Annotated in this window: 48 protein-coding genes and 2 rRNA genes (1 of these 50 cut by a window edge); 15 read left to right on the top strand and 35 right to left on the bottom strand. The window is 71.8% G+C overall.

Annotation, left to right across the window (positions count from 1 at the left end; genetic code table 11):
• The 4 genes in view from IDM40_RS13530 to hutH are tightly spaced (at most 22 nt apart) and all read right to left on the bottom strand, a layout consistent with a single transcriptional unit that may run on beyond the window.
• Window positions 1–505: the 5' portion of a formimidoylglutamate deiminase gene (locus IDM40_RS13530; RefSeq protein WP_193122349.1), read on the bottom strand. It extends 842 nt beyond the left edge of the window; only the first 505 of its 1347 coding nucleotides appear in the window; it begins with the start codon at window positions 503–505; the stop codon falls past the left edge of the window.
• On the bottom strand, window positions 502–1740 hold the full coding sequence (locus IDM40_RS13535) for an allantoate amidohydrolase (protein WP_193122350.1): 1239 nt from the start codon (window positions 1738–1740) through the stop codon (window positions 502–504). Before IDM40_RS13535 ends, IDM40_RS13530 begins: the two co-directional genes overlap by 4 nt.
• The gene (hutU, locus tag IDM40_RS13540; protein WP_193122351.1) at window positions 1741–3396 is read right to left on the bottom strand and encodes a urocanate hydratase; all 1656 of its coding nucleotides are present in this window, start codon (window positions 3394–3396) and stop codon (window positions 1741–1743) included.
• A gap of 22 nt (window positions 3397–3418) precedes the next feature.
• Window positions 3419–4966 (bottom strand): histidine ammonia-lyase, encoded by a 1548-nt coding sequence (gene hutH, locus IDM40_RS13545; RefSeq protein WP_193122352.1) that lies wholly within the window; start codon window positions 4964–4966, stop codon window positions 3419–3421.
• 109 nt (window positions 4967–5075) lie between these two features.
• Between hutH and IDM40_RS13550 the strand changes: the two genes are divergently transcribed.
• Entirely contained in the window at window positions 5076–5840 is a 765-nt protein-coding gene (locus IDM40_RS13550; RefSeq protein WP_193122353.1) for an IclR family transcriptional regulator, read from the top strand.
• Between the two features lie 68 nt (window positions 5841–5908).
• On the opposite strand, the gene IDM40_RS13555 is transcribed toward IDM40_RS13550, so the two are convergent.
• Window positions 5909–6628, bottom strand: coding sequence for a hypothetical protein (locus IDM40_RS13555; protein ID WP_193122354.1), 720 nt, complete (start codon window positions 6626–6628; stop codon window positions 5909–5911).
• A 104-nt stretch (window positions 6629–6732) separates the two neighbouring features.
• Here IDM40_RS13555 and IDM40_RS13560 point away from each other — a divergent pair, with 104 nt between their 5' ends.
• Entirely contained in the window at window positions 6733–6990 is a 258-nt protein-coding gene (locus IDM40_RS13560) for a hypothetical protein (protein WP_193122355.1), read from the top strand.
• 303 nt (window positions 6991–7293) lie between these two features.
• Here the strand turns inward: IDM40_RS13560 and IDM40_RS13565 are convergent, their stop codons facing one another.
• The 10 genes from IDM40_RS13565 to uvrC all read right to left on the bottom strand — a co-directional run bounded on the left by IDM40_RS13565 (window position 7294) and on the right by uvrC (window position 17402).
• Complete coding sequence (locus IDM40_RS13565) at window positions 7294–7665, bottom strand: RNA polymerase-binding protein RbpA (protein ID WP_193122356.1); 372 nt, start codon at window positions 7663–7665, stop codon at window positions 7294–7296.
• Between the two features lie 121 nt (window positions 7666–7786).
• Window positions 7787–8026: a preprotein translocase subunit SecG gene (gene secG, locus IDM40_RS13570; RefSeq protein WP_017616562.1), complete on the bottom strand. Its 240-nt coding sequence runs from the start codon at window positions 8024–8026 to the stop codon at window positions 7787–7789.
• 312 nt (window positions 8027–8338) lie between these two features.
• Window positions 8339–9118, bottom strand: coding sequence for a triose-phosphate isomerase (gene tpiA, locus IDM40_RS13575; protein WP_193122357.1), 780 nt, complete (start codon window positions 9116–9118; stop codon window positions 8339–8341).
• A gap of 49 nt (window positions 9119–9167) precedes the next feature.
• A complete protein-coding gene (locus IDM40_RS13580) occupies window positions 9168–10352 on the bottom strand; it encodes a phosphoglycerate kinase (protein WP_193122358.1) in 1185 nt (394 codons plus the stop codon).
• Window positions 10353–10521: 169 nt separating this feature from the next.
• Window positions 10522–11526 carry a type I glyceraldehyde-3-phosphate dehydrogenase gene (gene gap / locus IDM40_RS13585; RefSeq protein ID WP_193122359.1) on the bottom strand — a complete coding sequence of 335 codons (1005 nt, stop codon included), beginning with the start codon at window positions 11524–11526 and terminating at the stop codon, window positions 10522–10524.
• Between the two features lie 345 nt (window positions 11527–11871).
• Window positions 11872–12852, bottom strand: coding sequence for a DNA-binding protein WhiA (whiA, locus tag IDM40_RS13590; RefSeq protein WP_193122360.1), 981 nt, complete (start codon window positions 12850–12852; stop codon window positions 11872–11874).
• A gap of 202 nt (window positions 12853–13054) precedes the next feature.
• Complete coding sequence (locus IDM40_RS13595) at window positions 13055–13465, bottom strand: DUF488 domain-containing protein (RefSeq protein ID WP_193122361.1); 411 nt, start codon at window positions 13463–13465, stop codon at window positions 13055–13057.
• A 38-nt stretch (window positions 13466–13503) separates the two neighbouring features.
• Window positions 13504–14478 carry a gluconeogenesis factor YvcK family protein gene (locus IDM40_RS13600; protein ID WP_193122362.1) on the bottom strand — a complete coding sequence of 325 codons (975 nt, stop codon included), beginning with the start codon at window positions 14476–14478 and terminating at the stop codon, window positions 13504–13506.
• A 45-nt stretch (window positions 14479–14523) separates the two neighbouring features.
• Window positions 14524–15408 (bottom strand): RNase adapter RapZ, encoded by an 885-nt coding sequence (rapZ, locus tag IDM40_RS13605; protein ID WP_193122363.1) that lies wholly within the window; start codon window positions 15406–15408, stop codon window positions 14524–14526.
• Window positions 15405–17402, bottom strand: a complete 1998-nt coding sequence (uvrC, locus tag IDM40_RS13610) for an excinuclease ABC subunit UvrC (RefSeq protein ID WP_193122364.1) — start codon at window positions 17400–17402, stop codon at window positions 15405–15407. Before uvrC ends, rapZ begins: the two co-directional genes overlap by 4 nt.
• 251 nt (window positions 17403–17653) lie before the next feature.
• Between uvrC and IDM40_RS13615 the strand changes: the two genes are divergently transcribed.
• Window positions 17654–18805, top strand: a complete 1152-nt coding sequence (locus IDM40_RS13615) for a mechanosensitive ion channel family protein (protein WP_216630769.1) — start codon at window positions 17654–17656, stop codon at window positions 18803–18805.
• 104 nt (window positions 18806–18909) lie between these two features.
• On the opposite strand, the gene IDM40_RS13620 is transcribed toward IDM40_RS13615, so the two are convergent.
• Window positions 18910–19299, bottom strand: coding sequence for a Rieske (2Fe-2S) protein (locus tag IDM40_RS13620; RefSeq protein ID WP_193122401.1), 390 nt, complete (start codon window positions 19297–19299; stop codon window positions 18910–18912).
• A gap of 69 nt (window positions 19300–19368) precedes the next feature.
• Window positions 19369–20397 carry a LacI family DNA-binding transcriptional regulator gene (locus tag IDM40_RS13625; RefSeq protein ID WP_193122365.1) on the bottom strand — a complete coding sequence of 343 codons (1029 nt, stop codon included), beginning with the start codon at window positions 20395–20397 and terminating at the stop codon, window positions 19369–19371.
• Between the two features lie 190 nt (window positions 20398–20587).
• Here IDM40_RS13625 and IDM40_RS13630 point away from each other — a divergent pair, with 190 nt between their 5' ends.
• The 6 genes from IDM40_RS13630 to IDM40_RS13655 all read left to right on the top strand — a co-directional run bounded on the left by IDM40_RS13630 (window position 20588) and on the right by IDM40_RS13655 (window position 26954).
• Window positions 20588–21139, top strand: coding sequence for a TRAP transporter small permease (locus IDM40_RS13630; RefSeq protein ID WP_193122366.1), 552 nt, complete (start codon window positions 20588–20590; stop codon window positions 21137–21139).
• On the top strand, window positions 21136–22410 hold the full coding sequence (locus IDM40_RS13635; protein ID WP_193122367.1) for a TRAP transporter large permease: 1275 nt from the start codon (window positions 21136–21138) through the stop codon (window positions 22408–22410). Before IDM40_RS13630 ends, IDM40_RS13635 begins: the two co-directional genes overlap by 4 nt.
• A gap of 33 nt (window positions 22411–22443) precedes the next feature.
• Entirely contained in the window at window positions 22444–23490 is a 1047-nt protein-coding gene (locus IDM40_RS13640) for a DctP family TRAP transporter solute-binding subunit (protein WP_193122368.1), read from the top strand.
• Window positions 23487–25364, top strand: a complete 1878-nt coding sequence (locus IDM40_RS13645; RefSeq protein WP_193122369.1) for a bifunctional sugar phosphate isomerase/epimerase/4-hydroxyphenylpyruvate dioxygenase family protein — start codon at window positions 23487–23489, stop codon at window positions 25362–25364. Before IDM40_RS13640 ends, IDM40_RS13645 begins: the two co-directional genes overlap by 4 nt.
• Entirely contained in the window at window positions 25361–26257 is an 897-nt protein-coding gene (locus IDM40_RS13650) for a shikimate dehydrogenase (RefSeq protein WP_193122370.1), read from the top strand. Before IDM40_RS13645 ends, IDM40_RS13650 begins: the two co-directional genes overlap by 4 nt.
• A gap of 262 nt (window positions 26258–26519) precedes the next feature.
• Window positions 26520–26954 carry a hypothetical protein gene (locus tag IDM40_RS13655; protein ID WP_193122371.1) on the top strand — a complete coding sequence of 145 codons (435 nt, stop codon included), beginning with the start codon at window positions 26520–26522 and terminating at the stop codon, window positions 26952–26954.
• 59 nt (window positions 26955–27013) lie between these two features.
• Here IDM40_RS13655 and IDM40_RS13660 read toward each other — a convergent pair whose 3' ends face one another.
• From IDM40_RS13660 to IDM40_RS13720, 13 genes are all read right to left on the bottom strand, one after another.
• A complete protein-coding gene (locus IDM40_RS13660) occupies window positions 27014–27622 on the bottom strand; it encodes an RDD family protein (RefSeq protein WP_193122372.1) in 609 nt (202 codons plus the stop codon).
• A gap of 143 nt (window positions 27623–27765) precedes the next feature.
• Complete coding sequence (gene uvrA, locus IDM40_RS13665; protein ID WP_193122373.1) at window positions 27766–30603, bottom strand: excinuclease ABC subunit UvrA; 2838 nt, start codon at window positions 30601–30603, stop codon at window positions 27766–27768.
• Window positions 30604–30939: 336 nt separating this feature from the next.
• A complete protein-coding gene (locus IDM40_RS13670) occupies window positions 30940–31956 on the bottom strand; it encodes a TerC family protein (protein ID WP_193122374.1) in 1017 nt (338 codons plus the stop codon).
• Between the two features lie 298 nt (window positions 31957–32254).
• A complete protein-coding gene (locus tag IDM40_RS13675; RefSeq protein ID WP_193122375.1) occupies window positions 32255–33337 on the bottom strand; it encodes a glycosyltransferase family 4 protein in 1083 nt (360 codons plus the stop codon).
• 76 nt (window positions 33338–33413) lie between these two features.
• Window positions 33414–35009 carry a murein biosynthesis integral membrane protein MurJ gene (gene murJ, locus IDM40_RS13680; RefSeq protein ID WP_193122376.1) on the bottom strand — a complete coding sequence of 532 codons (1596 nt, stop codon included), beginning with the start codon at window positions 35007–35009 and terminating at the stop codon, window positions 33414–33416.
• Window positions 35010–35046: 37 nt separating this feature from the next.
• Window positions 35047–35949, bottom strand: coding sequence for a hypothetical protein (locus tag IDM40_RS13685; protein ID WP_407939969.1), 903 nt, complete (start codon window positions 35947–35949; stop codon window positions 35047–35049).
• Window positions 35946–36995 carry a copper transporter gene (locus tag IDM40_RS13690; protein ID WP_193122377.1) on the bottom strand — a complete coding sequence of 350 codons (1050 nt, stop codon included), beginning with the start codon at window positions 36993–36995 and terminating at the stop codon, window positions 35946–35948. Before IDM40_RS13690 ends, IDM40_RS13685 begins: the two co-directional genes overlap by 4 nt.
• The gene (gene steA, locus IDM40_RS13695) at window positions 36992–38197 is read right to left on the bottom strand and encodes a putative cytokinetic ring protein SteA (RefSeq protein ID WP_193122378.1); all 1206 of its coding nucleotides are present in this window, start codon (window positions 38195–38197) and stop codon (window positions 36992–36994) included. Before steA ends, IDM40_RS13690 begins: the two co-directional genes overlap by 4 nt.
• 160 nt (window positions 38198–38357) lie before the next feature.
• Entirely contained in the window at window positions 38358–40067 is a 1710-nt protein-coding gene (gene recN / locus IDM40_RS13700) for a DNA repair protein RecN (RefSeq protein ID WP_193122379.1), read from the bottom strand.
• An 81-nt stretch (window positions 40068–40148) separates the two neighbouring features.
• Window positions 40149–41075: an NAD kinase gene (locus IDM40_RS13705; RefSeq protein WP_193122380.1), complete on the bottom strand. Its 927-nt coding sequence runs from the start codon at window positions 41073–41075 to the stop codon at window positions 40149–40151.
• A 142-nt stretch (window positions 41076–41217) separates the two neighbouring features.
• Window positions 41218–42018 (bottom strand): TlyA family RNA methyltransferase, encoded by an 801-nt coding sequence (locus tag IDM40_RS13710; RefSeq protein ID WP_193122381.1) that lies wholly within the window; start codon window positions 42016–42018, stop codon window positions 41218–41220.
• Between the two features lie 21 nt (window positions 42019–42039).
• Window positions 42040–42207 (bottom strand): hypothetical protein, encoded by a 168-nt coding sequence (locus tag IDM40_RS13715; protein ID WP_193122382.1) that lies wholly within the window; start codon window positions 42205–42207, stop codon window positions 42040–42042.
• Between the two features lie 69 nt (window positions 42208–42276).
• On the bottom strand, window positions 42277–42996 hold the full coding sequence (locus IDM40_RS13720) for a coiled-coil domain-containing protein (RefSeq protein ID WP_193122383.1): 720 nt from the start codon (window positions 42994–42996) through the stop codon (window positions 42277–42279).
• A 208-nt stretch (window positions 42997–43204) separates the two neighbouring features.
• Between IDM40_RS13720 and IDM40_RS13725 the strand changes: the two genes are divergently transcribed.
• From IDM40_RS13725 to IDM40_RS13740, 4 genes are all read left to right on the top strand, one after another.
• Window positions 43205–43558 carry an SCP-2 sterol transfer family protein gene (locus tag IDM40_RS13725; RefSeq protein ID WP_193122384.1) on the top strand — a complete coding sequence of 118 codons (354 nt, stop codon included), beginning with the start codon at window positions 43205–43207 and terminating at the stop codon, window positions 43556–43558.
• A 32-nt stretch (window positions 43559–43590) separates the two neighbouring features.
• Complete coding sequence (locus tag IDM40_RS13730; protein WP_193122385.1) at window positions 43591–44871, top strand: DUF1015 family protein; 1281 nt, start codon at window positions 43591–43593, stop codon at window positions 44869–44871.
• Complete coding sequence (locus IDM40_RS13735) at window positions 44835–45638, top strand: aminoglycoside N(3)-acetyltransferase (RefSeq protein ID WP_193122386.1); 804 nt, start codon at window positions 44835–44837, stop codon at window positions 45636–45638. Before IDM40_RS13730 ends, IDM40_RS13735 begins: the two co-directional genes overlap by 37 nt.
• A gap of 120 nt (window positions 45639–45758) precedes the next feature.
• Window positions 45759–46766 (top strand): HAD-IIA family hydrolase, encoded by a 1008-nt coding sequence (locus IDM40_RS13740; RefSeq protein ID WP_193122403.1) that lies wholly within the window; start codon window positions 45759–45761, stop codon window positions 46764–46766.
• A 61-nt stretch (window positions 46767–46827) separates the two neighbouring features.
• Here the strand turns inward: IDM40_RS13740 and IDM40_RS13745 are convergent, their stop codons facing one another.
• Entirely contained in the window at window positions 46828–47280 is a 453-nt protein-coding gene (locus IDM40_RS13745) for a single-stranded DNA-binding protein (RefSeq protein ID WP_328807016.1), read from the bottom strand.
• Between the two features lie 2050 nt (window positions 47281–49330).
• Between IDM40_RS13745 and IDM40_RS13750 the strand changes: the two genes are divergently transcribed.
• Window positions 49331–50335 carry an MBL fold metallo-hydrolase gene (locus IDM40_RS13750; RefSeq protein ID WP_193122387.1) on the top strand — a complete coding sequence of 335 codons (1005 nt, stop codon included), beginning with the start codon at window positions 49331–49333 and terminating at the stop codon, window positions 50333–50335.
• 65 nt (window positions 50336–50400) lie between these two features.
• Window positions 50401–51360 (top strand): GNAT family N-acetyltransferase, encoded by a 960-nt coding sequence (locus IDM40_RS13755; RefSeq protein ID WP_193122388.1) that lies wholly within the window; start codon window positions 50401–50403, stop codon window positions 51358–51360.
• Between the two features lie 15 nt (window positions 51361–51375).
• Here the strand turns inward: IDM40_RS13755 and IDM40_RS13760 are convergent, their stop codons facing one another.
• From IDM40_RS13760 to IDM40_RS13775, 4 genes are all read right to left on the bottom strand, one after another.
• Complete coding sequence (locus tag IDM40_RS13760; protein WP_193122389.1) at window positions 51376–51780, bottom strand: NUDIX domain-containing protein; 405 nt, start codon at window positions 51778–51780, stop codon at window positions 51376–51378.
• A 50-nt stretch (window positions 51781–51830) separates the two neighbouring features.
• Entirely contained in the window at window positions 51831–53027 is a 1197-nt protein-coding gene (locus tag IDM40_RS28165) for a tetratricopeptide repeat protein (RefSeq protein WP_193122390.1), read from the bottom strand.
• A gap of 239 nt (window positions 53028–53266) precedes the next feature.
• A 5S ribosomal RNA gene (rrf, locus tag IDM40_RS13770) occupies window positions 53267–53382 on the bottom strand.
• 96 nt (window positions 53383–53478) lie between these two features.
• Window positions 53479–53582, bottom strand: a 23S ribosomal RNA gene (locus tag IDM40_RS13775); the annotation flags it as partial.

Genomic DNA, 53582 nt, shown 5'->3' on the forward strand with positions numbered 1-53582 from the left:
CGTCGGTGTCCAGGCCCCCGGCGAGGTAACACACGTCGAGCAGCGTCAGCCGGATCCCGGCCTGGCGGGCCGCCTCCACCAGCGCCCGCCCCATCGCGTTCGGGTCGGAGTAGGGGGCGCCCCCGGCCCCGTGGTGCAGGTAGTGGAACTCCCCCACGCTCGTGACCCCGGCCAGCGCCATCTCGGCGTAGGCGCCCCGCGCCAGGCGCAGGTACGTCTCGGGGTCCAGGCGGTCGGCGACGCGGTACATGGCCCGGCGCCAGGTCCAGAACGTGCCCCCGTCGGAGTGCGTGCGTCCGCGCAGCGCCCGGTGGAAGGCGTGGGAGTGTGCGTTGGCCAGCCCCGGGAGGGTGAGGCCCTGCAGCGTCTCCGCGCCCACGGGCGGCTCCGGGGTACGGGTCAGGGCGGTGATGCGCCCGTCCTCGACGGTGAGCAGCACCCCGTGTTCGACCGCCCCGTCGGCGGCCCCGGTCCAGGCCCACTCGGCCCACAGGCGTGTTCTCACGGTGCGACCTCCCCGACGGGGCGTTCCAGCAGGTCCTGGAGCACGTCGGCCAGTGCGGTCACGCCGACGTGGCAGTCCTCGGGGTCGGCCCACTCGTGCGGCGAGTGCGAGACCCCGGTCGGGTTGCGGACGTAGAGCATGGCGGTGGGCACGTGCGCGGCGAGCACGGCGGCGTCGTGCCCGGCCCCGGTCGGCAGCACGGGCACACCGGGTTCGGGCGCCCGGCGCTCCAACACCGCCGCGACCCGGTCGCGCAGGGCGTGCGGGAACTCCACGACGGGGGTGTCGGACTCCTGTGCCACGCGCAGCTCCACCCCGTGTTCGGCGGCGCTGCGCTCGGCCTCACCGCGCACCCCGGCCACGACCGCCTCCAGGGTGGACCGGTCGGCGGCGCGCGCGTCCAGCCAGCCGCTGACGCGGGAGGCGATGGCGTTGGTGCCGTTGGGCACGGCCCGGACCTTGCCGACGGTGGCGCGGGCGTCGTGGGCGGCGGCGCTCTCCCTGGCGGCCAGGACGGTGCGGGCGAAGGGCAGCATCGGGTCGGCGCGGTCCTCCAGACGGGTGGTGCCGGCGTGGTCGGCGCGTCCGGTGAGGTCGAGGCGCCAGCGCCCGTGCGGCCACACCGTGCTCGCGGCGGCGACGGCGTGCGGGGTGTCGGCGAGGTGTCGGCCCTGTTCCACGTGCAGTTCCACGAACGCGTCGAGCAGGCCCAGCGTGTGCGGGTCGGGTCCCAGAGCGGCGGGGTCGAGACCGGCGCGGGCCATCGCCTCGGCCCAGGTGGTGCCGTCGGCGTCGGTGAGGGCCCGCACCCGGTCGGGGTCGATCTCCCCGGCGGTGAGGCGGATTCCCAGGCACGGAACGCCGAACCGCCCGCCCTCCTCCTCCACGAAGACCGCGAGGGCCAGAGGGCGGTCGGGGGTCAGGCCGCGCTCGCGCAGGACGTCGACGGCGGCCAGCGCGGAGGCCACACCGAGCGGCCCGTCGAAGGCGCCGCCGTCGGGGACCGAGTCCAGGTGGGAACCGGTGGCCACGGCGCCGGGCGCGGGCTCGCCCCACCAGGCCCACAGGTTCCCGTTGCGGTCGGTGCGCACGTCCAGGTCACGGGCGCGTGCGGCGTCGGTGAACCAGGCGCGGGCCTCGGCGTCGGCGGCGTTCCAGGCGTGCCGGTGGTACCCGCCGGAATCGGGGTCACGGCCGACGGGTGCCAGCTCGGCCCACAGGTGGTCGAAGTCCATTCACTCCCCCTCGGAGGCGACACGGATGCCGTGGGTGCCGGCGACCCGTTCGGCCTCGGGGTACCCCGCGTCGACGTGGCGCAGTACCCCGGTGGCGGGGTCGTTGGTGAGCACCCGGTCGAGCTTGGCGGCGGCCAGGTCGGTGCCGTCGGCGACGCTGACCTGCCCGGCGTGCAGGGAGCGTCCCATCCCCACGCCTCCCCCGTGGTGGATCGACACCCACGAGGCGCCGGAGGAGGTGTTCACGAGTGCGTTGAGCAGGGGCCAGTCGGCGATGGCGTCGGAGCCGTCGCGCATGCCCTCGGTCTCGCGGTAGGGGGAGGCCACCGATCCGGTGTCGAGGTGGTCGCGGCCGATCGCCAGGGGCGCGCTGATCTCTCCGGCGGCGATGAGTTCGTTGAAGCGCTGCCCCGCGGCGGCGCGTTCTCCCTGCCCGAGCCAGCAGATGCGGGCGGGCAGCCCCTGGAAGGCGACACGTTCCCGGGCCATGCGGATCCACCGTGCGAGGTGGTCGTTGTCGGGGAACAGGTCGAGGATGGCCTGGTCGGTGCGGGCGATGTCGGCCGGGTCGCCGGAGAGCGCGGCCCAGCGGAAGGGCCCCTTGCCCTCGCAGAACAGCGGCCGGATGTAGGCGGGCACGAAGCCGGGGAAGTCGAAGGCGCGGCCGAAGCCTCCGGTGCGGGCCTCGTCGCGGATCGAGTTGCCGTAGTCGAACACCTCCGACCCGGCGTCCATGAAGCCCACCATGGCCTCGACGTGCGCGGCCATGGACTCGCGGGCGCGTGCGGTGTACTCCTCGGGCTCGGCGGCGGCGAGGTCCTTGTGGTCGCCGAAGGGCACCCCGAGGGGCAGGTAGGCGAGCGGGTCGTGGGCGGAGGTCTGGTCGGTGACCACGTCGATCGCGGCGCCGCGGGCCAGCAGTTCGGGGAAGACCTCGGCGGCGTTGCCCAGGACCCCGATGGAGAGCGGGCGGCGTTCGGAGCGGGCCTTCTCGGCCAGCTCCAGGGCGTGGTCGAGGTTGTCGGCGCGCACGTCGAGGTAGCGGTGTTCCAGACGGCGCTCGATGCGGGTGGGGTCGCACTCCACGACGAGGGCGACGCCGTCGTTCATGGTCACGGCCAGGGGCTGGGCGCCGCCCATGCCGCCGAGCCCCGCGGTGAGGGTGACGGTCCCGGCCAGGGTTCCGCCGAACCTCTTGGCGGCCACGGCGGCGAAGGTCTCGTAGGTGCCCTGGAGGATGCCCTGGGTGCCGATGTAGGTCCAGGACCCGGCGGTCATCTGCCCGTACATGGTCAGGCCCTCGGCCTCCAGGCGGCGGAACTCGGGCCAGGTCGCCCAGTCGCCGACCAGGTTGCTGTTGGCGATGAGCACCCGCGGCGCCCACTCGTGGGTGCGCAGGATCCCCACGGGTTTGCCGGACTGCACGAGGAGGGTCTCGTCGCCCTCGAGGTCGCGCAGGGAGGCGGTGATGCGGTCGAAGCTGCGCCAGTCGCGGGCGGCGCGGCCGGTGCCCCCGTAGACCACGAGGTCCTCGGGGTGTTCGGCGACCTCGGGGTCGAGGTTGTTGTGGAACATGCGCAGGGCACCCTCCTGGGGCCAGCCCTTGGCCGACAGGGTGGTGCCGCGTGCGGCGCGGACGGGACGCGGAGCGCTCATCACGGGGTGTCCTTTCGCTGGTTCAGGAGAGGGGGGTGACGGACCCGGCGGCCGACACGACGGTTCCGTCGGTGATCAGGGCCTCCACGGCCGCGATCTCCGGTGCGAGGTGGCGGTCGGGGCCCGGGCCGGGCACGTGCTCGCGCAGGGCGCGCACGACGGCCCCGGTGGCCGGGCCGGGTTCGAGCGGCGAACGCAGGTCGAGGGCGCGGGCGGCGGTGAGCAGCTCCACGGCCAGGACGGTGGTCAGACCGTCGACGGCGCGGCGGAGCTTGCGCGCGGCCGACCAGCCCATGGACACGTGGTCCTCCTGCATGGCCGAACTCGGGATGGAGTCGACGCTGGCGGGCGCGGCCAGGCGCTTGAGTTCGGAGACCACGGCGGCCTGCGTGTACTGGGCGATCATGTGGCCGGAGTCCACGCCGGGGTCGTCGGCGAGGAAGGCGGGCAGACCGTGCGAGCGCGCCACGTCGAGCATGCGGTCGGTGCGGCGTTCGGCGATGGAGGCGGTGTCGGCGACCCCGATGGCGAGGAAGTCCAGCACGTGCGCGACGGGGGCGCCGTGGAAGTTGCCGTTGGACTCCACGCGCCCGTCCTCGAGCACGACGGGGTTGTCGATGATGCTGTCGAGCTCGCGTTCGGCGACCAGGCGGGCGTGCCCGAGGGTGTCGCGGGCGGCGCCGGCGACCTGGGGTGCGCAGCGCAGGGAGTAGGCGTCCTGCACCTTGTCGCAGTCGGGGCCCTGGTGGGAGGCGACGATCGGGGACCCGGCCAGGAGAGCGCGCAGGTTCGCGGCGGAGGCGGCTTGGCCGGGATGCGGGCGCAGGCGCTGGAGTTCGTCGGCGAAGACCCGGTCGGTGCCCAGGAGCGCCTCGACGCTCATGGCCGCGGAGATGTCGGCGACGGTGAGCAGGCGGCCGAGGTCCTGGCAGGCCATCGCGAGCATGCCCAGCATGCCGTCGGTGCCGTTGATCAGGGCCAGGCCCTCCTTGGCACCGAGCTCGACCGGCTCGATGCCGGCGTCGGCGAGCGCCTCGGCGGTGGGGCGGCGTTCCCCGGAGGCGTCGCGCACCTCCCCCTCACCCATGAGGGCGAGCGCGACGTGCGACAGGGGCGCGAGGTCGCCGGAGCAACCGAGGCTGCCGTACTCGTGCACGACCGGGGTCACCCCGGCGTTGAGCAGGGCGGCGAGGGTCTCGACGGTGGCGGTGCGCACACCGGTGCGGCCCGAGCACAGGGTGCGCAGGCGCAGGAGCATGAGCGAGCGCACGACCTCGCGCTCGACCTCGGGGCCGGCGCCGGCGGCGTGCGAGCGGATCAGCGACCGCTGCAGGTCGGCGCGCAGGTCCGGTGCGATGTGCCGGGTGGCGAGCGCGCCGAAGCCGGTGCTGACGCCGTAGGAGGGCTGTTCGCCGGCGGCCAGGTCCTCGACCCGTTCGCGGCCGTGGCGGACGGCCTTGCGGGTCTCCTCGGCGAGGACGACGTGGGCGCCCTCGCGGGAGACGGCCAGGACCTGGGCGGGCGTGAGAGGCGTGCCGCCGATGGTGACGGAGGGAGCTGCTGTGGACATGGCCCCATTCGATCCTCCCGGGGCCGCCCGCGGGAAGCGCCGACACGTGGGTTCTGTCCGAGATCCCAGACAGGTGGCCGGGGCCCTGGCGTGTGGCAGCATCGGGTCCATGAGTCACGTTCCGGCCGCCACACGGGCGCTGCGGCTGCTGCGGTTCCTGGCCACCCGACCGGGCCCGGTCTCGGCCACGGCGATCGCCGAGGGGTTGGACATGCCCCGGTCCAGCGTCTACCAGCTCCTGGAGGCCATGGCCGAGGAGGGGTTCGTGACGCACCTGCCGGAGGATCGCCGGTGGGGCCTGGGGGTGGCGGCCTTCGAGATCGGCTCGGCCTACCTGCGCCACGACGGGGTGGAACGCCTCGCCCGCCCGCTGCTGCGCCGGCTCACCGAGGCCACGGGCGCGACCGCGCAGCTGGGCATCCTGCACGGATCCGACACCCTGTACCTGCTCAAGGAGCAGCCCCCGCACGCGCCGACCGTCATCACCGGGGTGGGGGTGCGCCTACCCGCGCACCTGACGGCGTCGGGGCGGGCGATGCTGGCGCTGTTGCCGCGCGCCCAGGTGCGGGCGCTCTATCCGGGCCGGGAATCGTTCACCGACCGCACGGGGCGGGGACCGTCCACCCCGGGAGAGCTGCGCGAGGTCCTGGCGCAGGAACGCCGACAGGGGTGGTCGCTGGAGGACGGGCAGGTCACCGAGGGCTTCCTCTCGGTGGCCTCCGCCGCGACCGACCACAACGCCCACCCGGTCGCGTCGATCGGGCTGACCGTGCCCAGCGCCCGCCCGGTCACCCCCGCGGCGTTGACGGCCCGGGTGCGCGACGCCGCCGCCGAGCTCACCCGTCGCCTCGCCGGCCGCGCTACCCCCTCCTGACCGGCGAGGATCTTGCTACCAGAGCCGGTTTCGGCGCCGAAGTCGGCTCTGGTAGCAAGATCCCGCAATCATCTAGCGGGCGAGGGGGCGCGTTCGACGACGTCGGGCAGGGGTGCGGTGCGCTGGACCATCCGCAGGATCTTGTCGCCGTGGTCCCGGGGCACCTGAACGTAGAACTGGGTGGCGGCGTCGGGTTCGGCCGGGTCCAGCCCCAGCCGGTCGGCGTTCTCGGCCCAACTGGGCAGCTCCGCCTCGGCGCGGTGGGTGTCCAGCACGACCTCGATGAAGGTGTGGCGGCGGGAGCCGGCGGTCACCTCGCGGATGCGGCGGATCTCGGGCCAGGCGATGAAGGTGCCCTCGCCGGGGAACCACCACTTGCGTTCCTGCAGCACGGTGATCCCGTCGCTGTCGGCGCTGATGCCCTGCCGGGTGATGCGCTGGGGCAGTCCGCGCAGCACCACCACGTTGCTGCCGGGACCGATGAAGGCCATGACGGCGGCGGCCGACCCCCACAGCGACAGCGAGCCGGCGGTGGCCCGGTCGGCAAGGACCTCCCAGGCCAGGGAGCCGAGCACGACCAGGAAGCCGATGGTCAGCAGGGCCGAGAAGTAGGCAACCGCCATCCACATGCGGGTGTTGGGCCCGCGCAGGCTCACGTACCGCCGCAGATGGGAGACGCTGCCGGGGCGGGCGGTCAGGTCCGAGGGCACGCCCCGGGGCGCGGCGGCCGCGTCCTCGGGGACGCCCGTGGGGTCGGGGGGAACGTCCATGGGATCGGGGGAAGCCATGCCCCCATTCTTCCAACTCCCACAGGTGTTCGGTGCCGTGGGAGCGGGCGGAATTCCCAGAAAGCACGGTCCGTCCGCATTGCACGCCGTTAGGCTTGCCGTCCATGAGGCCGAAGACGCACGAGTACGACACGGAACTGCGCATCGACGGGGAGCTCGTCGTCCTGGACGGGGTCTCCTACCGGGGCCGCACCGTGCTGCGGGAGGGTCCCGACCAGTTCGCCCCCTTGGAGCGCTGGGCCAAGGGCGTGGCCGAGTCCGTGGGCGAGCCCGTCACGTGGCGCGCCTCGGACCGGGGTGAACTGGCCGCACGGGGCACGGTGCGTCCCGGTGAGGGATCTCAGAACCGCCGGGCGCTCTGAGCCCCGCACTTGGCGCACTGGAACTTCCGGTCGTCGCCGAGGACCCAGTCGTGGTCTCCGCCGGTCGGGCACGAGGACATCGACACCATCTCCTCCAGGTGGGGGCATCCGGGATGTGCGGCTCACTGTATTTCTCACCAGCCACACCAGTCCCAGGAATGAGAAGTCCCGTTACCGATTCATGTTCTGCGGCCGCGCCCCGACCGCCCGCCGGCACCACCCCCGCACACACGTCGGGGCCCGCCCGGAAACCGGACGGACCCCGATGCGGAAGTCCCTGGTGCGCGCGGGGCGCGGGGGTTCTCAGTTCTTGGAGGCCTGGATGTAGGCCTCGACGGCGGCGCGGTCGGCGCGCAGCTTGGCCAGCGCCTCGTCGAGGATGAGCTTGCCCTCCTCCTCGCTGCGCCGCTCCTTCACGTACGCCAGGTGGGTCTTGTACGGCTCGGTACGCGGGGGCGCCGGAGGGTTGGCCTGGTCCTTGCCGGCGGGGAAACCGCAGCGGGGGCAGTCCCACTCCTCGGGGACCGCGGCCTCGCTGGCGAAGCTCGGCACGACCTTGTGCATGTTGGCGCAGTAGAACGGGACGCGGATACGCGGTGCGGACTCGCCCCGCTCCGCCTCGCCCATGGGGCCGGCTCCGACCCGGCTGCCACGGATGGCACTGCCACTACCCATACCCACGAAAAACTCCTTCGGCGGACCCGCCGGCGTCCCCGGCGGGTGTGACGGTGAACGGGGGCGCCTGCCTGCCGGCCGTGGGGTCGGCGGCGTGCACCGGTCCGGGGAGGACCGGGAACTACATGGCGCCCCGGTTCAGCAACAGGCCCAGCACCACGATGGCGAGGATCCACACGATCGCGACCGCGACCGTCATGCGGTCGAGGTTCCGCTCGACCACGGACGAGCCGCCCAGCGAGGACGTGACGCCGCCGCCGAACATGTCGGACAGGCCGCCGCCCTTGCCCTTGTGCATGAGCACCAGGAAGATCAGCAGCACGCTGAGAAGCATCACGAAGATGGACAGACCGAGGATCACACGCTCACCCGTAGCTCGACCCCACAGTGGGGGGAAAGATGGACACCACGACCCCCGCATGCCACTCGCAGGGATCGGCGCGGTTGTGTCCGGCGCCGACCGGCCCGGCGAGCGGGGCAATGAGGAGGCCGGGGACGTTTTCGGATTTTACCGTGCCCATGGTGACACGGGAGGGGCCACCGTGAGGTACGGAAGGACCCCACAGCGAAGTGTAGCCCGGACGCGGGCTGTTCGCGTCCCCACGGGCCCCTCCGGCCCCACCGCAGCTCACGGCGGGGCCGGACGGACCACCGGGTCGGACCGCTCCGGGACCTACTTGGAGTCGCCGAAACGGATGATCTTGACGAAGTCGTCCGCCTTGAGGCTGGCGCCGCCGACCAGGGCGCCGTCGACGTCGTCCTTGCCCATGATGCTGCCGGCGTTGTCGCCCTTGACCGAACCGCCGTAGAGCAGGCGCACGGCGCCGGCGACCTCGGGCGAGTAGAGCTCGGCCAGGCGGGTGCGGATCGCCGAGCAGACCTCCTGGGCGTCCTCGGGGGTGGCCACCTCGCCGGTGCCGATGGCCCAGACGGGCTCGTAGGCGATGACGAGCTTCTCGGCCTGCTCGGCGGTGATGTCCTTCAGGGAGCCGTCGATCTGGGCGATGACGTGCTCGACCTGGTTGCCGGCCTTGCGCACGTCCAGGCCCTCGCCCACGCACACGATCGGCACGACGCCGTTGGCGAAGGCGGCCTTGGCCTTGGTGTTGACCACGGAGTCGTCCTCGGCGTGGAGCTCACGGCGCTCGGAGTGGCCCACGAGCACGTAGGAGCAGTCGAGCTTGGCGAGCATCGAGCCGGAGACCTCGCCGGTGTAGGCGCCCTTCTCGTGGGCGGAGACGTCCTGGGCCCCGTAGCCGATACGGAGCTTGTCGCCGTCCACGAGCGTCTGGACGCTGCGCAGGTCGGTGAAGGGCGGCAGGACGACGACCTCGGCGTTGTCGTAGTCCTTGTCGTCCAGGGCGAACGCCAACTTCTGGACGAGCGCGATGGCCTCCAGGTGGTTGTTGTTCATCTTCCAATTGCCGGCGATGAGCGGCAGGCGGTTCGACATGGTCGGTGTATCCCTCTTGATCACTGTGGTCCGGGGGCCTCGACGAACCCTAAGCGAGCGCGTCGATGCCGGGCAGGTCCTTGCCCTCGAGGTACTCCAGGCTGGCGCCGCCACCGGTGGAGATGTGGCCGAACGCCGCCTCGTCGAAGCCCAGGGCGCGCACGGCCGCGGCGGAGTCGCCGCCGCCCACGACGGTGAACGCGTCGGAGTCGATGAGGGCCTGGGCCAGGGCACGGGTACCGCCGGCGTAGGGCTCCATCTCGAAGACGCCCATGGGGCCGTTCCAGAAGACCGTGCGGGTGTCGGCGAGCTTCTCGGCGAACAGCGCGCGGCTCTTGGGTCCGATGTCCAGACCCATGCGGTCGGCGGGGATCGCGTCGACGTCGACGGCGCCGTGCGGGGCGTCGGCGGCGAACTTCTCGGCGGCGACCACGTCGACGGGCAGGACGATCTCCACGCCGTCGCGCTCGGCCTGGGCTAGGTAGCCCTTGACGGTGTCGATCTGGTCGCTCTCCAGGAGGCTGGAGCCGACCTCGTAGCCCTTGGCCTTGAGGAAGGTGAAGACCATGCCGCCGCCGATCAGCAGGCGGTCGGCGGTGCCCAGCAGGTTGTCAATGACGGCGAGCTTGTCGGAGACCTTGGAGCCGCCGAGCACGACCGCGTAGGGGCGCTGGGGGTCGCTCGTGAGCTTCTTGAGGACCTCGACCTCGGTCAGGACCAGGCCGCCGACGGCGTGCGGGAGGCGGGCGGGCAGGTCGTAGACGCTGGCGTGCTTGCGGTGCACCGCGCCGAAGGCGTCGCCCACGTAGAGGTCGGCGAGCTGGGCGAAGCGGTCGGCGAGCTCGCCGCGCTCGGCGTCGTCCTTGCTGGTCTCGCCGGGCTCGAAGCGCACGTTCTCCAGGAGAGCGACGGAGCCGTCGGTGAGGGCCTCGCTGGTGGCGCGGGCTGACTCGCCGGCGGTGTCGGTGGCGAAGGCCACCTCGGCGCCGAGCAGCTCGCCCAGGCGGGCGGCGACGGGGCGCAGGGAGTAGCGGGGCTCGGGCGCACCCTTGGGGCGGCCCAGGTGGGCGGCGACGATGACACGTGCGCCGCGCTCGCTGAGTGCGCGGATGGTCGGCAGGGCGGCACGGATACGACCGTCGTCGGTGATCCGGTCACCGTCCAGGGGCACGTTGAGGTCGGCCCGGACGAACACGCGCTTGCCGGAGACGTCGAGGTCGTCGATCGTCCGCATGCTGGTTCTCCTCGGTGGTCGGCCCGGCCGCGGCGGCCGGGCTCTGTCTGTGGGTCCGGTGGGGTGCGTGGGCGCGCCGTGCCCGGGGCGCGCCCACGGCGGCACCCCCTCGCGCGGGGCGAGGGGGTGCCGCCGTCGTTCCGGGCGCCCGAGGGCGTCGGCCGGGCTGTTAGCGGGTGCCGACCAGCTTGGCCAGGTCGACCAGGCGGTTGGAGTAGCCCCACTCGTTGTCGTACCAGCCGACGATCTTGACCTGGTTGCCCGAGGCCATGGTCAGCTTGGAGTCGAAGGTGCAGGAGGGCGAGGTGCCGACGATGTCGGAGGAGACGATCTCGTCCTCGGTGTAGACCAGGACGTCCTTGAGGTCGCCCTCGGTGGCGGCGGCCTTGAAGGCGGCGTTGACCTCGTCGGCGGTGACGTCGCGGTTCAGCTCGACGACCAGGTCGGTGACGGAGCCGTCCGGGACGGGGACGCGCATGGCGATGCCGTCGAGCTTGCCCTCGAGCTCGGGGATGACCAGGGCGGTGGCCTTCGCGGCACCGGTGGTGGTCGGGATGATGTTCTCCGCGGCTGCGCGGGCGCGGCGCAGGTCCTTGTGCGGGAAGTCCAGGGTGACCTGGTCGTTCGTGTAGGCGTGGACCGTGGTCATGAGACCGCGGGTGATGCCGAAGGCGTCGTTGAGGACCTTGGCCATCGGCGCCACGCAGTTGGTGGTGCAGGAGGCGTTGGAGATGATGTCGTGGTTGGCCGGGTCGTACTTGTCGTCGTTGACGCCCAGGACCACGGTGATGTCCTCGCCCTTGGCGGGCGCGGAGATGACGACCTTCTTGGCGCCGGCCTCGATGTGCTTCTTGGCGTCCTCGGCCTTGGTGAAGATGCCGGTGGACTCGATGACCACGTCGACGCCCAGGTCGCCCCAGGGGAGCTTGGCGGGGTCGCGCTCGGCGAGGACCTTCACGGTCTTGTCGCCGATGCGGATCTGCCCCTCGCCGACCTCGAGCTCGCCCTCGAGCTTGCCGAGCACGGTGTCGTACTTGAGCAGGTGCGCGAGCGTCTTGGTGTCGGTGAGGTCGTTGACCGCGACGATTTCGATGTCGCTGCCGCCGGCCGCGACCGCGCGCCAGAAGTTGCGGCCGATCCGTCCGAAGCCGTTGACGCCTACACGGATAGTCACGGAACTGTTCTCCTCAAATGTCGCACATCACTGTCGACCCGCGCGTTCTGGCGCCGCCCCGGCGGTGGACCCCGGCACGGGGGAACCCGACCATGTTGAGCAGCGTGAACGCTTATCAGGTGTTCACAGAGAGCCTAGCGGAGCACCGGCGGGGAACCGTTCTCGGCCCGCTCCCGCCGACCGGCCTCGCTCTCGTGGATCCGCGACCATCCTGGCACTGCGAAGCAAAGAGGTCTAGACCATTAAACGAAGTTATCAGCGTATTTCCGCAGTTAACAAAGGTGCACACTCAGGGCCGGGGCGCGACCGGCGTGAGTCACACATCCGAACACCGCGGGCCGACCGTCAGGGCACGAGCATGTCCGGAGTGAGGTTCGCCTCCGTGCCCTCGATGCCCAGATCGCTCGCGCGCTTGTCGGCCATCGCCAACAGCCTGCGGATACGTCCCGCTATGGCGTCCTTGGTCAGCGGCGGGACCGACAGCTGGCCCAGCTCCTCCAGCGAGGCCTGCTTGTGCGCCAGCCGCAGTTGACCGGCGGCGACCAGGTGCTCGGGGGCCTCCTCGCCCAGGATCTCCAACGCCCGCTCCACACGCGCGCCCGCGGCCACGGCGGCCCGGGCACTGCGGCGCAGGTTGGCGTCGTCGAAGTTGGCCAGGCGGTTGGCGGTCGCGCGCACCTCGCGGCGCATGCGGCGCTCCTCCCAGGCCAGGACGCTCTGGTGGGCTCCCAGCAGCGTGAGCAGCGCACCGATGGAATCACCGTCGCGCACCACCACGCGGTCCACACCGCGCACCTCACGGGCCTTGGCATGCACCTTCAGGCGGCGTGCGGCCCCCACCAGCGCCAGGGCGGCCTCGGGGCCGGGGCAGGTCACCTCCAGCGACATCGAACGGCCCGGCTCGGTGAGCGAACCGTGTGCGATGAAGGCGCCCCTCCACGCCGACTCGGCGTCGCAGGCGCCCCCGGCGACCACGTGGCGGGGCAGTCCGCGCACGGGGCGGCCGTTGTTGTCGACCAGGCCCGTCTGGCGGGCCAGGGACTCGCCGTCCTTGATCACACGGACCACGTACCGGTTGCCCTTGCGCAGCCCGCTCGGGGAGAGCACGACCACCTCGGACTCGTGGCCGAAGACCTCGGAGATGTCCTTGCGGAGCCGCCGTGCGGCAGCGCCGGTGTCCAGCTCGGCCTCGATGACGATACGCCCGCCCACCAGGTGCAGGCCCCCCGTGAACCGGAGGATGGTGGACACCTCGGCTTTGCGGCAGCATGGCTTCAGAATGGCCAGACGGCTCAATTCGTCCTTCACCACGCCGGTCATCGCCATCGCCGCGATCCTCCCCTAGAACTGGACCGACCCGGTGCCCCACACACGACACCGGGCTCCGGCCGCCCGTGACCCCTTCACGGCCGACCGTCTCCGAGGCACACTACGCGACGAGGTGCCGATGGCCGACCCCTGGACAGCGTGTTGCACATCCCCGACCCGCGCTTGACCTGCACCGTGTCGGGCTTCGTGGGGGTGTGCCTCAATTGCCCCCGGGGCCCGCGGACAGAAGCTCCCGGAGGTGTTCGCGCAACACGACGGCCTGGTTGTGTTCGCGGTCCTTGGCCGAGTAGAGCAGGGTGACCGGACCGCGGCGGGCCGCCTCCAGGATCGGGTCGAGCACCTCGGGGTGCGCCCGCAGCTCGGCCCGGTAGCGCTCGGCGAACTCGGCGAAGCGTTCCGGATCGTGCCCGAACCAGGTGCGCAGGCCGGGGCTCGGGCCGGCCTCCTTGACCCAGGTCGTGCCCTCCATGGCAGCCCTGCTCACCCCGCGCGGCCACAGGCGATCGACCAGGAAACGCCGCCCCGGCGGGGGTTCCGGCCCCTGGTCGGGGTGTTTCTCGGCGCGGACCTCGTCGTAGACGCGTTCCAGGAAGACGTTGTCACCAGCCATGGCGCGGGGGTTCCCGCACGCAGGTCACCCCGAACCCTTCACCTGACCAGGATGCGTTCGTACGCGGCGGCCAGGAGCTCGGTGTCGTGGCGCGGGGTGCCGTCGTCGCGGCTGAGCCGGTCGAGTTCGAGGCTCCCGCCGAGCTCGCGCGCCACCCGGTCCAGGGGCAGGGGTTCCTCGACCGTGCCGTGGTCGGCCAGCACCACGTCCACGCCGAGTTTCGGGGCGTGCTCGCGCAGAACCTCGAGGTAGGTCTCGGGGCGGAAGTGGTCGGTCTCACCCCGCTGCGGCGACAGGTTGAGGGTGACCAGGCGCCGCGCGCGGGTGGTCACGAGCGCCTCGGCGAGCTCGGGGACCAGCAGGTGCGGCAGCACGCTGGTGAACCACGATCCGGGGCCGAAGACCACCCAGTCGGCCTCGCGCACCGCCTTGAGCGCCTGGGTGCTGGCCGGCGGCGCCTCCGGGACCAGGGAGATGGACCGCACGGAACCGCCGGTGCTCGCGCAGGCCACCTGGCCGCGCACCGTGCGCAGTTCTTCGGGGCACTCGGGGTCGGCGCCCTGCACCTCGGCGACGATCTCCAGCGGCACCGACGACATCGGCAGGACCCGCCCGTGCGCACCCAACAGCTGGCCGACCCAGTCCAGGCCGGCCACGGAGTCGCCGAGCAGCTCCCACAGGGCCACGATGAGCAGGTTGCCGACCGCGTGCCCGTGCAGGTCGCCCTCGCTGCTGAACCGGTGCTGGAGCACCTGGCTCCAGGTGTGGCCCCACTCGTCGTCGCCGCACAACGCAGCCAGGGCCATGCGCAGGTCGCCGGGCGGCAGCACACCGAGTTCCTCGCGCAGCCGGCCGCTGGAGCCCCCGTCGTCGGCGACCGTGACGATGGCCGTGACGTCGGTGGTGACCCTGCGGAGGGCGGACAGGGAGGCGTGGAGCCCGTGCCCTCCTCCGAGTGCGACCACCCGTGGCGGGCGCTCGTCGTCGCCGTCCACCGCGGTGTTGCTGGACATCGTCGAGGCCTGCCCCCTCGTCCCGTGCTGATGTTCACGGGGATCCTACTCCCGGCCCACGTCCCTGTGGACCACGTTCACCTCGACCCCCTGGCCCCGCAGGCGGTCGGCCAGCTGCTCCGCCATGGCCACGCTGCGGTGCTTACCGCCCGTACAGCCCACGGCCAAGGTCATGTAGTGCTTGCCCTCGCGCTGGTAACCGGTGGTGGTGAGCTTGAGGACCTCGGTGTAGGCCTCCAGCATCTCCTTCGCGCCGTCCTGGGACAGCACGTAGTCGCGCACCGGCTCGTCGCGCCCGTTCATGGGTCTGAGCTCGGGGATCCAGTGGGGGTTGGGGAGGAAACGGCAGTCCAGCACCAGGTCGGCGTCGACGGGCAGGCCGTGCTTGAACCCGAAGGAGACCACGTTGGCGCGGGGGCGGGACTCGTCGCTCTCACCGAAGAACCCGATGACCCGGGCCTTGAGCTGGTGCACGTTGAGCTGGGAGGTGTCGATGACCAGGTCGGCCTCGCCGCGCACCGCGCGCAGGGTCTCGCGTTCGCGGGCGATGCCCTCCGTCAGGCGGCCGTCCCCCTGCAGTGGGTGGGGACGCCGCACGCCCTCGAAGCGCCGCACGAGCGCCTCGTCACTGGCCTCCAGGTAGAGGACCCGGGCCACGATGTCGCGCTTGCGCAGCTCCTCCACGGTGGAGAGGAGGTCCTCGGTGAAGGCGAGCGAGCGCACGTCGACGACCACGGCCACCCGCGGGACCGCCCCGTGGGTGCGCCCCGCCAGCTCGATCATGGTGGGCAGCAGTCCGGGCGGCAGGTTGTCCACCACGAACCAGTCCAGGTCCTCCAGGGCGCGTGCCGCCGTGCTGCGCCCGGCCCCGGACATCCCGGTGACGACCACCACCTCCGGCGGCAGTTCCCCACCCAGTTCGACCGTCATGCGTCTCCTCCCCCGTCGTTGCTCTCGTCCGTCTTCGCCTTGCCGCCACCGGCCAGGTGGTCGTGCACGGTCTCGGCCATCTTCGGGCCGATGCCCGGCACCTTCGCGATCTCCTCCGGTGTGGCCCCGGACAGTTTGCGCACCGAACCGAACTCCTTGATCAGGGCCGCCCTGCGCGAGGGGCCCAGCCCGGCGAGCTCGTCCAGACTGCTGCCGGTGAGCGCCTTGGCGCGTTTCTGCCGGTGGTAGCGGATCGCGAAGCGGTGCGCCTCGTCGCGGACCCGCTGCAGCATGTACAGCCCCTCCCCGGTGCGCGGCAGGATCACCGGGTCCTCGTCGTCGGGCAGCCAGACCTCCTCCAGGCGCTTGGCCAGCCCGCACACCGCGATGTCCTCGATGCCGAGCTCCTCCAGTGCGCGCCGGGCGGCCTCGGCCTGGGGGCGGGCCCCGTCGACCACCACGAGGTTGGGCGGGTAGGCGAACTTGCCCGGCGCCGGCTCGTCCTCGCCCTGGTGTCCCCCGTGGTCGCCGGTCTCACCCATGCGGGCGACCTCTCCGCTGCGGGCGCTCTCCTCGAGGTAGCGCTTGAACCGGCGGGTGATGACCTCGTGCATGGCGGCGACGTCGTTCTGTCCGCCGCCGCGCACCTGGAAGCGCCGGTACTCGGACTTGCGGGCCAGCCCGTCCTCGAAGACCACCATGGAGGCCACCACGTGGTCGCCCTGGAGGTTGGAGATGTCGTAGCACTCGATGCGCAGGGGCGCCTCGGGCAGGTCCAGGGCCTCCTGGATCTCGTTGAGGGCGCGGCTGCGGGTGCTCAGGTCGCCGGCGCGGTGGGTCTTGTGCCGGGCCAGGGCCTCGCCGGCGTTCTTCTGCACGGTCTCCATGAGCGACTTCTTGTCGCCACGCTGGGGGACGCGCAGGTCGACGTTGGAACCGCGGCGCTGCGAGAGCCAGTCCCCCAGGGCGCTGCGGTCCGAGGGTTCGTGCGAGACCAGCACCTCGCGCGGCACCACCGTTCCGGGTTCGTCCTCGACGGAGTCGCCGGCGCTGCTCTCCCCGTCGCCGTAGAGCTGGCCCAGGAGGGTCTCCATGAGTTCGTCGGTCCCGGCGTCGGTGACGCGGTCGACGACGTAACCCCGCCGGCCCCTGATGCGTCCGCCGCGCACGTAGAAGATCTGCACGGCCGCCTCGAGCTGGTCCTCGGCCATGGCGATGACGTCGCAGTCGGTGGAGTCGGGCAGCACGACCGCCTGCTTCTCGAGGGCGGCGCGCAGGGCGGCGATGTCGTCGCGCAGGCGGGCGGCGCGCTCGTACTCCATCTCCTGGGCGGCATCACCCATCTGTTGCTCGAGTTCGCGGATGAAACGGCCGGTGTCGCCGGCGAGGAAGGAGCAGAAGTCGTCGACGAGGCGGCGGTGCTCCTCGGGGCTGGTGCGTCCCACGCAGGGGGCGACGCACTTGCCGATGTAACCGAGCAGACAGGGGCGGCCGCTGCTGCGCGCGCCCCGGAAGACGCCCGCCGAACAGGTGCGCACGGGAAAGACGCGCAGGAGCAGGTCGACGGTCTCGCGGATGGCCCAGGCGTGGGAGTAGGGGCCGAAGTAGCGCACGCCCTTGCGCTTGGCGCCGCGCATGACCTGCACGCGCGGGACCTCCTCGCCGAGGGTGACCGCGAGGTAGGGGTAGCTCTTGTCGTCGCGGTACTTGACGTTGAAGCGCGGGTCGTACTGCTTGATCCAGGAGTACTCGAGCTGGAGCGCCTCGACCTCGGTGCCGACCACGGTCCAGTCGACGTCGTCGGCGGTGGAGACCATCTGCTGGGTGCGCGGGTGCAGCCCGGCGAAGTCGCGGAAGTAGGAGGACAGCCGCGAGCGCAGGTTCTTGGCCTTGCCCACGTAGATCACGTGGTTCGATGCGTCCCTGAACCGGTAGACCCCCGGCGAGGTCGGGATGCTTCCGGGGGCGGGACGCAGGTGAGGAGTCGCAGCCATACCCCCCATTCTGGTCGGTCCCCACGACATACGGCCACCGGTGCCGCAGACGTCACAGTGACGTGACCGCTCCGGAACCGTTTCCACGCTCCCCCACCGGGACGGGAGCCGCGCGAGGGCCCGGGATGCACCCCCTTTCACCAACGGCCGATCGCACAAACGTCACGATTGAGTATCTGGATGCTCTAGTTTGGTCGGGTACACAGGAACAGCCCGACATGAACGACACAAGGGGGCCATTCGTCGTGGACATGGCTAAGTGGATCACGCTCGGCGTATCCATCGCGGTCGCCGTCCTCCTGGTGGCGGCCGCACACTGGGTGCTCAGGCACAAGCTCGCCAAGGTGTGGAACCTGGCCGACTTCATCGTGGCCCGGACCAAGGTGACCGCCTACACCGCCGGTGCCGTGGTCGGCGCCAACCTCGGCCTGCCGAGCGTCCAGGACGTGGGGTGGGCGACCTACCAGACCATCGATCACGTGATGGTCATCCTGATGATCGCGGCCCTGACCGCGTTCGGCATCACCCTCGCCTACGCTTTCACCGACTCGATCCTGGCGCGTCTGGACCTCAGCAACAGCGACGCCGACCGCCGCGCGCGCCGCCTGCAGACGCAGGTGCGGCTGCTGCGCCGGGTCATCACCTCCATCATCGTCACCCTGGCCGTTTCAGCGATCCTCTTCACCTTCGACGAGATCCAGGCGCTCGGGGCCGGGCTCCTGGCCTCGGCCGGTGTACTGGGCATCGTCGCCGGTGTGGCCGCCCAGTCCACGCTCGGCAACCTCTTCGCCGGGCTCCAGCTCGCCTTCAGCGACGCCCTGCGCATTGGCGACGTGGTCGTGGTCGAGGGTGAGTGGGGCCGGGTCGAGGAGCTCAGCCTGGTCAACGTCACCATCAAGATCTGGGACGAGCGCCGCCTCGTGGTCCCGGTCGCCAACTTCACCACCACCAGCTTCGAGAACTGGACCAAGCAGGGCACCAACATCACAGCGAAGGTGCAGTTCCCGCTCGACTGGGAGGTGCCGATCGCGGAGATGCGCGAAGAGGCCGGCCGCATCATCACCGCCAGCAACCACTGGGACGGCCGGAGCTGGTCCTGCCAGATCGTGGACATCGCCGAGACCGGAGAGATCCAGGTGCGTGTGGTGGCCACCGCGTCCCACACCGACACCCAGTGGTTCATCGCCTGCGAGATCCGCGAGCACATGATCGCGTGGCTGGCCGAGAACTACCCCAAGTCCCTGCCGCGCAAGCGCACGGAGTTCGTTGCCGACTCCTCCGAGGAGTCCGGTTACGCCTCGCAGTACCCCACCTCGGCGTTCCGCCGTGTCGGGGCCGGCGCCGGCGCCGTGGCGCACGAGCGGAACGGTTCCCCCGAGGGCGGCGACCCCGGAGAGGCCTGAACCCCGTTCCCCCGCAAACGTGACGGGGCGCCCGGAACTCTCGGTTCCGGGCGCCCCGTTTCGTCGTTCCATCCCGTGGGCCCTCCGGCCGGGACCTACGGGCCCTAATCGAGCACGATGTCGTTGCCCTCGATGGTCACGGTGAACGCCTCGAGGGGGTCCTTCGCCGGACCCTGGACGGGTTCACCGGAGGTGTAGTCGAACTTGCTGCCGTGGCACAGGCAGTGGATGAGCTCGTCCTGGACCTCCTGGACCGTGCAGCCGCCGTGGGTGCAGGCCGCGCTGAAGGCCTTGAACTCGCCCTCCTCGGGCTGGGTCACCACGAGCTTGCTGTGACTGAAGACCGCTCCCCCGCCCTCGGGAACGTCGTCGGTGCTGCCGACCACGTGCCCGCGGCGCACCTCCTGGGGTGGCGGCGGTTCACCCCCGCACGCGCTCACCGCGCCCACGGCCGCGACCGTTCCCGCTGCGCCGAACAGGCCGCGCCTGCCCATCGCGCACCCGCACGCCTTCTCACCGGCCACGTCAGAACGCTCCTCACCTGCGCCGAAATCTACGACTACTCAATGTAGTAGACGCCGGGAGTGCCCCGTGACCGGGGCCGGTCCGGTCGACTCGCGGATCACCAAGTGCGAGGGAAGCACCACACGGTGCGGATCGGTGAGCGTGCCCGACCGGGAGCCCCCGCGCAGCAGGAGCTCCACCGCGGCCCGGCCCGCGCGGTCGCCGGGGCCGGCCAGGGTGGTCAGCGCCGGCACACAGAGGTCGGCGCCGAAGATGTCGTCGTAGCCGACCACACTGGCCTCCTCGGGGACGGCCACACCCCGTTCCGCCAGGCGCTTGAGCACACCGATGGCGAGCAGGTCGTTGTGCGCGACCAGCGCCGTGGCGTCCCGGGCCAGGGCGGCGTCGGCGGCGGCACCGCCGGCGTCGGTCATGGGCGGGAACGGTCCCAGGCGCTCGGCGGCCATGCCGTGCTCGGAGGCGGCGGACCGGAGCGCGTTCCACCGCCGTCCGGCCGACCACGACTGCTCCGGCCCGGAGAGGTAGACCAGGGAGCGGTGTCCGAGCGAGGCCAGGTGGTCGACGATCTGCCCGCTGCCCGAGTCGTTGTCGACGACCGCGCTGGGGATGCCCTCGACCTCCCGGTTGACGAGGGCGAGGTTGTGGTCGCGCGCCAGGTCGGCCACGGCGCCGCCGGGCAGGCGGCTCGCGGCGAGCACAAAACCGTCGACCGAGCGCGACAGCCGCTCGATCTGGTCCTGCTCCTTGGCCGCGGACTCCTCGGTGTTGCTCAGGATGAAGGTGAGGTCGGCCTGGCGCGCCCGCCCCTCGGCGCCGCGGATCGCACCGAAGAAGTGCGGGTTGGTGATGTCGGGGACCAGCATCGCGATGGTGGCGGTCCGGCCCGACTGCAACGCCGAGGCCAGAGGGCTGGGCCGGTAGCCGAGGCGTTCGGCCGCCGCGTGCACGTGCCCGCGAGTGACGGCGTTGACCCGCCGGGGGTTGCTGAACGCCCGGGAGACCGTCGAGGCCGCCACACCCGCCTCCCGGGCGACGTCGTAGATGGTGGTGCGCTTCGGTGAGCCCATGACCCCCGCCCCTCGTCCGATTACTCCTGGAACGGGGCTCATTGCACCAGGAGTGACAACTCTTGGCAATCGCTTGCCATGTCCGGAATCGGAAACCTAGGGTTCACGAACACGTCACATCCGGCGACTCTTCCCCCGTCCCACCTGGGACGGCGCCGGCGCACACCCCTCCCCCGGACTGGAGCCTGGGATGTCCCCACCCCCGAACCCCGCGTCCCCCGCGGCAACGCCACCACGGCCCGCACCGGTGCGGTGGCTGGAGAGGGCCGAACTGGCCACCGGCGCTCTCCTCCTGCTGATGATCCTCGCCCTCATGCTGGTCCAGGCGTTCCAGCGGCACCTGCCGGTCGCCGACTGGGTCTGGACCGGCGAACTCGCCCGACTCGGCCTGGTGTGGCTCGCGTTCTCCCTGGTCGGATACCTGGCCGGGCGGGACGAGCACGTCACCCTCAAGCTCTTCGACATGTTCGCCGGGCCACGGCTGATGCGCGTCGTCTGGGTGGGATCGAACCTCGTCGTGGCGGCGATCGGTGCGGCACTGACCGTCGAGGGAGCCGCAATGGTCTTCGGTTCGTCACCACAGGCGACCCCCGCTCTCGGGATCCCCGTCACCTGGGTCCATGCCATCCCCATGCTCGGGATGGCGCTGGCGGTCGCCCGGTCCGTGGCCAACACGTTCCTGTCAGCCCCACCCGCCCCGACCAGTGATTCCGACCCGCTCAGTGAGGAGGCCACCCGATGAACGCCGCTCTGGTGATCGGGGGGATCCTCGTCCTCCTACTGCTGCGCGTGCCGGTCGCGTTCGCGATCCTCGGCCCCACCACGGCCTACATCCTGCTCACCGACCACTCCATCGGGTTGAGCCTGCGAACGGCTGCGCAGGAGATCGACAGCTTCCCCCTGCTGGCCGTTCCCCTGTTCATCATGCTGGGGGTGGTCGCCAACCACACCGGCATCGCCGAGCGCATCTTCACCTTCGCGCAGACCCTGCTCGGCCGCGTGCGAGGCAACCTCGCTTACGTCAACATCGGCGTGAGCGTGGGCTTTTCGTGGATGAGCGGAAGCGCGCTCGCGGATGTGGCCGGCATGGGCAAGATGCTGGTTCCCTCCATGGTCGAGCGCGGGTACCCCCGGCGGTTCTCGCTCGGTCTCACCGCCGCGTCCAGCCTCATCAGCCCGGTGATGCCCCCGAGCATCCCGGCCATCGTCTACGCCGGCGTCGGCGCGGTCTCCACGGCCGCGTTGTTCGCCGCGGCCGTGGTTCCCGCCTTCCTCATCGCAGCCGGACTGACCCTCAGCGTGCTCGTATGGACATGGCGCCGCCCGGAACTGTCCGGCGAACGTGCTTCCAGGGGCGAACTGCGCACGGCCCTGATCCGGGTCCTGGGCCCCTTGGGAGCCCCGGTCATTCTGCTCGGCGGCATCCTCAGCGGTCTGTTCACCCCGACCGAAGCGGCCGCCGTGGGTACCGCCTACGTCCTGATCCTGGGTTTCTGCTACCGGAGACTCACCCTGCGTTCCCTCGGCAGGATCGCCACCGAAACCGCCACGACGGCAGCGTCGATCGCGATCATCCTGGCTGCTTCAGGGCTTCTCGGGTGGGTGCTGGCCCGGGAGCAGATTCCCCAGGACATCGCAGCTTTCCTGCTGGGATTCACCGACAATGCGGTCGTTTTCCTCATCCTGGTCAACATCTGCTTGATCCTCGTCGGAACCGTCCTGGAGCCGATCGCAGCGCTCGTCATCACCGTCCCGGTGCTGCTGCCCGTTGCGCTGGAGTTCGGCATCGACCCCGTGCACTTCGGCATCATCACCATCGTCAACCTGATGATCGGCCTTCTGACGCCGCCCCTCGGAGGTGTGCTGTTCGTCCTCGGGTCGGCCACACGGTCACCCATGTACGAGGTCTTCCGCGGTACCGCCCCGTTCCTGATCCCCCTGCTGATCGTGCTCGCCCTGCTCACCGTGGCCCCGGAACTGGTTCTGTTCCTGCCCGGGCTCCTGGGGTTGTAGCCCACACCGCCGATCGTCCCGAGGAGGACCATCGTGAAGAGCCACGTGCGCTGGTGCGCGCTCGTCCCCGCGGCCGCGCTCGTCCTCGCCGGTTGCTCCGCCGACGAGGACACCGGGGTCACCACCCTCACGTTCACCAACTCCTACAGCGCGGACCACCCGCACACGCGGTGCGGCATCGACCGCGTCGCAGAACGTGTCGAGGAGGCCGACGTCGGCCTCGCCATCGACACCTTCCCCGGAAGCCAACTCGGCGACAACACGGAATCGTTCGCCTCGGTCATGAGCGGCGACATCGACCTCGACGTGCAGGGCTCCGCGGCCCTGGGTTCCTCGTACGAACCCATCGAGGTCTTCGATGCCGCATATGCGTTCGAGGACGTCGACCACCTGTTCTCGTTCTTCGACTCCGCGGCGGCAGAACCGGTCAAGAACGACTTCGAGCAAGAGACCGGGGCGAAAATCCTGGACCTGTGGTACTTCGGCGACCGCCACTTCACGGCGAACCAGCCCTTGCGAACCCCTTCCGACATGGAAGGGCTGCGCATGCGGTTCGCCGAGTCGCCGATCTACCTGGCCAACGCCGAGGCGCTGGGTGCCACGGCCACCACCGTCGCGTTCGAAGAGGTCTACCTGGCTCTGCAACAAGGCACGGCGGACGGCCAGGAGAACCCTGTGACCACCGTCGACGCCGACAACTTCTCGGAGGTCCAGAGCCATATCAGCATGACCGCGCACCAGGTCGGCTCACAGATGATCGTGGTGTCCGGCCAGACGTGGGACCAGCTGAACGAAGAACAGCACGAGGTCCTGCAGGACAGCGTCTCGCAGGTGCGGGAGGAGAACCGTGCCTGCATCGAGGAATCCGACCGCGAGGTCCTGGACTCGTGGGGACCGGACGGTCCCATCGAGGTCGTCGACGATGTCGACGTGGAGGCCTTCAGATCCCAGGCCCAGGAGTACTTCCTGGAGACGTTGGAGGGTGACCGGCTCGCGCTCTACGAATCCTTCCTCGAGTTCGAACAGCAGGAGCCGCACCCCGGCTCCGATCACTCGCCCGAACATACGGAGAATGAATGAGGCGTTCCATCGCCACGGTCTCGCTGAGCGGGACCCTGGAAGAAAAGCTCCGGGCCGCCGCACGCGCGGGGTTCGACGGCGTCGAGATCTTCGAGAACGATCTGGTCGCCTCGCCGCTCGCGCCGCGGGAGATCCGGGCCCTGGCCTCGTCGCTGGGCCTGGGCATCGACCTCTACCAGCCCTTCCGTGACTTCGGCGGGGTCACCGAGGAACAGCTGGCCGCCGACCTGCGCCGGGCGGAGGCCAAGTTCGCGCTGATGGTGGAGCTGGGGGCCGACACCCTCCTGGTGTGCTCCAACACCGCCCCCGACGCGATCGACGACGACGCGCTGGTCGCCGAGCAGCTGTACCGGTTGGCCGAGGCCGCGCGCCCGTACGGGGTGCGCATCGCCTACGAGGCGCTGGCGTGGGGCACGCACGTGTCCACGTACGGGCACACGTGGGACCTGGTGCGCCGGGCCGATCACCCCGGGCTCGGGGTGTGCCTGGACAGTTTCCACGTGCTCTCGCGCGGCGACGATCCGGCGGGCATCCGGGACGTCCCGGGCGACAAGATCTTCTTCCTGCAGCTTGCCGACGCACCCAGGATGGCGATGGACGTGCTGCAGTGGAGCCGCCACCACCGGTGCTTCCCCGGGCAGGGCGACTTCGACCTGGCCGCGTTCACCGACCACGTGCTCGCGGCCGGGTACGACGGTCCGCTGTCGCTGGAGGTCTTCAACGACGTCTTCCGGGCCGCCGACACCGGACGGACCGCGGCGGACGCACACCGTTCGCTCGCGTTGCTGGAGGACGCGGTACTGCGGCGGCGCGAGGAGAACGGCGACGGGGCCCCGGAACAGCTGGTGCGCCTGCCGGACCCGGTCCCGCCGCGCCGGTTCGCGTTCGTGGAGGTCGCCGCGGACACCTCGGCCACCGCCGAGGCCCGCGCGGTGCTGGAGGCGCTCGGGTTCACGCACACCCGCGACCACCGGTCCAAACCGGTCGAGCTGTGGGAACACGGCGGGACCCGGATCCTGCTCAACGCCACCGACCCCCGGCTCGGCCACACCTGGGACCGGGCCGCGGCGATCACCGCGGTCGGGTTGGACACCGACCGCCCCGACCGGGCCCTGGAACGCGCGGGTGCGCTGTCGGCACCGCCCCTGCCCCGGCGGCGGGACCCGGCCGAGACCGACCTGCACGCGGTCGCCGCCCCCGACGGCACGGCCGTGTTCTTCTGCCCCGACGCGGGACCGGGCGATCAGGCCTGGCTCGACGACTTCTCCGCGCCCGCGGTGCACCACCCTCGGGACGAGGCCGGCCCCCGGCTGACCGGGATCGACCACATCGGGCTGCACCAGCCGTTCGACCAGTTCGACGAGGCCGCGCTGTTCTACCGTTCGGTGCTGGGTCTGAGCCCGTCGGAGAGCACCGACCTGGCGGCCCCGGACGGTCTCGTACGCAGCCGGGCGCTGGTGCACCGGGCGTCGGGGCTGCGGATCGCGCTGAACGTGTCGGTCCTGGGCTTCGGTGAGCACACACGCGCGGCTGGGGGTGCCCAGCACATCGCGCTGGGGTGCGAGGACGTCTTCGCCGTGGCCGAGGCCATGCGCGCGCACGGGCGCCCGCCCCTGCGTGTTCCGGACAACTACTACGCCGACCTGGCCGCACGCACCGACCTGGCCCCGGCGACGGTGGAGCGCATGCGTGCGCACGGGGTGCTGTACGACCGCGATCCGGGGACCGGCGCGGAGTTCTGGCACTGTTACACGCCGCTCCTGGACGGCCGCCTGTTCTTCGAGGTGGTGCAGCGCGGCGCCGGGTACGAGGGTTTCGGCGCCCGCAACACCCCCGTGCGGATGGCCCTGCACCGTGCGGAGCGTGACTCGTGAGCGATCCGCTGTCCGCACGCCCCGAGGGTGTCGCGTTCCTGCTCGGCCTCATCGGCTCGGGCATCGGGCCCTCCCTGACGCCGCCCATGCACGAGCGGGAGGCCGCCGAGCTGGGGCGGTCCCTGGAGTACCGCACGCTCGACATCGACGAACTGGGCGCCGAGCCCGGGGACGTGGGCGCGCTGATGCGCTCGGCCCGGCGCCTCGGGTTCGACGGCCTCAACATCACCCATCCCTGCAAACAGCTGGCCCTGCGCCACCTGGACGGCCTGACGCCCGACGCGGAGGCGTTGGGCGCGGTGAACACGGTGGTCTTCGGCGAGGCCGGGGTGCAGGGCCACAACACCGACTGGTCGGCGTTCGCACGGTCCTTGGAGGCCGGGCTGCCCGGCGCCCCGAAGGACCGTGTGCTCCTGCTCGGCACCGGCGGGGCCGGCTCGGCGGTCGGGTACGCGCTGATGCGTGCGGGCACCGGTGAGTTGGCCGTCTCCGATCCCGACTTCGAACGGGCGGAGCTCCTGGCCGCGAACCTGCGCGGGCTCTTCCCCGACCGGGTGTGCCGCGCGGTACCCGTAGCGCAGGTGGCCGACACCGTGCGGGCCTCGGACGGGTTGGTCAACGCCAGCCCCGTCGGGATGGCCCACCACCCTGGCACGCCCCTGCCGACGGAGTTGCTGCGCCCGTCGTTGTGGGTGGCCGACGTGGTCTACCGGCCGTTGGAGACCGAGCTGCTGGCCGCGGCGCGCGAGCGCGGGTGCCGGGTGCTCAGCGGGAAGGGGATGGCGGTCCACCAGGCGGCCGAGGCGTTCGGGCTCATCACCGGGCTGGTCCCCGACCGCGACCGGATGCTCGCGCACTTCGACGGGCTCGAGCGGGCGAGCGCCCCGGCCTGAGGACGGAACACCACTCTCGCACGGGCAACAGTTGCCACATGGCCACTATTGGCCAGGCCTTCGGACCCCCTCCCCACGGCGTCGCCGGGGAGGGGGTTCCTCCGTTTCGTGGCTGGTCGGCGCGGTGGGGCAGGAAGCCGGGAGCCAAACATCCGACCACCGGGGCCACGCCGGCGCCCGTGGGGTGGCACCCGGAACGCGCTTGAACTCGGGGCCAGGGGTTAGGACCACCGCGAAACGCCCCCAACACCGAGGAACCCACATGGCGACCAAGCCCAAGCCCGGAATCGTAGTCGCGACGCTCGTCCTGCTCATCCTGATCGCCGCGTACCACCTCGTGATGGGTACGTTCTCCCTCTTCGGCGCTGTCGTCGGTGACCCCGAACAGGCCGCCGAACTTCTGGGCGAGGAGCCGCCGCCCGAGTGGTCGATCTACCTCGGCGCCCTGTCCATGCTCGTGGTGGGTGCCGCAGCGGTCGTCCTGGCCGTGCTCGTGGGCAAGTCCTCCCCGTCGGCCCGGACGGCGGTGATCGGGGTCAACACGGTCGCGGCCGCGGCCCTCCTGGTCATGATGGTCACCACCCCGGCGTTCGCCCTCGATGCGATCATCTCGGCCGTCTTCCTCCTGGTGACCGCGGGCCTGATGTTCTCGTCGGGCGCCAAGCAGCACTTCGCCGCCTCACCCGCCGGGTACTGACCGGCGCCAGGGTCTTCACAGCGCGCGTGCGGCTCCCTCGGGTGCAGGGCTCGGTGCCCTCACTCGGGCCGCACGGGCGCGGACACGTCCAGGACGACGGTTCCGGCGATCTTGTCGTGCACGCCCTGCCGGTTCGGGCGGTCCCAGGCGGCCACCCCGCCGCACAGGAAGGCGACCGCCGTCAGGCACAGCAGCCACACCCACACCGGCATCACCAGGAACAACACGGGCAGCACCGGCAGCGCGGAACGCACCATGACCGCGGCCAACGGCAACGGGCCCAGGCGCCCGGCAGCAGCGACCGGGGCCAGGCGCAGACCCATGCGCGCCCGGCCGTAGGTCTGCTGGCGCCGGTACAGGGCCGCGACCTCGTACCCGGTGTAGAGCAGGAAGAAGACCACCACCAGCAGCACCGGGAAGCGCTCGTCCAGGTGCCGGCTGGATCCGCCGAAGACCATCTGGGTCCCGACCCAGGCCAGGGACGCCACGAGCGCGAGCAGAAGGGCGGGCAGCCCGACCGCGGCCAGGTCCACGCCGCGCGCCATCAGACGGTGGTGCCAGGGGGCGAGGCCGTAGCGGTGTCCGCCCGCCTCGCCGTGCGGAGCGTTCCACGGGGGCGGCTGCTGTCCTCCGGTGGGCCGGTTCTGTTCCGGTGGAGGGACGTTCATGGTCGGGGGCGACCTCCGGTCGGGGCCGTGGGGCGGTGCGGGGCAAGGCCTGTCGCACCGACTCTACCGATGCGACCTGCCATGGGGCCCACCACGGGTCGACCCCCGCGGCCGGGGCCGCGGGGGTCGCAGGCGGACAAGGGTCAGAGCACCTTGGCGAGGTACTGCCCGGTGTAGGACTCGGCCACGGCCGCGACCTCCTCCGGGGTGCCCTCGGCCATCACCTGGCCACCGCCGGAGCCGCCCTCGGGCCCCATGTCGATGATGTGGTCGGCGGTCTTGATGACGTCGAGGTTGTGCTCGATGACGATGACGGTGTTCCCGCTGTCGGTGAGCCGGTCCAGCACGCTCAGGAGCTTGCGGATGTCCTCGAAGTGCAGCCCCGTGGTCGGCTCGTCCAGCACGTAGACGGTGCTGCCGGTGGAACGCCGCTGCAGCTCGGCGGCGAGCTTGACGCGCTGGGCCTCACCGCCGGACAGGGTCGTGGCCGGCTGGCCCAGGCGCACGTAGCCCAGGCCGACGTCGTCCAGGGTCTGCAGGTGGCGGCGGATCGCCCCGATGTGCTCGAAGAACTCCAGCGCCTCGGTGATGGGCATCTCCAGCACCTCGGAGATGTTCTTGCCCTTGTAGCGCACCTCGAGGGTCTCCCGGTTGTACCGGGCGCCGTGGCAGACCTCGCAGGGCACGTGGACGTCGGGCAGGAACTGCATCTCGATCTTGAGCGTGCCGTCGCCGGAGCAGGCCTCGCACCGTCCGCCCTTGACGTTGAAGGAGAACCGTCCGGGCTGGTACCCGCGGGTCTTGGCGTCGGTGGTCTGCGCGAACAGCTTGCGGATGTGGTCGAAGACGCCCGAGTAGGTGGCCGGGTTCGACCGCGGCGTGCGCCCGATCGGGCTCTGGTCCACGTGCACGACCTTGTCGACCTTGCCGGTCCCGTTCACCCGCAGGTGGCGGCCGGGCACGTCGCGCGCACCCTGCAACTCCTTGGCCAGGGCCTTGTACAGGATCTCGTTGACCAGCGTGGACTTTCCGGAACCGGACACCCCGGTCACCGCGGTGAACACACCCAGCGGGAAGGTGACGTCGATGCCCTCGAGGTTGTGCTCGCGGGCGCCCTTGACCACGAGCTCGTTGCCCTTGGTGACCGGCCGCCGCACCGCGGGGACCCCGATGGAACGCCGTCCGGTGAGGTAGTCGCCGGTCAGCGAGTCGGTCGCCTCCAGCAGATCGGGCACCTTCCCGGACACCACGACGTGCCCGCCGTGCTCGCCCGCGCCCGGTCCGATGTCGACGACCCAGTCGGAGGCGCGGATGGTGTCCTCGTCGTGCTCGACCACGATGAGGGTGTTGCCGATGTCGCGCAGCCGCTGCAGGGTCTCCAGCAGCCGGTTGTTGTCGCGCTGGTGCAGGCCGATGGAGGGCTCGTCGAGCACGTAGAGCACACCGACCAGCCCGGAACCGATCTGGGTGGCCAGGCGGATGCGCTGTGCCTCGCCGCCCGAGAGCGATCCGGCCGCCCGCGCGAGGTCGAGGTAGTCCAGGCCGACGTCGAGCAGGAACCCGAGCCGGGCGTTGATCTCCTTGAGGACCTGGGCGGCGATGACCATGTCCCGGTCGGACAGCTCGAGCTCGCGCAGGAACTTCGCGCTGTCGGACAGCGACATCTGCGCGACCTCGGCGATGGACTTGCCGCCCACCGTCACCGCGAGCACGACCGGCTTGAGGCGCGTGCCCTCACAGGTCGGGCAGGGCACGGTGCGCATGTACCCCTCGAGCCGGTCGCGGCTGAACTCGCTCTCGGTCTCGGAGTGGCGGCGCCGCACCCACGGGATGACGCCCTCGTAGTCGGTGTAGTACGAACGTGTGCGCCCGAAGCGGTTGCGGTAACTGACGTGCACCTGGGTGTTGTGGCCCTCCAGCAGCGCCTTGCGCGCCTTGCGGGGCAGGTCCTCCCAGGGGGTGTCCATGGTGACGCCGAGCGCGTCGGCGACCGCCTGCAGGATGCGCTCCCAGTACCCGGTGTTGGGACCGCTCGCCCACGGCGCGATGGCGCCCTCGGACAGCGACTTGGCCGGGTCGGGCACCAGCAGGTCGGGGTCGACCTCCATGCGTGTGCCCAGACCGGAGCAGTCGGGGCAGGCGCCGTAGGGGGCGTTGAAGGAGAACGAACGCGGCTCGAGCTGCTCGAAGGACAGGTCGTCGTAGGGGCAGTACAGGTGCTCGGAGAAGACCTTCTCGCGGTCGGGGTCACCCTCGGCCACGTCCACGAAGTCGAGCACGATGGTGCCGCCGGCGAGCTTGAGCGCCGTCTCCACGGAGTCGTTGAGGCGCCCGCGCGAGGAGGGCTTGACCGAGAGGCGGTCCACGACCACGGAGATGTCGTGCTTGTCGTAGCGGCCGAGTTTGGGCGCCTCGTCCAGGCGCACGGCCTGCCCGTCGACGACGGCGCGGGTGAAGCCCTTGGTCTGTAGGTCCTTGAACAGCTCCAGGTACTCGCCCTTGCGGCCGCGCACGACCGGCGCCAGGACCTGGAACCGGGTTCCCTCGGCCATGTCGAGGACCCGGTCGACGATCTGCTGCGGGCTCTGCCGCGCGATCTCACGCCGGCACTCGGGGCAGTGCGGGGTGCCCACGCGCGCCCACAGCAGGCGCAGGTAGTCGTAGACCTCGGTGATGGTGCCGACGGTCGACCGGGGGTTGCGGCTGGTCGACTTCTGGTCGATGGAGACCGCCGGGGAGAGCCCCTCGATGAAATCGACGTCGGGCTTGTCCATCTGGCCCAGGAACTGCCGGGCGTAGGCCGACAGGGACTCGACGTAGCGCCGTTGTCCCTCGGCGAAGATCGTGTCGAAGGCCAGGGAGGACTTGCCCGAACCGGACAGGCCGGTGAACACGATCATGGAGTCGCGCGGCAGCTCCAGCGAGACGTCCTTGAGGTTGTGCTCGCGGGCTCCCTGGACGACCAGGTTTTGTTCGACCATCGAGTGAGACATCCTTCGGCTTGAGCGCACGGGAGGCGGGCTCGCCGCGGCGACGGCCGGCCCGTGTGGCATGGCGGCACGGCGGTCGAACTGCCCCGTGAGGCGCCCGCGCGACCGCTGGTATCGGTCCGGTCGCCGTGCGGGCGGATGGAGGGTGACGCGCCTGTGGTCCGTCCGACCAGACTAACGACGGGGGACGACGCTTTCTTCCCGAACGGGAAGTGGCGGCACCCCCACCGCGTCACCGCGAGGAGTACCGCCACTATAGACGAACACCCGTTCGAATTCAGCCGAAGGACACGGGGCGCCGCGTGGGATCCGCGACGCCCAGTGGACTCAGGAACGGTCGGAGGAGGCTTCGGAGCTCTCCAGCTCCTCCTCGCGACGCTTGTCGATACGGGTCTTGACGAGGCTGCCCACGACGGTGACCGTCATGACGCCGAGGATCACGGTCAGGGACAGGCCGATGCCGACCTCGGGCACGTGCACCCCGTTCTCGTGGAGCGCGTGCAGGATCATCTTCACACCGATGAACAGCATGATCGCCGACAGGCCCCAACTGATGTAGGCCAGGCGGTCCATGAGCCCCGCCAGCAGGAAGTACAGCTGACGCAGGCCCATGAGGGCGAAGGCGTTGGCGGTGAAGACGATGTAGGCGTCCTGGGTCAGGCCGAAGATCGCCGGGATCGAGTCCACCGCGAAGACCAGGTCGATCACGCCGATCGCGACGATCACGAGCAGCATCGGGGTGATGTAGCGGGTCCCGTCGATCTTCACGGTCATCTTCGCGCCGTGGTAGTCCTGCGTCACCGGCCAGAAGCGCTTGATGCCGCGCACGACCGGGTTCTGCGTGAAGTCCTTCTGGTCCTCCTCGCCCTTCACGTGGTCGCGCACGATCTTGTACGCGGTCCAGATGAGCAGGATGCCGAAGAGGTAGAAGACCTCGCTCCAGGCGTTGATGACCTGGGCGCCCAGGATGATGAAGAAGCCGCGCATCACGATCGCTATGACGATGCCGACGAGCAGGACCTCGTGCTGGTACCTGCGGGGCACGGCGAACGCGCTGATGAGCAGGTAGAACACGAACAGGTTGTCGATGCTCAGGCTCTTCTCGGTGACGAACCCGGCGAAATACTCCGCGCCGGCGGTCGTCCCGCCGAAGTACATGACACCGAGCCCGAAGACCACCGCGATGGCGATGTAGAAGGCCGCCCACCACGCTGCCTGGCGGGTCCCGAACTCGCTCGGGCCCTTCTTCTTGCTCCAGGGGTGGTCGACGATGATGAGGTCAAGGACCAGGATCGCGACCATCGCGCCGATGGTGGCGATCCATACCCACAGGGGAACGTTCACGGACGTCTACTCCTCCGGTCTGAGTGCGCGCGAGCGTTGTGCACGCACGACGAACAGCCGGAGGTCTCTCCCGCCCGTGCCCGCAGGGCTCGGACCGGCGGAACCGGGAACACGTCCTTGTGCTCCGTGATGACGGCGCCGCCGCGGTAGGGATACTCCCCTCGCGTCAAAAAATGCGGCCACGGTGCAGCCCACGCAGGGCATTGACCGTTGGCCGACCCCAAGCATGCCATCAAATCCCTCTCTGAGGAAGTCGCGGCCGGGGTGGCATCCGTCGCTCCACCGGGCCACACCGGCGTCACCAACGCGCGACGCCCGCGTAGACGCCGAGCGCGGCCTCCACGGCGTCCTCCTCGGTGGGCAGGGCCTCGGCGGCCTCACGGGAACGTGTGCGCAGGTCGGCGCGGAGGCGGTCGTCGTCCAGGACCCGCCCCACGGCGGCGGCGAAGGCCTCCGGTTCGCCCGGGGGCACGAGCAGGACGGTGCCGGCGTACAGGTCGGGGATGCCGCCCACCCGGGTGGAGACCACCGGGAGCCCGGCCCGCAGCGCCTCCATGATGACCAGGGAGGGCCCTTCCCACCGGCTGGTGAGGCAGAACACGTCGGCGGCGGCGAGGAGGTCGGCCACGTCGGTGCGGTGTCCGAGCATCCGTACGTCGGCGTCGATCTCGGCGGCGGTGTCGTGCAGGCTCCCCCACAGGGGCCCGTCGCCGGCGATGGCGATGACGGGGTCGGGGACCCGGTCGGCGAGGGCGGGCGCCGCGGCCAGCAGGGTGTCCAGGCCCTTCTGTTCGACGAGGCGGCCGATGGTCAGCACGAGCGGCCGTTCGGGCAGGACGGCGAGGTCGGCGCGGGTGTGCTCGCGCCCGTTGAGGGGTTTGCCGACGTGCGGGGCGGCCACGACCGCAGGGCGGGCGTCCCGGGCCCCGGCTGCGCTGAGCCGTTCGACGAGGTCGCCGGAGACACCGAGGCACACGTCGGCGCGGCGGGCGACGATGCGTTCCAGGAGCGGGTGGATCGCGGTACGCACACCGGTGATCTCGGGCGGGGCGTTGTGCACGGTCACGACGAGGGGGCCGACCCCGGCCAGGGCGCACAGGGCCCCGGCGCGGACCCCGTGGGCGTGCACGATGTCGGCGTTGCGCAGCAGGGCCCGCAGCCGCAGGACCGACCCGGTGTCCCCCAGGTCCGGGTCGGGGCCGATCGGGACGGGTGAGAAACGCAGCCCCGCCTCGGTGAAGCCGATGTCCCGTTCGGTCTCGGCCGGGCCGACCACAGCCACCTGGTGTCCGCGTGCGGCCAGCCCGACCCCGAGCGAGCGCACGTGCCGTCCCAATCCACCACTGCTGGTTCCCACCACCAGCGCGATCCTGGCGTTCACCGCTCCCCCTCTGCGCTCTCGGTCCCTGGACCCTGCCTACCCGGACGCGGCCCACCCGCAGGTGGGGGCACGCCGGTCACCGGTGCTCCGTCCGGCGGCGCGTGGCGGCCCGGTCCCGGACCGTGCGCAGGGCCGAGCGGTCGACCAGGGCGGCGACCACGGCGAAGAGCGCGACGGCCACCAGACCGCTGCCCGTCGCGGCCACGAGCGCCTCGGCCACACCCACGGGGTCCATGCGTTCGGCCAGGGCTCGGCCGAGTGTGCCCCCGGCGAGACCTCCGAGCACGGCGGCGGCCAGCGAACGTCCGAGGCCGTGCAGAGCGGCGCGCCCGTGTGCCCCGGCCACACCGGCGCACAGCAGGGCCGCGGCCAGGCTGAGGCCGACGGTGGCAGCCGTTCCGAGCCCGGCGATGATCCAGCCGGTCGGCAGGGCCCACACGAGCACCACGGCGCACACCATCACTACGAGCCACCCGGTCACCTGCGCGGCGGCGGCCCGGCGGCCGTGCTGCGAGGCGTACAGGGCGCGGCTGAGCAGGGCCAGGAGGCCGAACCCGACCACGCCGGGCGCGTAGGCGGTCAGGGCCCGTTCGAGAGGAAGGGGGTCCTGTTGGGCGAAGACCAGGGCGATCGGCGGGGCGGCCGCCGCCAACCCGGTTCCGACGGCCGCGGTGACCACCACGCAAGCCCGTGCGGCGCCGGAGACCAGGGAGGTGAAACCCGTCCGGTCGTGCTCGGCCACGGCCACGGCCAGGGCGGTGAAGGCGCTGGTGGCGATGGGCACGGCGATGACCCCGTACGGCAGGGTGAACAGCGCCCAGGCGTAGGTGTAGAGCACCGAGGCGCCCGCGCCGCCGCCCCAGTTGGCGAGCGCGACCGACAGCAGCAGGCACAGCTGCATCGCGACCAGGGGCAGCAGGGCGGCCAGGGCCAGACCGCGCACACGTTCGGCCGCCCCCGGCGGGAAGGCCAGCCGGGGCCGCAACCGCAGACGCAGGCGTGAGGCGGGACCGATGACGGTGAGGAACAGGACGGCGACGCCGACCGTCGTGCCGGCCGAGAGCACGAGCTCGGCGGCCAGGGGCAGTCCGGCCAGGTCCTGGCGGTGCCCGGAACCCAGCGGGACGAAGGCCAGGTAGAAACCGATGACGACCAGGCTGGAGACGAGCGGGGCCAGTGCCGGGCCCATGAACCGGCCGTGGGCCTGCAGCACCCCGTAAAGGACCGCAGCGAGGCCGTAGAAGACGATCTGGGGGGTGAAGACGATGAGCATGCGGGCCGCCACCGACAGCAGGTCACCGGCGTCGCATCCGCGTCCGGCCCCGAGCATGAACACCATCGCCGGGTGGGACAGCAGCGCCAGGAGGGCCGACAGGGGCACGGACAGCACCAGCACCCAGGTGACGAGCGCCGAGGCGGTCCGGGACACGTAGGTGTGGTCGCCCCTGCGTGCCGCGGCCGCCAGGACCGGGACGGCCACGGCGGCCAGGGCCCCTCCGATGACGATCTCGAACAGGACCGAGGGCAGTTGGTTGGCGGTGACGTAGGCGGTGCCCAGGCAGGTGTCGCCGACGGTCTGGGAGAAGACGACCGTGCGCCCGAACCCGGCCAGGCGGGCCCCGACGGTGACCACCGCGATCAGCACCGCCGCCGTTCCGACGTCGCGTGTCACCCCGCCACCGGGGAACGGTCGCCGCGCCGCGGTCCCCTCACGCGCACCTGCCCCACCGGTCGATTCCGCGCAGTGCCGGGACCCGGTCGATGGCACCGGAGAAGCTGATGCGTTCGCTGACCAGGATCAGGGCCACGGCCCCGACCAGCAGGCTCAGGCGGGCGCGGCGGCTGCCCCGGGCCGCGGCGGCCACACCGAGTGCGGCGCCCAGGGCGTTGGCGCCGGCGTCGCCAAGCATGGTGCGTTCGGCGAGCTCGTCGGGCAGCAGGGCGGCCGAGGCCCCCACGACCGGGCCGACCAGGGGCGCGGCGGAGGTGGCCAGGGCAGGGCTTGCGCCGAGGAGGACCACTTTCGTGGCGCGTCCGGGGCGCAGGTCGAAGAGGTTGACGAGGTTGGCCCCGGCGGCGATGAGCGCCCCGTCCAGGAGGGTGTCGAGCGGGCCCCTTCGCAGCAGAGCGGCGGCTGCCGCCCCCGTGGTGGCGATACCGAGCATCTTGACGGCCCCGGTGGTCAGGCGTCCGTGCGCCAGGGCGCCCAGGTGCCCGCGCAGGCCCCGGTCGCCGCCGTCCCCGCCGAGGTCGTCGTGGGCGCCGAAGGCCGCCGCACCCGTGGCGGCCAGGTTGAGGGCGGCACGGGTTCGCGGTGTCAGGCCGGGACAGACCGCGGCGGCCGCGCAGACCCCGCCGACCAGGGCGGTCCCCTCGTGGAGGGTGACGGTGCGGCCGCGGAAGTTGCTGCGCCGCCAGGCCTCGGGGCGGTCGGCCGACCCGGATGCCGCGCGGGCGCGGCGCAGGCGCGCACGAACCGTGGGGACACGGCGGGTGAGCAGGGCGTAGGAGGCACGGGCGGCCACCGCACCCAGCACGGCCCCGGCCACACCGTGGCCGAGGCTGCGGGCTCGGGAGACGGGGCGCGGGGGCAGGACCTGCACGGGCCTCAGCCTCCGTCCCGGGCGGTGCGCCGCGCCTCGTCGTCGAGATCGCGCACCTCACCGCCGTCCTCCAGCGCTGCGGGCAGGGGGTCGGGCAGGAACCCCTGGGTCCCCTCCCCGATCCCGAAGGATCCGCCGTCGCCCTGGACCTCGGCCGAGAGCGCCAGGACGGTGACGACGTCGCCGACGGCCCGGCCGGCCACGTCGACCGTGCTGTAGGGCACCTGCCCCTCGCGGACCTGGGCGAGCATGTGGCCGTGGTCGGCGGAGGAGGGGTCTGCGGCGAGCACGGTGGGCCCGACCTCGGCGTGCAGGGCTTCGGTGAGTGTGTCGAGCGCGGCCCCGGTCGTCTCACCCTCCGCGCCCTGTTCGGCGGTCTCCTCCCCGGGGGCGACCACGACGAGCGCGTCGGCGGCCTCGGCGGGGCTGCCTGTGACGGTGAGGAGCTCGGCCTCGTCGAAGGCCGACAGGGCAGCCTCGGCGTCGTGGCTGCCCCGGTCGTCGGAGGCGGGTTCGGCTCCGGCGTCCGCCCCGTCACCGTCGGAGCCCCGGTCGCCGCCGGAGGAGGCCAGGGCGCGGCCGAGTTCGGTTCCGGCCTTGGTGTGGGGGCTGCCCGCGAGGTCGTCGGCCTCGGGTGAGACCTGCACGGCGAGCTCGTCGAGGAAGGTCGCCTCGCCCTCGTTCAGGAACTTCTCGGAGAGCTCGACCCGGCCGGCCGCTTCGCCCCCGGCCTGTTCGATACGCCGGTCCAGGGAGGTGAGCGTGTTCTCGTCGGCCCCGGGGGCGGCGACGGTGACCACGTCCAGGTCCAGGAGCCGGTCCTCGAGCAGGTCGCCGGCGGCGGCGTCGACCATCTCGTCGGCGCCGTTGCCGACCCGTTCGGAGACGTCGCGTTCGGTGCGCAGGTCCTCGCTCTGGCCGCGCAGGTCGGCCGTCTCGGACTTGAGGGTGTCCAGCAGCGGGTCCTGGAGCATGGTGGACCCCAGGGCCAGCCCCACCGTCAGCGCCAGGAACACCGCGATGATGGAAACCAGGTGGTAGCGGAAGTCGATCACGTGAGCAGCCCCGTCAGCCAGTAGGAGAAGGTGTCCCAACGCGCGGCGAGAAAGGTCAGGTAGACCTGCCCCGCGGGTGAGCTGACGGCCGCGACCACGATGGTGAGCAGGCACGCGGCGACCAGCCCGGTCAGCGCCCACGGGGAGATCCGGGAACGGTAGAGGCGGCTCACGCCCTTGGCGTCGACGAGTTTGCCGCCGACCCGGAGCCGGGTCAGGAAGGTGCTGGCCATCCCCGAGCGGCCCTTGTCCAGGAACTCCTCGAGGGTGGCGTGGGCACCGACCGCCACGATGAGGTCGGCGCCGGATCCGTCGGCGAGCATCATGGCCACGTCCTCGCTGGTGCCGGTGGCCGGGAAGACGACCGCCTTGTGGCCCAGGTCGGTGATGCGGTCCATGCCCGGGGCGCGCCCGTCGCGGTAGGCGTGCACGACCAGTTCGGCGCCGCCGGAGAGCGCGCGGTCCGAGACGGAGTCGAAGTCGCCGACGATGATGTCGGGCCGGAGCCCGGCCTCGAGCACGGCGTCCGCCCCGCCGTCGACGGCGATGACGACGGGACGGAACTCGCGGATGTAGGGGCGCAGCGCGGTGAGGTCCTCGCGGTAGTGGTATCCGCGGACCACGATGAGGACGTGGCGTCCCTCGATGCCGGTGTCGATGGCGGGGATGCCGATGCCGTCGAGCAGCAGGTCGCGCTCGCGCTGGAGGTAGGCCATGGTGTTGGCGGCGAAGGCCTCCAGCTGGGTGGAGAGCCCTGCGCGGGCGCCGGCCATGGCTGCCTCGACCGACACGGGGTCCTGGACGGTCCCGCGGGCGACGGGTTCGTCGCCGCGGTAGAGGGTGTCGCCCTCCAGGCGCAGGCGCTCGCCCTCGCGCACGCGGGTGAGGGCCTCGGGGTCGGCGTCGTCGACCAGGGGGATGCCCGCGCCCACGATGAGCTCGGGTCCCTGGTTGGGGTAGCGGCCGCTGATGCTGCGGGCGACGTTGACCACGGCCGAGACACCGCAGGCGACGAGGGCCTCCGCGCTGACGCGGTCGAGGTCGGCGTGGTCGATGACGGCGATGTCGCCGGGTCGCAGACGCTTGGTCAGGTTCTTGGTGCGGCGGTCGGCGCGGACGGGGGCCTCCTGCCGACCGGGTGCCTCCACCTGCGTGCGGCGCAACCGCAGGACCGTGGCGCTGAGCGCATCCGATACGTTCATCGCTCGCATGATGTCAGAGCACAACTACCCGGAGTCATGACATGGGACGGGCAGGAGTGTTCGGGACAAACCCCCACCCGCCGTGCGACAGGCACGACAGCACAGCGTCGCGCCCGGACGTGCCGGACGCGACGCGGCGGTGACGGAGGGGAGGCGGGGGTCAGGCGGTGGGCAGGGCCCGTTCGGGGTCGGCGTTGCCCAGCAGCTCCTCGGCGTGGGCCCGGCCCAGCTCGGAGTCCTCCAGGCCGGCCAGCATCCGGGACAGCTCCCGCACCCGGCCGTCGCGGTCCAGGCGCACCACACCGCTCTCGGTGACCAGCCCTTCGGTGGACTTCTCCACCACCAGGTGCGCGTCGGCGAACGCGGCGACCTGCGGCAGGTGGGTGACCACGATGACCTGGGCGCGACGGGCCAGACGGGCCAGACGGCGGCCGATCTCGACCGCGGCCTTGCCGCCCACACCCGCGTCGACCTCGTCGAAGACGAACGTGGGCACGGGGTCGGCGCCGGCGAAGACGACCTCGATGGCCAGCATGACCCGCGAGAGTTCACCGCCCGAGGCACCCTTGTTCAGGGGCAGCGGGCGGGCGCTGGGGTGCGGGGCCAACAGGAGTTCGACCTCGTCGAGGCCGTGCGGTCCGAACTCCTCGCCGGTCGTGATGCGGACGCTGACACGCGCGTGCGGCATCGCGAGCGCGGTCAGCTCCTCGGTGACGGCGTCCCCGAACCGGTCGGCGGCCTCCTCGCGCAGCCGGGTCAGCTCCTGGGCCGACTCGGACATCGCGGTGTGCAGCTCCTCGGTCTCCGCGCGCAGCTGTTCGATGCGGTCGTCGTCGCCGTCCAGGTCGGCCAGGCGCTTGGCGGCGTTCTCCGACCACGCGAGCACGTCGTCGGTGGTCTCGCCGTACTTGCGGCTCAATTGGGTCAGCAGCGCACGGCGTTCCTGGATCTCGGCCAGGCGGGCGGGGTCGGCGTCGACGGACTCGGCGTAGGAGGCCAGCTCGGTGGCGGCGTCGGTGAGGATGTAGGACGCCTCGTCCAGCCGGTCGCCGAGCGCGGCGAGCTCGGCGTCGTGCTCGCGCACCGCCGCGACCGCGCTCCGGGCCGACGACAACAGCGCGGCCACGTCGACCTCCACGTCCGAGGCGGGGTCGCCTGCCAGGGCCTCGTGGGCGGTGGTGGCCGCCATGCGCAGGCCGTCGGCGTGGGCCAGGCGGGTCTCCTCGGCCAGGAGTTCGGCGTCCTCACCCGGCTGGGGTTCGGCCGCGGCGATCTCCTCCACGCCGAACCGGAGCATGTCCGCCTCCTGGGCTCGCTCGCGGGCCCGCTCGACGATCTCCTCGAGTTCCCCGGCGAGCTCCCGGTGGCGCCGGTAGGCCGCGGCGTAGCGCTTGATCTCCTTGGCGAGCCCCTCCCCCGCGAAGCGGTCCAGGGCCGAACGCTGCCGGTCGGTGCGCAGCAGGCGCTGTTGGTCGGACTGACCGTGCACCGCCACGAGGTCGTCGGCGAGGTAGGACAGCAGGCTGACCGGGGCCGAACGCCCGCCCATCGTGGCCCGCGAACGCCCCTCGGAGGAGACCGCACGCGTCAGGATGAGTACGTCGTCGTCGATGTCGCCGCCTGCCTCGAAGACACGGGAGGCCACCCGGCCGTCCTCGGGAACCGTCAGGCGCCCCTCGACGGAGGCGCGCTCGGCCCCGGGCCGTACGCGCTGCGGATCGGCACGCCCCCCGAAGAGCAGACCGAGCCCGGTGACCACCATGGTCTTACCGGCGCCGGTCTCACCCGTGACCACGGTCAGCCCCGGTGACAGCTCCAGAACGGCGTCGTCAATGACCCCGAGCCCCTGGATACGGACTTCTTCGAGCACCGATCCCTCTCCTGATTGTCGACGCCACTGTCCACGCGCGTACACACACGCGTGCACGGCGTGCCAGGGAGTGCTCCCCGGTCAGCGGCCGTGCTCACCCCTGCCGCGCCATCCGGCGACCGGCAGACCGAACTTGGCCACCAGTCGGTCCGTGAACGGGGCCCGGTGCAACCGGGCCAACCGGACCGGCGTATCGGCACGGGTGATCTCGATTCGTGCCCCTGCGGGCAATTCGACCATACGCCGTCCGTCGCACCACAGCACCCCAGGCACCGTCTCGGGCAGCACCTCGAAGGCCACCGGCGTGTGCGGACCGACCACGAGAGGCCGCGCGAACAGGGCATGTGCGCTCAGCGGCACCACGAGGAGGGCGTCCACGTCCGGCCAGACCACCGGGCCGCCGGCGGAGAACGCGTGCGCGGTCGAACCGGTGGGGGTCGCGCACACGACACCGTCGCACGCCCAGCGCGAGAGGGGACGGCCGTCGATCTCCAGTATGGTCTCCAGGACCCGCCGCGCGTCGCCCTTCTCCAAGGTCGCATCGTTGAGCGCCCAGGTCCGGGCCGACGGGGTGCCCTCGTTGCGGCCGTTGTGGAAGACCGCCACGTCCAGCGTCATGCGCTCCTCGACGGCGTAGTCGCGCTCGACCACACTGCGCACGGTCTCGCCGAGGTCCTCGCGTTCGGCCTCGGCCAGGAACCCCACGTGCCCGAGGTTCACGCCCAGCAGCGGCGCCCCGGCGGGGCGGGCCAGCTCGGCGGCGCGCAACAGGGTTCCGTCGCCGCCCAGGACCATGACGAGCTCGACCCCCCGCGCGGCATCGTCGTCCTCCACCGCCTCGACCGGGGTGAGCTCGAAACCGGCCTGGGCCAGCTCCTCCACCTCGTCCTTGAGCATGCGCACGTTCAGGCCCTCACGGGTGAGGCTGTCGTGCACGAGCTGGGCGCTGCGCAGCGCCGCGGGCCGACCGGTATGGGCCAGCAGGAGAACACTGCGTCCCCTGGTCATCGCCGTCCCCTCAACATTGTCTCCCTACGAGGGAGTGGTGCCCGCACCCGGGTCCCTCGGCCGGGACACGTTACCCAACCACCCGGGCGCGCTGCCACGCGGTCCGGACGCGCCTGCGCGCGCCCCTGAAGGTCTGCCCGCCCTACCGAGGGCCCTCTTCGATGGCGCGGGCCAGCACGGCCGGGTCCAGGGGCCCGGCACCGGCACGCATCCACAGGAAGTACTCGACGTTGCCCGAGGGTCCGGGCAGCGGGCTCGCCGCGACGTCGACCACACCGAGCCCCAGCGTGTGCGCGTGGTCGGCCACGGAAGTGACGGCATCGGCCCGCATCTCGGGTTCGCGCACCACACCGCCGGCGCCCACACGTTCCTTGCCGACCTCGAACTGCGGCTTGACCATGAGCACGAAGTCGGCGTCGGGGTCGGCGCACTCGCGCAGCGGCCCGAGCACCAGCGTGAGTGAGATGAAGGACAGGTCACCCACGACCAGGTCGGGGCGGGGTTCACCGATCTGTTCGGGGGTCAGCTCACGCACGTTCACACGTTCCATGACCCGGACCCGGTCGTTGCTGCGCAGGGCCCAGGCCAGCTGCCCGTACCCGACGTCGACCGCGGTCACCTGGGCGGCGTTGCGGCGCAGGAGCACGTCGGTGAACCCGCCGGTGGAGGCGCCGGCGTCCAGGGCCCGGCGGCCGGAGACGTCGAGTGAGAACGCGTCCAGGGCCCCGAGGAGTTTGTGGGCCCCGCGCGAGACGTAGGGGGGTTCGTCGGAAGGGGTGCGCACGACGATGGGCTGGTCGGTGCCGACCTGGGAGGCGGCCTTGGAGGCCACCATCCCCGCGACCTTGACCGACCCGCTCTCGATGATCTCGGCCGCGTGACCGCGGGAACGGGCCAGCCCGCGGCGGACCAGTTCGGCGTCGAGCCGACTACGTTTTGCCATGGTCAACAAGGATACCGGCGCTCACGGCGCGGTGTCGGTCCCCTGGTCCAGAGAGCCCAGCACCGCCGAGAGTTCCTGGTGGAGGCTGTCGAAGACCTCCACGTGCTCGGCGGTGGGGCGCTCGTCCAGCTCGGCGAGGCGTTCCTTGGTGGCCTCGAGCGTACGTCGGGCCAACTCGGCGGGTTCCATGACCTCTCCCCGATCTGCGGCTGCGGATCGACCCGACTGTATCGCCCGTGGGGCCGTGCGCGGCCGGTCCTACTTCTTGGTCTTGGCCTTGGTGGTGCGCTTGGCCGCCGGCTTGGCCTTGGTGGTCCTGCTCTTGGCGGGTTTGGAACCGGACCTGGCCTGGCCCGAGCCGGTGCCGCCGGAGGTCTTCGCCGGTGTCCCGGTGGTCTCGGCGTCGGCCTGAGGCGCCTCGTCGGTGGCCTGCTCGGTGTCGGTCCCGGCGTCGGCCTGCTCCGACACCTCGGAGGCCTCCGGGACCGCAGGGGTCTCGGAGGCCTCGGGGGCCTCGTCCGCTGCGGTGTCCGGGGCCGGGGCGTCGGGGGTCTCCGGCCGGGGCTCGGTGACCGACTCGGAGGGCTGCGCGGTGGCGGAGGCGTCCACTGACAGTGCGCGCTCGACCGCGTGGCGGGCGGCCAGGCGGCGTTCCAGTTCGGCGACCCGGCGGGACAGGCGCTCGTGCTCGCTGCGCGGAACCACGTCCATGGTCTCCAGCTGGCGGCCGACCTCCTCCCGCACCAGGTCGGCGATGGCGGCCCGGTTGGCCTGGCTGGTCTCGATGAGCTCACCGGCCAGCACCTGGATGCTCTGTCCCACCCGCGGGGCTGACTCGCCCTCGACCGGGGCGGCCGCGCCCGTGGACCGTCCGTCGCTGCGCAACAGCGCGCGGGCCGCGGCGACCGCGTCGCGGCGGGAGAGTTCGGTGAGGCCATTGGCGGCATCGAGATAGGTGCGTACCGCGTCGACGACCATGGTGGAGGTACTCCTTGGAGCGCGTGAGTTTGCAGGCAGGGTCACAGGGGCACGAGGAGCGGGGCGGAACTCGCGCGTTGACGGGGGATCCGGCCACAACGCTACCGGTGCGGCCGACGCCGCGGCACGGGATCCGCAGAGGTCTTCTGCTTCGTCACCTTGGCCACGGAAGACCCCCGTTTCACACCGGTTGAGGCATCATGAGCCCATGAGCAGCATCGACGCCTGCCTCGACGGCTTCGCCCTCATCAACCGGCGCATCCTCGAGCAGCCACGGCAGGAACGGGACCGCCGCATCGACGAACGCAGCGTCGCCGTGGTCGTGCCCGACCTGGACACCACGTTCCGGCTCCGTCTCACGCCCGAGGGCCTGGCCGACCTCACGCACCACACCGGCGGGACGCACCTCTCCCCCGCGCAGGTCACCGTCACCGTGGGCGGTGACGACCTCGTCGCGATCGCGGAGGACCGCCTCAGCGCCAAACTCGCCCTGGCCACACGCCGTGTCAAGGTCAACGCGTCCCTGGGCGACCTGTTGCGTATGCGTTCGCTGCTCGGGTGAGCACACCGTCCATGCCCGGGTACCGTTCTGGGATGTCTGCCCACGCTCTCGATCTGGCCCCGTTCCGGGGTCTGCGTTACGCCGCTCCCGACGTCGACCGTTTCATCGACGACGGGTTCGACGTCTCCCGCCTCCTCGCACCGCCCTACGACGTCCCGGACGCGCGTGAGGCACGAGAGCTGCAGCGCTCCGACCCCCACAACGCCGCCCGCGTCACCTTGCCCTTCGAGCTGACCCGGGAGACGCATCCCCGGTACCGGGCCGCCGCGGCGTTGCTGCACCGGTGGGTGCGGGACGGGGTGCTCGCGCAGGACCCCGGGCCGGCGCTCTACGTCTACGAACAGATCACCCCGGACGGTGTGCGCCAACGCGGCCTCGTCGGGGCCCTGGACCTCGACTCGCCCGTCCGCCCCCACGAGGACGTGGCCGAGGCACCGGTCCAGGACCGTTTCCGGCTCATGCGCGCCGCCCGGGCCAACCTCGAGCCGATCTTCCTCGTCTACCGCGGTGCCGGCGGCGCGGCCTCCCGAGCTACCGAGGACCGGGGGCAGGAACCCCTGCTCACCACCCGCACAGGCGACGGAGCCGAGCACCGCCTGTGGGCGATCACCGACCCCTCGACCATCGCCGACGTGCGCGCCGACCTCGCCGACCGCTCGGCCCTGATCGCCGACGGTCACCACCGCTACGCCGCCTACCGGCAGTTGCACCGCACCGAGTCGGATTCCGGGTGGCGCCGCGGGCTGGCGCTGCTGGTGGACAGCGACACCCACCCGCCCCACCTGGGCGCGATCCACCGGGTCCTGCCCGGGACCGACCCCGGCCGTCTCCTGGATCTCGCCCGCGGGGTCGCCGAGGTCGAACCGGTCACCGCGCTCACAGCTCAGGACACCGAGGGACCGGCCGTGGTCCTGGCCGACCCCGACGGGGGCGCCCACCTGGTGCACGGGTTCGACGAGGCGCTGCTGGCCGCGCGTATGCCGGGCCGGTCCGAGCGGTGGCGGAACCTGCCCACCTCCGTCCTGCACGAGGTCCTCCTGCCGTTGTGGGGCGTGGCCGAGGAGCGGGTGCGCATGGTGCACGACAGCCCGGACGAGGCCGTGGCGGCTGCACGAAGCGAGAGCGGAACCGCGGTGATCGTGCCATCGTTGTCCGTGGACCAGGTCTACGCCGTGGCCGACCACGGCGAGCTCACCCCCCGAAAGTCCACGTCCTTCGGCCCCAAACCCCGCACCGGCCTGGTCATGCGGCTGTTGGACCGACCCCCCGAGGAGCCATGGCCGACCGAACCCTCTGCACGCGGGCGTCGCTGACCGCCGACCTGACCCGCCTGGGGCTCGCCCCGGGCACAACCGTGCTCGTACACAGTTCGCTGAAATCGCTGGGATGGGTGTGCGGCGGGGCTCCCGCCGTGGTGCTGGCCCTGGCCGACGCGGTGGGCCCCGAGGGGACCGTGGTCGTGCCCACCCAGAGCGGCGAGTACTCCGACCCCGCCGGGTGGCAGAACCCGCCGGTACCCGAGTCGTGGTGGGAGACCATCCGTGAGCACATGCCCGCCTACGACCCCGCGGTGACGCCGACGGCCGGGATGGGGCGGGTGGCCGACCAGCTGCGGACCTGGCCCGGGGCCGTGCGCAGCGCCCACCCGCAGGTCTCCTTCGCGGCGCTCGGGGCCCGGGCGCGCGAGCTCATGGAGCCCCACCCGCTGGACGACGGCCTGGGCCCGGATTCGCCGCTGGGGCGTATGGCCGGGTCCGGCGCACAGGTGCTCTTCCTCGGCACCGGGTACGCCACGTGCACGGCGTTCCACCTCGCCGAGTACCGGCTGCCCGTCACCCCGCGCATGACCTGCGGTGCCCCGGTGCGCGACGCCTCCGGGGAGCGGGTGTGGCAGCAGTACACCGACGTGGCGCTGGACGAGCGGGACTTCACCGGTATCGGCATGGCCCTCGAACGGGCACGGCACGTCACCGTGGGCCCGGTGGGTACGGCCACGGCACGATTGTTCCCCATGGGCGAGGCCGTTGACTTCGCCACCGGGTGGATGCGGCGCCACCGCACCGTGCCGAAGCCGTCCTGAGCCGCGCCCGTGCGACACAGCCCACCCCGTCCGGGACCATCCGCGAGCCGCCGGATCCGGGTGCTGCCCATAACCTGGGGGACGTCCCCTGCCACCACCATGATGAACGGGTCCGCCTCCATGACGCTGCGCGCCTCCGAACGTCCCCTCGACGAGATCCACGACGCGATGCTCCTGGACCTGGACGGTGTGGTCTACGTCGGCCCGAACGCCGTTCCCGCGGCGCCGGGGGCGGTCGGCAAGGCCCGCGCAGCCGGCGCGAAGGTGGCGTTCGTGACCAACAACGCCGGGCGCACCCCCGGGCGCATCGCCGACCACCTCACCGACCTCGGTGTGGAGGCCGTTCCGCGGGACGTGGTCACCTCCGCCGAGGCCGCCGCCCGGCTCATCGCGGAGCGTTACCCGGAGGGCTCGGAGGTCCTCGTCATCGGCGACACCGGTCTGCGCCAGGCCGTGCGCCGCAGTGGGATGCGCCCGGTCACGGTCGATTCCGGATCGGTCGTCGCCGTCGTACAGGGGTACTCGCGATCCATGGCGCGCGACCTGCTCGACCAGGGGGTGCTCGCCGTCGCGCGCGGTGCGTTCTTCGTCGCCAGCAACGCCGACGCCACCGCCCCGAGCGAGTGGGGCAACACCCCCGCCAACGGGGCGTTCGTCCAGGTGATCCGACACGCCACCGGGGTGGACCCGGTCGTGGCCGGCAAGCCGATGCGCCCGCTGCACCAGGAGGGCATGCTGCGCACGGGTGCCCGCAACCCGCTCATCGTCGGCGACCGTCTCGACACCGACATCGAGGGCGCCGTCACCCACGGGGCCGCCGGCATGCTCGTGCTGTCGGGGGTGGCCACGCCCGCCGAGGTGCTGGCGGCACCCGAGCACCGGCGCCCGCACTACCTGGCCTGGGACGTCTCCGGCATGAACAAGGCCCACCCGGCGGTGGAGCACGAGGGTGCCACCGCGCGCTGCCGGGGCTGGGCCGTCACGGTCGACGGTTCCGGAGTGGCGCTCTCCGGGGCCGGGGAGCGCCTGGACGGCCTGCGTGCGCTGTGCGCGGCCGTGTGGGGCCACCCCGGCGTCGATCCCGCCGGCCCGAGCGTGCAGGAAGCGCTGTCCCGCCTCGGTTGGTGAGCCCCGCCGACGCCGCAGGCGTTCGAGCAGGAACCTGAGCACCGCCGTGTACGCGGACATGTCAGCGTTCCCCCTTCCGGCGGGCGCGCACGAACCGCACCGACGCGGCCTCCACCTCGCACACGCTCCGGCGCCCGTTCACCCCGCGCCAGGTTCGTCGGCGCAGGGCGCCACGGACGTCGACGACGTCGCCGAGGCGCCAGTCCCGCAGGTGCTCGTGGACCCCCTGGTCGAAGCTCACGCAGGTGATGGAGTCGGACGCGCGTCCCCGGAACCGGGTCGAGGGGTCCCGGGTGACGCAGATGCGCCAGGTGGCCAGGTGGTCGCCGCTGGGCAGTTCCCGGAAGCGGGGCTCGGCGGTGACGCGGCCGACGACCCCGACCTCGTTGTGGTGCTCGCCGTCGCGGTCCGCCGCGACGGTGGGGCTGCCACCCGGTGCCTCCGCGCGGCGTGCGCCACCTTCCGGCCCCGCAGCAACGAACCCGTTGCCGTGGCCGGACCCGCCCTCCGCCACACCTACTGCGTCAGGACCGGGTTTTGTCCCCCGCGCGCCCTTGGTGGCAACACCACCGCTGCCCCTCCTCACCTCGGCGTTCGACGTTTCCGAACGGTCCTCGAGTGCCACAGGCTCGATCGTGTCGTCAGCAGACTGGCTCCCAACGGGCGCCGAGTCCAGCGCATCTATGGTGTTGGACCGCTCGTCCACGGTCTTCGACCCGCAAGGGCCACCCCGGGTTCGCGCACGGTCATCCTCCGCTCCCCGCCGGGCACCGTGGGAACGTGTGTGGCCCGCACGGCTCCCTGACCCTTCCGCCCGAGCTTCCCCGGTAGCACCGGCGGCTTTCGCCCTCTCAGCGCGAGCAGGCGTCCGGCCACTCAGGCCGGAGGTGTCTGCCGCGGTATGGGCTCCGTCATGACCGGGACCCGGCACGGACGAGGGCCCTCGCGCAGGAGCACCGGCTCGCGCGCCCCGCGTGCCCTTGGTGGCAACACCACCGCTGCCCTTCCGCACCTCGGCGTTCGACGACCGTGAACGGTCGCGACCAGGCTCCGGCGCATGCTCGGCCTGTCGGTCGCGTTTGCTTCCCGCGGAATCTGCGGAGGGCTCTCCGACCTGCGATTTCACCCGCCCGGTCGAGTCTCCGGCAGACAGGTCCTCCGGCGCGCCGGAACCGGCCTTCGGCCTCTCGGCGCGAGCCCGGGCTCGGCCACCGCCTGCAGCAGGCGCAGAATCAGGCGTCCGGCCGTGGCGCGCATGCCCGGGACCACGGCCCTGCGGACCCTGGGTCGCCGCCGTCGCACCGCTTCCGCTGCTGGTCGAAGCCTTCGCACGCGTCGGCTTCCGGCGGTCACCGCTGCCCGAACGACCACCACCGCTGCCGGCACGTGCCTTCTCAGGAACGCGCTCCGACACCGCCCGCTGCGCGACACCGCTGTCACCTGCACCGGCCGTCGCCCGCTTCGCGCGTGCCGTGGTGCGCGGGTGTCCTCCGCCCGACCTACCTGCCGCCGTACCCCGCGCAGTTGAGGTGGCGCCGCCGCTGCTCTTCGACGCTTCCGTATGCGACGGTTGGGCACGGTCGCGACCGGAGCCCGGTGCGTTCCCGGCCGGCAGGCCCCGCCCGGTTTCCTCGGGAACCGCAGCCTCCTCGGGCGCCGTACCCGGGTTGCCAGCAGCCTTCGGTTTGCCGGATGTGTCGCGCATAGAAGACTCACCGCTGCGGGCCTTCGGCCCGGCCGGGGACGGACCGCCGGTGTCGGCGTCGGCCGAAGCCTTCGCACGGGTCGGTTTCCCACGATCACCGCTGCCCCGACGACCACCACTGTTTCCGGCACGTGCCTTCTCGGGTCCGCGCTCCGACCCCACTTGTTGCGCGGAACCAGCGGCACCAGCTCCGGCCTTGGCCACCTTGGTGCGAGCCGACGTGCGGCGTCCGCCCCCGCCGGAGGCGCCTGCGGCGGTACGTCCACCGGCAGGGGTCGCGGCTTCGCCCTCCGAGGGCAGCGCGGGAGGCGGCGGTGTCTGCGCCTTCGGTTTCCGCGGGGTCTTCCGTGTGCCGGATGTGGCGCGCACAGCAGGCCCGGACTCGGCCGCTCCGCGCACCGGAACGGCCGTACCGGGGGTGGGCGAATACCGGTCGGGTGAGCCTGTTGCGCGAGCGGGCGATGCGCCGGTGTCGGGGGAAGGCGAGCGCCGGTCGGGGGCAGGGACCGGCGCCCCGTTCTGGCGAGGGGACGGTGCCCCGGAGCCGGCGGCAGCGCCGTAGGGCGGCAGGGTGGGGTGCAGGAGCGGTACGGGGCCGGAGAACGGACCGAACGTCGAACGGTCGGGCATGGGACCTCCCAGAGTTGGTGCGCGACGAGGGCGGCACACCGCTGGGTGGGGCCGGGGTGATCCCGGGACGGGAGGCGGGTGCGCCGATCCCAGATTCACCGGAACCGGGCGTGGAAAAAAGACCCGGATCCGGACCTGTGGACAACCGGGGTGACCCGGCCCACCTCGACCAGGGACCTCTCCTCTAGAGTCGGAGTCCCGAAGACGCCGTAGAACAGGGGTGCCTGCCGTGCACGACGACGTGGACGCGAGCGGACTGCCGACGGGGATCGTCCCGCTCGGCAACGACATCTACGCCATCGACACGATGCTCGCGGGATATCCCGGTGTCGTGTCGAGCTACCTGATCCGGTCCGAACGGCCGTGCATCGTCGAGGTCGGCACCGCCGGTTCCGCACGTGTCCTGCGTGACGCCGTCGTACGCCTGGGGCTGGCCCCCGAGGATCTGGCCACCATCGTGGTCACCCACATCCACCTCGACCACGCGGGCGGCACCGGCGACATGGCGGCGCACTTCCCGAACGCGGAGATCGTGGTGCACGAGCGCGGCGCCCGCCACCTCGCGGACCCGAGCCGGCTCATGGCCAGCGCGAAGATGGTCTGGGGCGAACGCCTGGAGACCCTGTTCGGCGAGATGCGCCCCACCGACGGGCAACGCATCCGTGCGGTCGCCGAGACCGGGGAGATCGATCTGGGGGCGGGACGCAAGCTCGTCTCCCACTACGCCCCGGGCCACGCCAAGCACCACATGGGCCTGGTCGACACCTTGACCGGCGACCTCTACGTGGGCGATGCCCTGGGGGTGTACAACCCGCTGACCGGCGACGTCCGCCCGGCCACGCCCCCGCCCGACTTCGACATGGACGCCTGCCTGCGCACCCTGCGCCTGTTCGGCGACATCGAGCCGCAGCGCCTCATGTTCTCGCACTTCGGGGCGGTGGAAGCTGTGCCGGAGACCATCGACCGCGCCGAGTCCGAGCTGCGCCTGTGGGTGGAGACCGTGCGGGAGTCCTACGCGGCCGACGACGACCTGGACCACGCCGTCGCGATGGTCAAGGAGAAGGTCGTCTCGCGCTACAGGCCCCTGCCGCCGGACGCCTCGGAGGAGGCCGCGGCCGTGCTCGACATCCTCGCCGGGCCGGAGGCCAACGTCGGCGGGATCATGCACTGGCTGGACCGTCTGGAGCAGGAACAGGCCGAGGCGGAGCGGGTCCGCCGCGAACGCGAGGCCTGACTCTCCCGGGCGGGCCGCGGAAAACCCCGTGCGTCCGGCCCGGGCCCCGGCCTAGGCTCTCGCCCATGAGCTCCACGGTGCGGGCCATGGGCCCCGACGACATCCCCCGTGTCCTCCCCCTGATCACCACCGCGTTCCCGTGCATGATCCTCACCGAGGAGTCCATGCGGTGGCGGGCCGACCATCCCCACCCCGAGTTCGCCAACCGGGAGCTCCTGGCCGTGGACCGGCATGGCGCCCCCGTGGGGTTCGTGCGCGTTCTGACCCTGCGCACCCCCGACGAGGCAGGGCGGGTCAAGGCCTACATCACACTCCTGAGCGTGCATGAGGACGTGCCCGAGCCGATGGAGGTCCGCGCCGCGCTGCTGCACGAGGCGGAACGCACGGCCCGCGCGGACGGTGCCACGGCGGTGCGCGTGGAGGTCGCCGACGACGGCGTCCAGGCCGGGGGTTCCCTCCTGGCCTCGTTCGTGCACGAGCTCGGCTACACCGAGAACGTCGAGGAGCACCGCATACAGGGGCTGGACCTGCGCTCCCTGCCCGAACCCCCGCCGGTCCCCGCGGGTGTGGAACTGCGCCCCTTCACCGCGTTCACCGACGACCCGCGGCCCCTGTACGAGGTCGACCGCGAAGCCACAGGGGACGAGCCCGGGGAGCGCCAGGGGGAAACCTTCATGCCGTACGCCGAATGGCTGCACAGCGTGTGGCCCCATCCGCTCGCGGCCCGGGACATCAGCACGGCGGTCCTGGTCGGTGGCGAGGTCGTGGGGTTCACCGCATACGTGAGCGACCGCCGCACGAGGTTGGAGTCGCAGATGACCGGCACTCTGGCAGCGCACCGCGGCCGGGGTCTGGCCGGTCTGGCCAAGACCACCGCGCTGCACCGTGCCAGGGAACGCGGGATCCGGTTCGCCTACACGGGCAACCACGACGCGAACGCACCCATGCTGGCGATCAACTCCAGGCTGGGATACCGGGTCGTGGGTGCGGAGCGCACGTTCGCCCGCCCGGAGGGCCAGGCCTGAACCGGGCCCGGCGGATCAGTCGGGCGCTCCGGGCAGACCGGCCGCCCGGATCAGGTGGGCGTAGAGCCCGTCGGCCCACGAGAGTTCGTCGTCGCCGGGCAGACGCTCGAAGTCGCGTGCCTCGACGGTCTCGAACTCGCCGGTGAGCGGGGCCAGGGACTCGACCTGTGCGTATGTGACGACGGTGATGTGGCCGCCCGAGAGCACGTAGTACCCGACGAGGCGCAGTTCTCCCAGGCTCGCGCCGGCTTCCTCCAGCGCCTCACGCCGGGCGGTCTGCCACGGGCTCTCCCCCGGTTCGCTGTGCCCGCCGGGGAACTCCCACCCCCGGTGCCGGTGGCGGACCAGCAACGGCCGGTCACCCCGATACGTGAGGCAGACGACGGAGTCGTGCTGTTCGGGCAGCCGGTCCAGGCACACGACCGCACCGCCGAGCGGTTCTCCGCCCGGCGGTGGGGTGGGTTCGGTGCTCAGCCGCGCTCCCGCTCGCCGCCCTCGGAGGAACGCTTGCGGTCGTCGCCGGCGGGGGCCTCGTCCTCCTCGGAGGCGGGGTCCTCGGCGTCGGTCCACATGATGCCGTCCTCGAGGTCGACGTCGACGAGCTCGACGCCCTCGATCTCGGCGAGGCGCTCGTCCGCGTCGGTCACGCCCTCACGGTCGACGGAGGAGGCACGCGCGAAGTACTCACGGGCCTCGTCCTCCTTGCCGAGCTCGACGAGCACGTCGGCGTAGGCGTAGAAGAGGCGTGCGACCCACGGGCGGGCGCGGCGCTCCTTGAGCTCCGGGATCTGGAGCTCGACCAGCGCGGCCTTGGCGTCGCCCATGTCTCGTCGGGCACCGGAGGCGACGATGCGCAGTTCGATGCGCTCGGCGGCGTCGAGCTTGCCGGCGGCCGGGTCATCGGCGATCTCCAGCGCACGCTCGGGACGCCCGAGACCGCGCTCGCAGTCGGCCATGACGGCCAGGAAGCTGTCGCGTCCGCTCATCCGGCGGGCGGCCCGCAGGTCGGCGAGCGCCTCCTGCCACTTGCCGAGCGTGTAGGCGGCCACGCCGGAGGCCTCGCGCACGCCGGGGACCCGGGAGGCCTTGCGACGGGCGTAGACCGCGTGCTTGTAGGCCCGCTCGGGGTTCTCGTCGAGCAGGAGCCCGGCGGCAACCACGTGCTTGCCGACGATCTCGGCGAGGGACTTGGGCAGGGAGTTCAGGTCACGCTTGGTCTCCTGGTCCAACTGGCCGTAGGTGGCCTCGTCGGGCAGCAGTGGTGCGGCGTCCGCAGGGTCGCGGTTCTCGCGGGGCGCGCGGCTCCGGTCATCACGGCGCCGGTCGTCTCGACGGTCGTCGCGGCGGGAGTCGCGCCCACCCCGACGGTCATCGCGTCCCCGGCGGTCGTCACGGCCGCCACCTCGACGGTCGTCACGGAACCCTCCGCGCCGGTCACCGCGGGGCCCGCCCCTGCGGTCGTCACGGTCGCGGCGGCCACCGCGGTCGTCGCGCCGGCCCCCGTTACCGCCTTGTCGGCCACCTCTGTGGTCGCGGGATCCCCGGTACCCGGAGCGGGAACGGGGCTCTCCCCCGCGTTCCCGGCCGTCGGGCCCACCCGAGCGGTCTTCACCGCGCTCGTCGGCTCCGGAGCCCTCGTGGTCTCCCGATCGGCTGTCCTCAGTCATCGAATCCGTCCGTCAACACTCAAAAGCGCTGCCACTTCGACCAGTAGCAGCGCGTCATAGTACTTGGGCTTCCAGCTTACGACATGGTCACCACCGGCACGGACGCAGGCGATGGTCGGATCCGTGTGCTTGTGCACAGCAGGCGGGGACACACGACATCATTTCACATGTTCACAAGCCTGGGCACAAAAAAAGGGGAAGGACCCCGACCAAACAGGACCCTCCCCCTTCAAAAAAAACCGTGGCAGCAACCTACTCTCCCACCCCACCACAGGGCAGTACCATCAGCGCAAGGAGACTTAACGACCGGGTTCGAAATGAGACCGGGTGTGACCCTCCCACCATAACCACCACGGAAACCAAACACCCACACCCAAACCCCAACAGGGCCCAGACACAGGAAAACCATAGTGACAGTGAACAAGTATGCGCGAGCACCCAATTATCTGCAGCGGACAAGCCCTCGACCTATTAGTACCGGTCAGCTCCACCCCTCACAAGGCTTCCACACCCGGCCTATCAACCCCATCGTCTATAGGGAGTCTTACCCTCTCA

The organism is Nocardiopsis coralli (genome assembly GCF_014892575.1).
In the GTDB taxonomy this organism is placed as follows: Bacteria; Actinomycetota; Actinomycetes; order Streptosporangiales; family Streptosporangiaceae; genus Nocardiopsis; species Nocardiopsis coralli.

Bases quoted from the DNA above. Each gene is read 5' to 3' on its own strand.
- IDM40_RS13535 (WP_193122350.1), bottom strand. From the start codon at position 1,740: ATGGACTTCGACCACCTGTGGGCCGAGCTGGCACCCGTCGGCCGTGAC.
- hutU (WP_193122351.1), bottom strand. From the start codon at position 3,396: ATGAGCGCTCCGCGTCCCGTCCGCGCCGCACGCGGCACCACCCTGTCG.
- hutH (WP_193122352.1), bottom strand. From the start codon at position 4,966: ATGTCCACAGCAGCTCCCTCCGTCACCATCGGCGGCACGCCTCTCACG.
- IDM40_RS13550 (WP_193122353.1), top strand. From the start codon at position 5,076: ATGAGTCACGTTCCGGCCGCCACACGGGCGCTGCGGCTGCTGCGGTTC.
- IDM40_RS13555 (WP_193122354.1), bottom strand. From the start codon at position 6,628: ATGGCTTCCCCCGATCCCATGGACGTTCCCCCCGACCCCACGGGCGTC.
- IDM40_RS13560 (WP_193122355.1), top strand. From the start codon at position 6,733: ATGAGGCCGAAGACGCACGAGTACGACACGGAACTGCGCATCGACGGG.
- IDM40_RS13565 (WP_193122356.1), bottom strand. From the start codon at position 7,665: ATGGGTAGTGGCAGTGCCATCCGTGGCAGCCGGGTCGGAGCCGGCCCC.
- tpiA (WP_193122357.1), bottom strand. From the start codon at position 9,118: ATGTCGAACCGCCTGCCGCTCATCGCCGGCAATTGGAAGATGAACAAC.
- IDM40_RS13580 (WP_193122358.1), bottom strand. From the start codon at position 10,352: ATGCGGACGATCGACGACCTCGACGTCTCCGGCAAGCGCGTGTTCGTC.
- whiA (WP_193122360.1), bottom strand. From the start codon at position 12,852: ATGGCGATGACCGGCGTGGTGAAGGACGAATTGAGCCGTCTGGCCATT.
- IDM40_RS13595 (WP_193122361.1), bottom strand. From the start codon at position 13,465: ATGGCTGGTGACAACGTCTTCCTGGAACGCGTCTACGACGAGGTCCGC.
- IDM40_RS13600 (WP_193122362.1), bottom strand. From the start codon at position 14,478: ATGTCCAGCAACACCGCGGTGGACGGCGACGACGAGCGCCCGCCACGG.
- rapZ (WP_193122363.1), bottom strand. From the start codon at position 15,408: ATGACGGTCGAACTGGGTGGGGAACTGCCGCCGGAGGTGGTGGTCGTC.
- uvrC (WP_193122364.1), bottom strand. From the start codon at position 17,402: ATGGCTGCGACTCCTCACCTGCGTCCCGCCCCCGGAAGCATCCCGACC.
- IDM40_RS13615 (WP_216630769.1), top strand. From the start codon at position 17,654: ATGGCTAAGTGGATCACGCTCGGCGTATCCATCGCGGTCGCCGTCCTC.
- IDM40_RS13620 (WP_193122401.1), bottom strand. From the start codon at position 19,299: ATGGGCAGGCGCGGCCTGTTCGGCGCAGCGGGAACGGTCGCGGCCGTG.
- IDM40_RS13625 (WP_193122365.1), bottom strand. From the start codon at position 20,397: ATGGGCTCACCGAAGCGCACCACCATCTACGACGTCGCCCGGGAGGCG.
- IDM40_RS13630 (WP_193122366.1), top strand. From the start codon at position 20,588: ATGTCCCCACCCCCGAACCCCGCGTCCCCCGCGGCAACGCCACCACGG.
- IDM40_RS13635 (WP_193122367.1), top strand. From the start codon at position 21,136: ATGAACGCCGCTCTGGTGATCGGGGGGATCCTCGTCCTCCTACTGCTG.
- IDM40_RS13645 (WP_193122369.1), top strand. From the start codon at position 23,487: ATGAGGCGTTCCATCGCCACGGTCTCGCTGAGCGGGACCCTGGAAGAA.
- IDM40_RS13655 (WP_193122371.1), top strand. From the start codon at position 26,520: ATGGCGACCAAGCCCAAGCCCGGAATCGTAGTCGCGACGCTCGTCCTG.
- IDM40_RS13660 (WP_193122372.1), bottom strand. From the start codon at position 27,622: ATGAACGTCCCTCCACCGGAACAGAACCGGCCCACCGGAGGACAGCAG.
- uvrA (WP_193122373.1), bottom strand. From the start codon at position 30,603: ATGGTCGAACAAAACCTGGTCGTCCAGGGAGCCCGCGAGCACAACCTC.
- steA (WP_193122378.1), bottom strand. From the start codon at position 38,197: ATGAACGTATCGGATGCGCTCAGCGCCACGGTCCTGCGGTTGCGCCGC.
- IDM40_RS13705 (WP_193122380.1), bottom strand. From the start codon at position 41,075: ATGACCAGGGGACGCAGTGTTCTCCTGCTGGCCCATACCGGTCGGCCC.
- IDM40_RS13710 (WP_193122381.1), bottom strand. From the start codon at position 42,018: ATGGCAAAACGTAGTCGGCTCGACGCCGAACTGGTCCGCCGCGGGCTG.
- IDM40_RS13715 (WP_193122382.1), bottom strand. From the start codon at position 42,207: ATGGAACCCGCCGAGTTGGCCCGACGTACGCTCGAGGCCACCAAGGAA.
- IDM40_RS13720 (WP_193122383.1), bottom strand. From the start codon at position 42,996: ATGGTCGTCGACGCGGTACGCACCTATCTCGATGCCGCCAATGGCCTC.
- IDM40_RS13725 (WP_193122384.1), top strand. From the start codon at position 43,205: ATGAGCAGCATCGACGCCTGCCTCGACGGCTTCGCCCTCATCAACCGG.
- IDM40_RS13730 (WP_193122385.1), top strand. From the start codon at position 43,591: ATGTCTGCCCACGCTCTCGATCTGGCCCCGTTCCGGGGTCTGCGTTAC.
- IDM40_RS13735 (WP_193122386.1), top strand. From the start codon at position 44,835: ATGGCCGACCGAACCCTCTGCACGCGGGCGTCGCTGACCGCCGACCTG.
- IDM40_RS13740 (WP_193122403.1), top strand. From the start codon at position 45,759: ATGACGCTGCGCGCCTCCGAACGTCCCCTCGACGAGATCCACGACGCG.
- IDM40_RS13755 (WP_193122388.1), top strand. From the start codon at position 50,401: ATGAGCTCCACGGTGCGGGCCATGGGCCCCGACGACATCCCCCGTGTC.
- IDM40_RS28165 (WP_193122390.1), bottom strand. From the start codon at position 53,027: ATGACTGAGGACAGCCGATCGGGAGACCACGAGGGCTCCGGAGCCGAC.